General features: G+C 38.5%; 55 protein-coding genes (2 of these 55 cut by a window edge). 24 read left to right on the forward strand and 31 right to left on the reverse strand.

Annotated elements, in window-relative coordinates:
* On the reverse strand, nt 1–1383 hold the start of the coding sequence (locus AC1RJ8_RS03010; RefSeq protein WP_492952468.1) for an amidohydrolase family protein. It extends 1638 nt beyond the left edge of the window; only the first 1383 of its 3021 coding nucleotides appear in the window; it begins with the start codon at nt 1381–1383; its stop codon lies beyond the left edge, outside the window.
* A gap of 113 nt (nt 1384–1496) precedes the next feature.
* On the opposite strand from AC1RJ8_RS03010, the gene AC1RJ8_RS03015 reads away from it, so the two are divergent.
* The 10 genes from AC1RJ8_RS03015 (at nt 1497) to AC1RJ8_RS03060 (ending at nt 9711) form a co-directional block, all read left to right on the forward strand.
* Nucleotides 1497–1940, forward strand: coding sequence for a cytochrome B (locus AC1RJ8_RS03015; protein WP_426327184.1), 444 nt, complete (start codon nt 1497–1499; stop codon nt 1938–1940).
* 373 nt (nt 1941–2313) lie between these two features.
* The gene (locus tag AC1RJ8_RS03020) at nt 2314–3711 is read left to right on the forward strand and encodes an anthranilate synthase component I family protein (protein WP_492952469.1); all 1398 of its coding nucleotides are present in this window, start codon (nt 2314–2316) and stop codon (nt 3709–3711) included.
* 51 nt (nt 3712–3762) lie between these two features.
* Nucleotides 3763–4353, forward strand: a complete 591-nt coding sequence (locus AC1RJ8_RS03025; protein WP_492952470.1) for an anthranilate synthase component II — start codon at nt 3763–3765, stop codon at nt 4351–4353.
* Between the two features lie 102 nt (nt 4354–4455).
* Complete coding sequence (trpC, locus tag AC1RJ8_RS03030; RefSeq protein ID WP_492952471.1) at nt 4456–5238, forward strand: indole-3-glycerol phosphate synthase TrpC; 783 nt, start codon at nt 4456–4458, stop codon at nt 5236–5238.
* A 187-nt stretch (nt 5239–5425) separates the two neighbouring features.
* On the forward strand, nt 5426–6616 hold the full coding sequence (hflX, locus tag AC1RJ8_RS03035) for a GTPase HflX (protein ID WP_492952472.1): 1191 nt from the start codon (nt 5426–5428) through the stop codon (nt 6614–6616).
* Between the two features lie 89 nt (nt 6617–6705).
* Nucleotides 6706–7083, forward strand: a complete 378-nt coding sequence (gene rbfA / locus AC1RJ8_RS03040; RefSeq protein ID WP_029274533.1) for a 30S ribosome-binding factor RbfA — start codon at nt 6706–6708, stop codon at nt 7081–7083.
* Nucleotides 7084–7088: 5 nt separating this feature from the next.
* Nucleotides 7089–7718 (forward strand): PAQR family membrane homeostasis protein TrhA, encoded by a 630-nt coding sequence (gene trhA / locus AC1RJ8_RS03045; RefSeq protein WP_492952473.1) that lies wholly within the window; start codon nt 7089–7091, stop codon nt 7716–7718.
* A gap of 7 nt (nt 7719–7725) precedes the next feature.
* A complete protein-coding gene (locus AC1RJ8_RS03050; RefSeq protein ID WP_492952474.1) occupies nt 7726–8412 on the forward strand; it encodes a peptidoglycan DD-metalloendopeptidase family protein in 687 nt (228 codons plus the stop codon).
* 255 nt (nt 8413–8667) lie between these two features.
* Nucleotides 8668–9321, forward strand: coding sequence for a TonB family protein (locus tag AC1RJ8_RS03055; protein ID WP_492952475.1), 654 nt, complete (start codon nt 8668–8670; stop codon nt 9319–9321).
* On the forward strand, nt 9322–9711 hold the full coding sequence (locus tag AC1RJ8_RS03060; protein ID WP_492952476.1) for a hypothetical protein: 390 nt from the start codon (nt 9322–9324) through the stop codon (nt 9709–9711). It begins immediately after the preceding gene.
* Here the strand turns inward: AC1RJ8_RS03060 and AC1RJ8_RS03065 are convergent.
* A complete protein-coding gene (locus AC1RJ8_RS03065; RefSeq protein WP_492952477.1) occupies nt 9700–10572 on the reverse strand; it encodes a diacylglycerol/lipid kinase family protein in 873 nt (290 codons plus the stop codon). The two genes, AC1RJ8_RS03060 and AC1RJ8_RS03065, sit on opposite strands and share 12 nt — an antisense overlap.
* 57 nt (nt 10573–10629) lie before the next feature.
* Here AC1RJ8_RS03065 and AC1RJ8_RS03070 point away from each other — a divergent pair, with 57 nt between their 5' ends.
* A complete protein-coding gene (locus tag AC1RJ8_RS03070; protein ID WP_492952478.1) occupies nt 10630–11604 on the forward strand; it encodes an App1 family protein phosphatidate phosphatase in 975 nt (324 codons plus the stop codon).
* A gap of 452 nt (nt 11605–12056) precedes the next feature.
* On the opposite strand, the gene AC1RJ8_RS03075 is transcribed toward AC1RJ8_RS03070, so the two are convergent.
* Nucleotides 12057–12425 carry a YccF domain-containing protein gene (locus tag AC1RJ8_RS03075; protein ID WP_492952479.1) on the reverse strand — a complete coding sequence of 123 codons (369 nt, stop codon included), beginning with the start codon at nt 12423–12425 and terminating at the stop codon, nt 12057–12059.
* A 106-nt stretch (nt 12426–12531) separates the two neighbouring features.
* Here AC1RJ8_RS03075 and AC1RJ8_RS03080 point away from each other — a divergent pair, with 106 nt between their 5' ends.
* Nucleotides 12532–12885, forward strand: coding sequence for a hypothetical protein (locus AC1RJ8_RS03080; RefSeq protein ID WP_492952480.1), 354 nt, complete (start codon nt 12532–12534; stop codon nt 12883–12885).
* 377 nt (nt 12886–13262) lie between these two features.
* Here the strand turns inward: AC1RJ8_RS03080 and AC1RJ8_RS03085 are convergent, their stop codons facing one another.
* Both AC1RJ8_RS03085 and AC1RJ8_RS03090 read right to left on the reverse strand, forming a co-directional pair.
* Nucleotides 13263–14462: a DUF1501 domain-containing protein gene (locus AC1RJ8_RS03085; protein ID WP_029278263.1), complete on the reverse strand. Its 1200-nt coding sequence runs from the start codon at nt 14460–14462 to the stop codon at nt 13263–13265.
* Nucleotides 14463–14566: 104 nt separating this feature from the next.
* Nucleotides 14567–16009 carry a DUF1800 domain-containing protein gene (locus AC1RJ8_RS03090; protein WP_492952481.1) on the reverse strand — a complete coding sequence of 481 codons (1443 nt, stop codon included), beginning with the start codon at nt 16007–16009 and terminating at the stop codon, nt 14567–14569.
* 73 nt (nt 16010–16082) lie between these two features.
* On the opposite strand from AC1RJ8_RS03090, the gene aat reads away from it, so the two are divergent.
* Nucleotides 16083–16718, forward strand: a complete 636-nt coding sequence (gene aat / locus AC1RJ8_RS03095) for a leucyl/phenylalanyl-tRNA--protein transferase (RefSeq protein ID WP_492952482.1) — start codon at nt 16083–16085, stop codon at nt 16716–16718.
* A gap of 210 nt (nt 16719–16928) precedes the next feature.
* On the opposite strand, the gene AC1RJ8_RS03100 is transcribed toward aat, so the two are convergent.
* From AC1RJ8_RS03100 to AC1RJ8_RS03120, 5 genes are all read right to left on the reverse strand, one after another.
* Entirely contained in the window at nt 16929–17537 is a 609-nt protein-coding gene (locus AC1RJ8_RS03100; protein WP_492952483.1) for a TMEM175 family protein, read from the reverse strand.
* A gap of 106 nt (nt 17538–17643) precedes the next feature.
* Nucleotides 17644–18426, reverse strand: coding sequence for a 3-keto-disaccharide hydrolase (locus tag AC1RJ8_RS03105; protein ID WP_492952484.1), 783 nt, complete (start codon nt 18424–18426; stop codon nt 17644–17646).
* A 64-nt stretch (nt 18427–18490) separates the two neighbouring features.
* On the reverse strand, nt 18491–18808 hold the full coding sequence (locus AC1RJ8_RS03110) for a YgaP family membrane protein (protein ID WP_029278253.1): 318 nt from the start codon (nt 18806–18808) through the stop codon (nt 18491–18493).
* Between the two features lie 192 nt (nt 18809–19000).
* Nucleotides 19001–19387 carry a GxxExxY protein gene (locus AC1RJ8_RS03115; RefSeq protein ID WP_492952485.1) on the reverse strand — a complete coding sequence of 129 codons (387 nt, stop codon included), beginning with the start codon at nt 19385–19387 and terminating at the stop codon, nt 19001–19003.
* 122 nt (nt 19388–19509) lie between these two features.
* Nucleotides 19510–22401: a DEAD/DEAH box helicase gene (locus AC1RJ8_RS03120; RefSeq protein ID WP_492952486.1), complete on the reverse strand. Its 2892-nt coding sequence runs from the start codon at nt 22399–22401 to the stop codon at nt 19510–19512.
* Between the two features lie 284 nt (nt 22402–22685).
* On the opposite strand from AC1RJ8_RS03120, the gene AC1RJ8_RS03125 reads away from it, so the two are divergent.
* Nucleotides 22686–23696: a PorP/SprF family type IX secretion system membrane protein gene (locus AC1RJ8_RS03125; RefSeq protein WP_492952487.1), complete on the forward strand. Its 1011-nt coding sequence runs from the start codon at nt 22686–22688 to the stop codon at nt 23694–23696.
* Here AC1RJ8_RS03125 and AC1RJ8_RS03130 read toward each other — a convergent pair.
* The 6 genes from AC1RJ8_RS03130 to dapF all read right to left on the reverse strand — a co-directional run bounded on the left by AC1RJ8_RS03130 (nt 23693) and on the right by dapF (nt 35306).
* Entirely contained in the window at nt 23693–27295 is a 3603-nt protein-coding gene (locus AC1RJ8_RS03130) for a T9SS type B sorting domain-containing protein (protein WP_492952488.1), read from the reverse strand. The genes AC1RJ8_RS03125 and AC1RJ8_RS03130 overlap by 4 nt on opposite strands.
* 149 nt (nt 27296–27444) lie before the next feature.
* Nucleotides 27445–28845: an efflux transporter outer membrane subunit gene (locus AC1RJ8_RS03135; protein WP_492952489.1), complete on the reverse strand. Its 1401-nt coding sequence runs from the start codon at nt 28843–28845 to the stop codon at nt 27445–27447.
* A gap of 10 nt (nt 28846–28855) precedes the next feature.
* Nucleotides 28856–32032 (reverse strand): efflux RND transporter permease subunit, encoded by a 3177-nt coding sequence (locus tag AC1RJ8_RS03140; RefSeq protein ID WP_492952490.1) that lies wholly within the window; start codon nt 32030–32032, stop codon nt 28856–28858.
* A gap of 48 nt (nt 32033–32080) precedes the next feature.
* On the reverse strand, nt 32081–33250 hold the full coding sequence (locus tag AC1RJ8_RS03145; protein WP_492952491.1) for an efflux RND transporter periplasmic adaptor subunit: 1170 nt from the start codon (nt 33248–33250) through the stop codon (nt 32081–32083).
* Nucleotides 33251–33630: 380 nt separating this feature from the next.
* Nucleotides 33631–34464 carry a hypothetical protein gene (locus tag AC1RJ8_RS03150; RefSeq protein WP_492952492.1) on the reverse strand — a complete coding sequence of 278 codons (834 nt, stop codon included), beginning with the start codon at nt 34462–34464 and terminating at the stop codon, nt 33631–33633.
* 59 nt (nt 34465–34523) lie between these two features.
* On the reverse strand, nt 34524–35306 hold the full coding sequence (gene dapF / locus AC1RJ8_RS03155; protein ID WP_492952493.1) for a diaminopimelate epimerase: 783 nt from the start codon (nt 35304–35306) through the stop codon (nt 34524–34526).
* Nucleotides 35307–35707: 401 nt separating this feature from the next.
* Between dapF and AC1RJ8_RS03160 the strand changes: the two genes are divergently transcribed.
* Nucleotides 35708–37255, forward strand: coding sequence for a trypsin-like peptidase domain-containing protein (locus tag AC1RJ8_RS03160; protein WP_492952494.1), 1548 nt, complete (start codon nt 35708–35710; stop codon nt 37253–37255).
* A 58-nt stretch (nt 37256–37313) separates the two neighbouring features.
* Here the strand turns inward: AC1RJ8_RS03160 and AC1RJ8_RS03165 are convergent, their stop codons facing one another.
* Nucleotides 37314–37658 carry a four-helix bundle copper-binding protein gene (locus AC1RJ8_RS03165; protein ID WP_492952495.1) on the reverse strand — a complete coding sequence of 115 codons (345 nt, stop codon included), beginning with the start codon at nt 37656–37658 and terminating at the stop codon, nt 37314–37316.
* Nucleotides 37659–37949: 291 nt separating this feature from the next.
* Between AC1RJ8_RS03165 and AC1RJ8_RS03170 the strand changes: the two genes are divergently transcribed.
* Complete coding sequence (locus AC1RJ8_RS03170) at nt 37950–38453, forward strand: hypothetical protein (RefSeq protein WP_492952496.1); 504 nt, start codon at nt 37950–37952, stop codon at nt 38451–38453.
* Nucleotides 38454–38732: 279 nt separating this feature from the next.
* Nucleotides 38733–38924 (forward strand): cold-shock protein, encoded by a 192-nt coding sequence (locus AC1RJ8_RS03175; protein WP_010599638.1) that lies wholly within the window; start codon nt 38733–38735, stop codon nt 38922–38924.
* A gap of 88 nt (nt 38925–39012) precedes the next feature.
* Here the strand turns inward: AC1RJ8_RS03175 and AC1RJ8_RS03180 are convergent, their stop codons facing one another.
* Complete coding sequence (locus AC1RJ8_RS03180; protein ID WP_492952497.1) at nt 39013–40134, reverse strand: TlpA family protein disulfide reductase; 1122 nt, start codon at nt 40132–40134, stop codon at nt 39013–39015.
* A gap of 225 nt (nt 40135–40359) precedes the next feature.
* Between AC1RJ8_RS03180 and AC1RJ8_RS03185 the strand changes: the two genes are divergently transcribed.
* The 4 genes from AC1RJ8_RS03185 to AC1RJ8_RS03200 all read left to right on the forward strand — a co-directional run bounded on the left by AC1RJ8_RS03185 (nt 40360) and on the right by AC1RJ8_RS03200 (nt 44506).
* A complete protein-coding gene (locus AC1RJ8_RS03185) occupies nt 40360–40767 on the forward strand; it encodes a GxxExxY protein (RefSeq protein ID WP_492952498.1) in 408 nt (135 codons plus the stop codon).
* Nucleotides 40768–40972: 205 nt separating this feature from the next.
* Complete coding sequence (locus AC1RJ8_RS03190; RefSeq protein ID WP_057931500.1) at nt 40973–41653, forward strand: succinate dehydrogenase cytochrome b subunit; 681 nt, start codon at nt 40973–40975, stop codon at nt 41651–41653.
* A 17-nt stretch (nt 41654–41670) separates the two neighbouring features.
* A complete protein-coding gene (locus tag AC1RJ8_RS03195; RefSeq protein WP_138819581.1) occupies nt 41671–43650 on the forward strand; it encodes a fumarate reductase/succinate dehydrogenase flavoprotein subunit in 1980 nt (659 codons plus the stop codon).
* An 85-nt stretch (nt 43651–43735) separates the two neighbouring features.
* Nucleotides 43736–44506, forward strand: a complete 771-nt coding sequence (locus tag AC1RJ8_RS03200) for a succinate dehydrogenase/fumarate reductase iron-sulfur subunit (RefSeq protein ID WP_029278232.1) — start codon at nt 43736–43738, stop codon at nt 44504–44506.
* 495 nt (nt 44507–45001) lie between these two features.
* Here AC1RJ8_RS03200 and AC1RJ8_RS03205 read toward each other — a convergent pair whose 3' ends face one another.
* The 8 genes from AC1RJ8_RS03205 to AC1RJ8_RS03240 all read right to left on the reverse strand — a co-directional run bounded on the left by AC1RJ8_RS03205 (nt 45002) and on the right by AC1RJ8_RS03240 (nt 51060).
* Nucleotides 45002–45400 (reverse strand): energy transducer TonB, encoded by a 399-nt coding sequence (locus AC1RJ8_RS03205; protein WP_492952499.1) that lies wholly within the window; start codon nt 45398–45400, stop codon nt 45002–45004.
* A gap of 26 nt (nt 45401–45426) precedes the next feature.
* Nucleotides 45427–46062, reverse strand: a complete 636-nt coding sequence (locus tag AC1RJ8_RS03210) for a TonB-dependent receptor plug domain-containing protein (protein WP_492952500.1) — start codon at nt 46060–46062, stop codon at nt 45427–45429.
* Between the two features lie 5 nt (nt 46063–46067).
* Nucleotides 46068–48047: a TonB family protein gene (locus tag AC1RJ8_RS03215; RefSeq protein ID WP_492952501.1), complete on the reverse strand. Its 1980-nt coding sequence runs from the start codon at nt 48045–48047 to the stop codon at nt 46068–46070.
* Nucleotides 48044–48421, reverse strand: a complete 378-nt coding sequence (locus AC1RJ8_RS03220) for a BlaI/MecI/CopY family transcriptional regulator (RefSeq protein ID WP_025143307.1) — start codon at nt 48419–48421, stop codon at nt 48044–48046. Before AC1RJ8_RS03220 ends, AC1RJ8_RS03215 begins: the two co-directional genes overlap by 4 nt.
* A gap of 215 nt (nt 48422–48636) precedes the next feature.
* The gene (locus AC1RJ8_RS03225) at nt 48637–49278 is read right to left on the reverse strand and encodes a response regulator transcription factor (protein ID WP_492952502.1); all 642 of its coding nucleotides are present in this window, start codon (nt 49276–49278) and stop codon (nt 48637–48639) included.
* A 4-nt stretch (nt 49279–49282) separates the two neighbouring features.
* The gene (locus AC1RJ8_RS03230; protein WP_492952503.1) at nt 49283–49936 is read right to left on the reverse strand and encodes a sensor histidine kinase; all 654 of its coding nucleotides are present in this window, start codon (nt 49934–49936) and stop codon (nt 49283–49285) included.
* 104 nt (nt 49937–50040) lie between these two features.
* Nucleotides 50041–50688 (reverse strand): hypothetical protein, encoded by a 648-nt coding sequence (locus AC1RJ8_RS03235; RefSeq protein ID WP_492952504.1) that lies wholly within the window; start codon nt 50686–50688, stop codon nt 50041–50043.
* Nucleotides 50689–50691: 3 nt separating this feature from the next.
* Nucleotides 50692–51060: a hypothetical protein gene (locus AC1RJ8_RS03240; RefSeq protein WP_492952505.1), complete on the reverse strand. Its 369-nt coding sequence runs from the start codon at nt 51058–51060 to the stop codon at nt 50692–50694.
* 292 nt (nt 51061–51352) lie between these two features.
* Between AC1RJ8_RS03240 and AC1RJ8_RS03245 the strand changes: the two genes are divergently transcribed.
* Nucleotides 51353–51583: a response regulator transcription factor gene (locus AC1RJ8_RS03245; protein ID WP_057931491.1), complete on the forward strand. Its 231-nt coding sequence runs from the start codon at nt 51353–51355 to the stop codon at nt 51581–51583.
* Nucleotides 51584–51683: 100 nt separating this feature from the next.
* On the opposite strand, the gene AC1RJ8_RS03250 is transcribed toward AC1RJ8_RS03245, so the two are convergent.
* From AC1RJ8_RS03250 to AC1RJ8_RS03265, 4 genes are all read right to left on the reverse strand, one after another.
* On the reverse strand, nt 51684–53252 hold the full coding sequence (locus AC1RJ8_RS03250) for a M28 family metallopeptidase (protein WP_492952506.1): 1569 nt from the start codon (nt 53250–53252) through the stop codon (nt 51684–51686).
* Between the two features lie 119 nt (nt 53253–53371).
* A complete protein-coding gene (locus AC1RJ8_RS03255) occupies nt 53372–54169 on the reverse strand; it encodes an ABC transporter permease (protein WP_492952507.1) in 798 nt (265 codons plus the stop codon).
* A 1-nt stretch (nt 54170) separates the two neighbouring features.
* The gene (locus AC1RJ8_RS03260) at nt 54171–55079 is read right to left on the reverse strand and encodes an ABC transporter ATP-binding protein (RefSeq protein WP_492952508.1); all 909 of its coding nucleotides are present in this window, start codon (nt 55077–55079) and stop codon (nt 54171–54173) included.
* A gap of 5 nt (nt 55080–55084) precedes the next feature.
* Complete coding sequence (locus AC1RJ8_RS03265; protein WP_492952509.1) at nt 55085–55342, reverse strand: hypothetical protein; 258 nt, start codon at nt 55340–55342, stop codon at nt 55085–55087.
* Nucleotides 55343–55604: 262 nt separating this feature from the next.
* On the opposite strand from AC1RJ8_RS03265, the gene AC1RJ8_RS03270 reads away from it, so the two are divergent.
* Nucleotides 55605–56636: a sensor histidine kinase gene (locus AC1RJ8_RS03270; RefSeq protein WP_492952510.1), complete on the forward strand. Its 1032-nt coding sequence runs from the start codon at nt 55605–55607 to the stop codon at nt 56634–56636.
* A 53-nt stretch (nt 56637–56689) separates the two neighbouring features.
* Nucleotides 56690–57439, forward strand: coding sequence for a LytR/AlgR family response regulator transcription factor (locus AC1RJ8_RS03275; protein ID WP_029276707.1), 750 nt, complete (start codon nt 56690–56692; stop codon nt 57437–57439).
* 137 nt (nt 57440–57576) lie between these two features.
* Here the strand turns inward: AC1RJ8_RS03275 and AC1RJ8_RS03280 are convergent, their stop codons facing one another.
* Nucleotides 57577–57671: the end of a lysophospholipid acyltransferase family protein gene (locus AC1RJ8_RS03280; RefSeq protein WP_492952511.1), read on the reverse strand. It continues 664 nt past the right edge of the window; the window shows 95 of its 759 coding nt (coding positions 665–759); its start codon lies off the right edge, out of view — the gene reads right to left on this strand; the stop codon is at nt 57577–57579.

Below are 57671 nucleotides of genomic sequence, written 5' to 3' on the forward strand. Positions count from 1 at the left end.
TGTCGATCCGCCACCCGTTCCTGTAATTTTTAGGATTAAAGCACCAATACCATCAACATTTAAGTTGTAAGTGCCACGTACATCGCTCACATCCATTTTGTTTACAATGAAACGTTTGCCCTGTACCCAGTTTTCGAAAATGATGTTCCCGTTTTTGAACAGATTATCTGATGAGATTAAAAAGTTGGCTACTTTTCCTTTTTCTAGGGAACCAACTTTATCGCTGATGCCCAAAAGTGAAGCAGGGATTTCGGTAACCGATTGTAAAGCCTGTTTTTCAGTTAAGCCGTTTTCTATAGCTATGCGGATGTTTGCCCAAAAATCGCGACTGTTCTCCAGGCCGAATGCCGTTAAAGCAAATTTAATTCCTGCTTTCTCTAAACTAGCCGGGTTAGTTGGTGCCAGTTCCCAGCCTTTCATCTGTGATAAAGTTACATTTCTGGCCTCTGCCGGATCTTCAACATCGTAAGCTTTAGGGAAAGTTAATGGAATAATTAAGCTGGCTCCGGTAGCTTTAACCTCGTTTATGCGCTGGTATTCATCGCCGGTAGATTTAATGATGTATTTTTTGCCAAATTCTTTTCCTATTTTATCAGCACGCAGAATGTTCTGCCAGCCATCAACTTCAAATAGCTGTGGAATGGTTTGTTGTTTGCCAAATTCGTCTAGCGAGATGTTATACTCATCTTTTTGCTTGCCATACCATTGTGCATCATAATAGGTTTGGCGCAGTAAAGCAATAGAACCCATTAAAGAAGTCGGATAATCATTTGATGATGTTCCCTTGTTAAACGAATAGTTTGCTGCGGTTTGATCTTTTAAGAATACGCTGTTATCGGCGCCTTCATTTAAAGTTACGGCAGCAGAAACACCGCGGGCAATACCATCACGGTTAATTACATTTACACTACCAAAGCCTACCTTACGTAATTCATCTGCTTTTTTGCTGTCGGTAGAAAAGATGCTTTTTACATAAGTTTCTGGTCTGATGGATTCGTTCCAGCCATAAGCTCCCTTTTTGGTCGAAACGAAAATAGACTGGCGCTGACTGCCGAAGCCGCGCTGTTGTGCGGGTGTTTCGCTAAGGCCATAACTGGTAAAGGCATCAATTAAGGATGGATAAACAAATTTTCCTTTAAGGTCGATTACCACATATCCTTTAGGTACGGCTAAACCAGCACCAACACCCTGTATGGTTTGTCCTTTGATTAAAAGTGTGGCATTTGTAAGGGTTTGATTGGCATTAACTACTATTGTTGCATTGGTAAAAGCAAACATTCCGGGTCTGGTATCAAAAGAACCGTTAACAGGAAAGGAGGTTTGCTGCGCAAACAGAAATGTAGTAGAAATTACCAGCCCAACGGCAAGTAAAATTTTCTTCATAATAAGTTTAGGGTTTTAATTTGTTTAAAACTAATATAAATAAGCGTTCAATCTGTTGAATATCCTATTTTTTACAATTAATGTCTATTTTTGACTAAACATATTTGATAAAAATGTACAACATCTTAAAATCTGCGCACTCTGGATGGCGCTACATCGTATTAATTCTATTGGTTATTGCTGTAATCAATGCTTTGTCGGGCTGGTTTGGTAATAAAACTTACACGGAAGGTAACCGTAAGCTGAATGTATTTACGCTGATCAGTGCACACATTCAATTCCTGATAGGTTTGGTGCTTTTTTTCTTAAGTCCATTAACAAAATTGCCGATGAGCGATGCCATAGGCCGTTACTTTAAGGCTGAGCATACTTCAATGATGCTTATTGCCATTATTCTGATTACCATTGGTAATGCAAAATCGAAAAAGGTAACAGAAGCTGTAGCAAAACACCGTACTATTGCCGTATTCTTTGGATTGGCATTGATCCTGATCATTGTTGCCATTCTGCTGATGGTTAAAGCTGTGCCTGGTAGATCGTTTTTTGGGGTGTCTTAAGTGGTTAACCGCAAAGCACACTAAGTTTTTCGCAAAGAGGCGCAGAAGCGTTATTCGGATATTAATCTTTGTGTACTTTGTGCTTTCACTCTGTGTCCTTTGCGGTTAACGGATATTTATTTTCATAATTATTTCCGTTTTTGGAAATTCTTTATATTTTTGTTGCTCATGATCAACAATATACATACATGGCTTTGGCAAAGTAATTCAAATGAATTGCGCTGGCTGCGTATGAACAAAATATAGTTTATCAACCTAAACCTTATTAAAGAACCATTAAAGCCCGGCGTAGAACCACACGCCGGGCTTTTTATTGTTAAAAAATACGAAATGCAAACCTTAAGCCCTATAGCTTACACCATTTACCTTTATCATGTATAAAATTAATACCACTTACAAAAAAATGCTTGCCGATACCACAACGCCAGTGAGCATTTATTTACGCTTACGTGATGTGTATCCTAACAGTATCCTGTTAGAAAGTTCTGATTACCACAGTAGAGAAAACTCGATGAGTTTCGTTTGTGCAGATCCGGTAGCGGGAATTATTTTAAAGGGATCGCGATTGGAGACTTATTTCCCTGATGGCGCCGTAGAGATTACCGAAAGTAAAAACCTGATCGAAGAAATTACCGATTTTAAAGATAAATTCAGAGAAACGGAATTACCAGAAGTCAAATTTATTTCGAGCGGTCTGTTTGGCTATTTTACCTGGAATGCTGTACAACATTTTGAAGATATAAAGTTTAGCTCCGAAACCCCTGAGGGCGAAGAGATTCCGGAAATGCAGTACCACTTGTATCGTTATATCATCGCCATTGATCACTTCAAAAATGAAATTACCCTTTTCAAAAATACTTTCGAAGGAGAAGAAGAGGGCGGGCTTGAAAAAATGGAATACCTGATCCAGAATAAAAATTATCCTGAATATAAGTTTCAACTTCGTGGCGAGGAAAGTTCGAACCTAACCGATCAGGGTTTTATGGATCTGGTAGAGAAACTACAAAAGCATATTTACCGTGGAGATGTTTTTCAGATTGTGCCTTCAAGAGCATTTAAACAGGCTTTTTCTGGTGATGAATTTAATGTATACCGTTGCCTGCGTTCCATAAACCCATCACCTTACCTGTTTTATTTTGATTATGGGAATTTTAAATTGTTCGGTTCTTCACCCGAAGCGCAGATTACCATCAAAAACAATTCGGCCAACATTTTTCCAATCGCAGGGACTTTTAAACGTAGCGGAAACGACATCGAAGATGCCGAACAGGCCCGTAAATTAGAACAAGACCCGAAGGAAAGTGCAGAACATGTTATGCTGGTTGATCTGGCCAGAAACGACTTGAGCAGGCACTGTAACCGTGTTGAGGTAAAATCTTTTAAAGAGGTACAATACTATTCGCACCTGATCCACCTGGTAAGTAAAGTGAGCGGTCATTTGCAGGAAAACGTAAGTGCTTTTAAAGTAGTTGCCGATACCTATCCGGCAGGTACCTTAAGTGGTGCGCCAAAATATAAAGCCATGCAATTGATTGACGAAAACGAAAAGCTGGGCAGGAATTTTTATGCAGGGGCAATCGGTTTTATGGGTTTCAATGAAGATTTTAATCATGCCATCATGATCAGGACGTTTATGAGCAAGAATAACGAACTGCATTACCGTGCAGGTGCAGGTATTGTGGCCGATTCTGTTCCCGAAACTGAAATGCAAGAGGTAAACAATAAAATTGCGGCTTTGCGTAAAGCGGTGCAAATGGCAGAGGGAATATAGTTGGACTGAGGAATTTTTAGCTTGGAGTGAAATCCGTTAACAGGAAATAAAATGGAAAATATAGATAAAAAAACCGTCTTAGTAATCGATAACTATGATAGTTTTACCTACAATCTTGTGCATTTAATTAACGAAGTTGGTTATGAAGCAGAAGTTTGGAGAAATGATAAATTCGATCTGGCCGATGTAGAAAAGTACGATAAAATATTACTTTCACCTGGGCCTGGCATTCCGGAAGAAGCTGGTTTGTTATTGGATGTAATTAAAACCTATGCACCAACGAAGAGTATTTTTGGGGTATGCTTAGGCCAGCAAGCTATAGCCGAAGTTTTTGGTGGCACTTTATTGAACTTAGGCAGACCAATGCACGGAATTGCTACACCGGTAACTGTTGTAGATGGTGACGAACCGTTGTTCTGGGAATGCCCGCAAACCATAAATGTTGGCCGTTACCACAGTTGGGTAGTAAGTAAAGAGAACTTTCCTTCCTGTTTAAAAATTACAGCAAGAGATCATAAGAATGAGATCATGGCGTTAAGACATGAAACATTAGATGTTCGCGGGGTACAGTTTCACCCGGAAAGTGTATTAACCGAGTACGGAAAGCAGATGATGGAAAACTGGTTAACCTCAACCCCCTAGTGCTTATTCATCCGGTCGTCATCCTGAACTTGATTCAGGATCTTACTGGGATTAGTTAACTTTTAGATGCTGAAGCAAGTTCAGCATGACGGATTAGTAAAAATGAACATATTAGATAAAATCGTATTACGTAAAAAAGAAGAAGTCGCAGCTGCTAAAGCTTTGGTTTCAGTCCAGGATTTAGAAAATTCGGTGCATTTTAAAAGAACACCATATTCTTTTAAAGAATTTTTATTGGCCGAAGACCGCAACGGTATCATTGCTGAGTTTAAGCGTCGCTCGCCGTCAAAAGGGTTAATTAATGGCCTTGCCGATGTAGCGGAGGTAACGCAGGCTTATAATGCTGCGGGTGCATCTGCACTTTCGGTATTAACGGATGTAGATTTCTTTGGCGGTAAAACCGACGATATTCTGGCAGCAAGAGCGGCAAACAGTATCCCGATTTTGAGAAAAGATTTTATGATCGATGAGTATCAGATCCTGGAAGCAAAAGCCTGGGGTGCTGATATTATTCTTTTGATTGCCTCCATATTAACCCCTCAGCAGATCAACGATTTCGGAAAGTTTGCAAAAGACTTAGGTTTAAATGTACTGTTAGAAGTGCATAACCTGGAAGAGTTGGAGCGAAGCATCTGCCCCAATCTGGATGCCATTGGGGTAAACAATAGAAACCTGGGCGATTTTACAGTAGATATCCAAACCTCGTTCGATTTGGTAAATAAAATCCCGAATAAATTTTTAAAAATTTCAGAAAGTGCAATCAGTAATCCACAAACGATTAAAGATCTAAAGGCTGCAGGCTTTAACGGGTTTTTAATTGGCGAGAATTTTATGAAGACGGATAATCCGGGTGTTGCAATAAAGGAATTTGTAGGGCAGATATAGATCGAGTTTTATAGAAAAACCGTCATTTCGGCCGTAATGTTCCAGAAGAACTCCTTCGGAGAAGAAATCTTTAGATGGACTTGTTGTTAAAAGATTTCTCGGCTACGCTTTGCTGCGCTCGAAATGACGGAATAACGAAGCTTAATGGATTTACACGTTGGCAAATTCGTATATTTGCCTCAATTACATGGGAAAACAAAAAACATATGATACTGCCATTGTGCAGGAGCGGGCAATTTTAGTTGGAGTGGTTACACCTGGTGAAAAAGAAGCCCAAACAAAAGAATATTTAGATGAGCTGGCTTTTTTGGTAGATACAGCTGGAGGAAAGGTAGAGAAGGTTTTTACACAGAAGATGCTTAAACCAGAACGTGCTACATTTGTGGGTACGGGAAAACTGGAAGAGATAAAGGCGTATGTAAAATCAGAAGAAATTGATGTGGTGGTTTTCGACGATGAATTATCGCCGTCGCAACTGCGTAACATCGATCGTGAACTTGGCGTTAAGGTTTTAGATCGAAGCAATCTGATTCTGGATATTTTTGCCAACAGGGCCCAAACTGCACAGGCAAAAACACAGGTGGAACTGGCACAATTACAATATGTTTTGCCAAGGCTAACCGGTATGTGGACTCACTTAGAGCGTCAGAAAGGTGGTATCGGGATGCGTGGTCCGGGTGAAACGCAGATTGAAAGTGATAGACGTATTATTTTAAATAAAATCTCTTTGTTAAAAGAGCGTTTAAGAAATATAGACCGGCAGAACGAAACACAGCGCAAGAACCGTGGTCAGTTAATTCGGGTTGCTTTGGTAGGCTATACCAATGTTGGTAAATCGACCATCATGAATATGCTGTCGAAATCGGAAGTATTTGCAGAAAATAAATTGTTTGCAACTTTAGATACCACAGTTCGTAAGGTGGTAATCGAGAATTTGCCTTTTTTACTTTCTGATACCGTTGGGTTTATCCGCAAGCTGCCTCACCATTTGGTAGAATGTTTTAAATCAACTTTAGATGAGGTACGGGAAGCTGATTTGTTGATCCACGTGGTTGATGTTTCGCATCCCAACTTCGAAGATCAGATTAATACCGTTAACGAAACCTTGAAAGATATTGGCGCGATTGATAAAGACATGATTTTAGTTTTTAATAAAATCGATGCTTATGTTTCGCCTGAAGTTGACGATGAAGAAGACGATGGCAAGCTCACTTTGGAAGACTTTAAGAAAAGCTGGATGAGCCACGATAAAGTGCCTGTATTGTTTATATCGGCTACCGAAAAGGAAAACTTAGAAGAGTTTAAAACATTATTGTACGATAAGGTTAAAGCTGCGCACGTGGCCAGATACCCGTATGATAGTAATTTGTTATATTAGATTAAATTCCGTCATTACGGTGCGAAAATAAACCTCATAGGTTTTAAAACCTATAAGGTTTCATCATAAAGGCGATAGATAAATACATTATGGAAAGTAAACGTCAGCAGAAATTTGCAGGAGTATTACAAGAGGAGTTAGCACAGGTTTTTCAGCGTGAAGGTGCTGCATTTTTGCCTAATACATTGGTAACCATTACCCGTGTTCGGGTTTCGCCAGATTTGGCAGTGGCTAAAGTTTACCTGAGCTTTTTTAATACCAACAACACCACGCTTTCTATCAATACAGTTAACGCACATTCTGGCGAAATCAGGTATAAACTGGGAAGCAGAATCCGCCATCAGGTTAGGGTGGTGCCAGAGCTTACTTTCTTTGTAGATGATACAAACGAGTATGTAGAGCGTATGGATCATCTTTTTGATAAGATTGCAAAAGAGCCCAGACAAAAAGACGAAGACAGCGAATAATCTTTGTGAGGAAGCTAAGGGAACCCGTTAATTTCTTCACTCATTTAATACCGGCATTAATTGCAATTCCGGCAGGCTATATATTGCTCCAAAAATGCAATACACCTATTGAATATACTGCTGCCTGGATTTATAGCATCGGCACTTTTATCCTTTTCGGCGTAAGTGCCATGTACCATGGTTATCCGGCTACCGATTATGGCGTGCGTTTTTGGCAAAAATTCGATCATTGCTGCATTTATTTAATGATCGCAGGATCGTATACACCAACAGCTTTACTGGTTTTTGATGGCTGGTTACGTTGGAGTCTCTTCGCCATCGTTTGGATTATCGCAATTATAGGTTGCCTGCTTAAAATCTTTAACCGATTAAAAAGTACGGCTATCTCATTGTCTATCTATATTTTAATGGGCTGTTTGATTGTGCCTTTGCTGCAGAAAATGCTAGGTACCTTACCTATTGGCGCAATTTTCTGGTTGCTGTTTGGTGGCGTTTTTTACATTGCCGGAACCTATTATTATGCAAAGGATAAACAGCTGTTCAGGTGGATGCACAGTCACGAACTTTGGCACCTGTTCGTAATCGGAGGAGCCTTATCTCACTATATTTACAACTTCGTTTATATTTTTAAGTAATTTATAGATGCAAACTTTTGAGCAGATTATTCAAACGAATGCTTCATTGATCCATAAGGTGGTTGATTTTGATGTAGAACGGGATCAGCTTTTACCGCTAGATTTTACATCAGCAAATACTGAATTAACGGATGAGATTCTGGATAATACCGATTTATTTTCTGCCTGGGTAAATGGAAAATTAATTGATAATAATGCCCGTTATGGAATTGGCGGTTATGACGAACACCGCACCATATATTCACGAAGTGCGCATTTTGATGCCGGAGAAGAAGCCCGCAGGTTACATTTAGGTGTAGATATCTGGGGCCCGGTAGGAACACCAATCTACAATTTTTATGATGCCACTGTGCAAAGCTTTGCCAATAACAACAACTTTGGCGATTACGGTGCAACCATTATCCTCGCTTATGAAATAGATGGGCTTAAATTTAATGCCTTATACGGGCATTTAAGTCTGGCTTCGTTAAATGATCTTAAGGAAGGTAAATTCATCCCTGCTGGGGCTAAAATCGCAGTATTAGGAGCAAAGGAAGAGAACGGTTACTGGCCGCCACACCTTCATTTTCAATTGATCAGAAATATGGAAGGATTAATAGGCGATTACCCAGGCGTTTGCAGATTTAGTGAGCGGGAAAAATACCTGGCAAACTGCCCCGACCCGAATTTGATTTTGAAAGCTACGTTTTGTTAGTTCTAACCACCGAGGGCACAGAGAAAAGGCACAGAGGTTTTTATTTGGTTAGCCACGGAGACACAGAAGGCGCAGAGTTTTAAAAGATTTCTCTACTTCCCCATCAATGTAAAAGGGGTACAACTTACGCTCCAGTTTGGGTGATGATCAATTTTTCCGTGTTTCTGTGCTTCCGTGGCAAAACAACTCCTCTGTTCTCAGCGAAAAACTTTGCGTTCTTTGCGGTTAAACCTGAATAAACCGTAAATTAGTACAATGAAAAACATGCTCACCCTCTCTTTACTTTTCTGCTGTTCATTGGCCATGGGTCAGGTTCAGTTTAAATCGGGTAAAAGCGGTTTTGTAAACTTCCTGAGAGAGAATACCATTTATCCGCAATTCTCTAAAGATAATTGTATTCAAGGAACGGTAAATGTGAGCTTCAAGCTTAATGCACAAGGGAAAGTTTATTTTTCGAAAGTGAGTAAAGGAATATTATCGGATCTCGATGAAGAAGCCCTGCGCCTGGTGCGTTTAAGCAGCGGTAAATGGCAAGTTCCGGCAGGATACGATACCACTGTTTCGATTGTAGCCCCGGTTAATTTTAAACTTTCGGGCTATAATTGTGAAGGAAAATCAAATGAGGCCATTCAAGAAGCAATCCGTACTTATCTGGCTGAAGAAGGTTTAACCAACTCTGTAATTAATTTCTATAAAAACATCGACCAGGCAAAACCCGGACAAGAGGTTCAGATTATTGCCATTAAAAACCAGTTGGGTATCGATGAGGAATATTTGGGCGACAGGATAAAAATGGCCCTAAAGAAAATAAAACAGGGCGATAAACAAGGTGCCTGTGAGGATTTTTTATTTGTTAAATATATGGGGAGTAAAATGGCTGATGATTATTTAGCAAAGTATTGTAAGTAAATGAAGAACACCGCCAGATTTTTTGCCTTATTGGATATCATCAGTATCGTATTGCTTGCTAAACAGTTTTGGCAAATTTTAACACACCTGAACGAAATCCCCGATCAGATACTTTCGCAGGCAAAGGTTGTTTTATTGTTGCCTTTATTCGTGTCGCTTTTTGTATCGGCAGCAGGTTTAATCTTGTTTAAGAAATTCGGTTTTATCACCTATTATATTCAGTTTCCATTTCGCTTGGTGGTCTGGATATTTTCTATTGGCTTTATTACCTATTTACCAGAAGTATTAAACCTTGGCGAACGGTGGTTTGATATTTTATTCCGCATCTGTTTTATTGCCGAATTCTTCAGGTTATATTTTACGATTAAAATTCACCGTTCATCTTTCTGATACCTCAGGTAAAACCACCGTTATGGCAGCAGGCAGAATTTTTGCTTCAACGGTATTCACCTTGCCAATGTATTCTCCATCAACTTGGAAGTGAGCTTTACGTTTCGAAGAAATCTTAACCTCAGCAGTTTGAAATACTTCTATTTTTTTAGGGTTGAAAGGTAATTTGGTGATCCATATCTTTAAGATCTCGAGATAAGAGTAATCTTTTACCAAAACCACTTCGAACAGATCGTCATCTAACTTTCCATCTGGATTTATCTTCAGCCCAGAACCGTACATGGTTGCATTCGCAATAGCCACCATTGCCGCTTTAGAAGTGATTGTTTCATTTTTAAGTTTCAACTGTACGTCCATTCTGCTATGATTCCATAAGGCATGCCAGGTAGCCTTTGCATAACCCCACATGCCGCGCTGGGGCAGAGTATCAAATTTCTTTACCAAATAAGCATTAAAGCCCAGATCGGATAAATGGATGCAGATTTCATCATTAAGTTTAACTACATGGATTTTTTGCAAACGGCCTTCATCCAGAATAGCTAAAGCCAGTTCAATATCAGTTGGTATACCTAATTCTTTCGCCATTCCATTTGCAGAACCGGCAGGGATTATGCCTATCGGGGTTTCGGTATGTAACAGACATTCGGCAACCAGTTTTAAGGTGCCATCGCCACCAACGGCCACCACACGATCTGCCTTCGCAGCTTTAATCCTTTCTTTTATCTGCTCTAAAGAGCAGTCTTCCGGTAATTCGAATAAATCGATCTCCGTTTTTTTTGCATCGAAATGGGTAGAAATTACTTCCTTTAAATTAATGTCGTGGCTGCCCGAGCCTGGATTGATGATGAATAATAATTTCATGTGTTACCTTATGGTTTACATCACAAACAACTTTTAATAAACTCTGTTTTAATACAGATGAATAAATCTGTTAGTGTTAAGGTATATCATGGCTATGGCCACGCACACAATTTGGTTGTTTATGGCCATGTTTTTAAACGCAAGGCAAAAACACGGCAGGTTTACAGCAATAATTTGTTTGTTAATATCGCACATCTTTTAAAGCTCTTCATTTTAAAACCTTATGCTTTTGTTGAGGTGCGTTTACAGTTTTTTGATCAAACAATTTACAATAAAACAGAAGGAGATGGCTTTTTTAAGTTCGAATGGAAAGCCGAGCATGATGTACCTGCGGGCTGGCATTTTGTTAAAGTAGAAGCTGTTGATAAAAACGGGAAAGTTTTAAGTTCGGGTGAGGGTAAGGTATATGTACCGCACATTACGCAATATGCCTTTATTTCGGATGTAGATGATACCGTGATGATTTCTCATTCGGCAACTATTGGGCGGCGGCTGAGAGAGTTGTTTATCAAGAATCCGCGTACGCGTAAAACCTTTCCTGATGCAGCCAGTCATTATCAGCAATTGGCCATGTCGCATACTAAAGCAAACCAGCCCAATCCTTTTTTTTATGTAAGCAGCAGTGAATGGAACCTTTACGATTATTTGGTCGAGACTTTTAGGTTTAACAAGTTGCCTGACGGTGCCTTCCTTTTAAATACCTTAAAACGGTGGAAAGATTTAGTCAGAACAGGTAAAACAGGGCATGAGGGTAAATTATTAAGGGTAATGCGGATTTTAGATGCCTTCCCCAAACAGAAGTTTGTGTTTTTTGGCGACAACTCGCAGCAGGACCCAAAAATTTATTCAACAATAGTGGAGAAATATCCAAAAAACATCGAAGCAGTCTACATCCGTAATGTTCGTCCTGAAAAAGAAGTAGAAACGAGGGAATTGCTTAAAAAAATTGAAGATAAAGGGGTGAGGGCGTGTTTGTTTATTAATAGCGATGAAGCAATTGAACATTCTAAATCAATAGGATTGATACAATAGTTTCAAAGGGCGTCATTCCCGCGCAGGCGGGAACCACGCAGTGCTCAGCGAAGCTAATCTTAATGTAACTTAAACCCTACCAAGGCATTACGATTTCCAATCAAGTTGGAAATGACGCTGCAATATATTAATGTCCTTCCTGCCCCGATGAAGTATCGGGGTCATCTATTCAATCGGGGCTAGGTACAGTGTTTTTTGCTAATGGAAACAGGCCCCAATTCAATAAACCCGACAGGAGCGGGCACCGAATGCAGAGAGGTAAAGCGGATGGCGGGGCTTTCGGATCCGATAAACACCGAAGCCTGCTTTTCAAAAAAAGCTATCGTCATTGCGAGGCTGGAACTGAGCGAGCCGAAGCAATCTTTTGTCATATTTACAATAGAGATTGCTTCGTCGTACCTCCTCGCAATGACGAATAGGTGGAAGAAACTATCTTGAAGTTTAGGTTTGAATCAGGAAATCGATTTTCCGAAGGGTGTAAAAGCTAAATTCATCAACTTAAAATGCTGGCGCCCAAATGGGATACCTACAATAGTAATGCAAAGCAGGATACCAAAAAACAAATGGGTTAAAGCAATCCAGAAACCGCCGCATAAAATCCAGATCAGGTTCATAATGGTAGAAAGGCAACCTGTGTTTGATGAGGTATCGGTTATTTTAACGCCAAAAGGAGCAAGGCCAACAATGGCAAATTTAAAACATTGGATACCAAAAGGAATCCCCACGATGGTTAAACATAGGATTATGCCTCCAATAATATATTCGAAAAAAATAAAGATACCGCCAAAAATAATCCAGATAATATTGCCTAAAAAGTTCATTAAGTTTTTTAGTTTAAGATTTAATAATGGATGTTTTGTTACAATTCATTTAATACATACTCATGTATTCTTTGTAATTTAGAATTACACACAAAAGAAACACAACATGAAAAAATTAATTCTTGCAGCGGCACTTGTCGCGTGCTTTGGGCTGTCGCGTGCCAAAGCCCAAAATGTAAATGGCGTGAAATTGACCGATATCCATGTGGATTATATCCAGATCCGTGCAGTAAAAAGTTTTTTGGCCGATAAACAATGGATTGCGCTGGAGCATGGCCAAAAGGTAGGCGATTATAGCGAACTGTACATCAGAGATGATAAGGATAAAAAAATCGAATTTAATTCAGCAATTGATGCGGTGAACAAAATGAAAGCCTATGGCTACGAGTTGTTTAGTGTTTACACAGAACAGATAGACCCATCGTCAAACCGACCAGTATATGTGTTAAAGCGGAAATAAGAATTATTTTCATGATAAATAAGAAGAGGCTATATATTAATATGAATTTGTTATAATGAGGGGTAATTTATTGTCTAAAATCAATATTAGTGACAGGTGAATTTAAGAGAAATAATATCGTCATTTCGACTGAAGCTTACCGATTTTCATCGGTAGCGTAATGGAGAGATCTTTAAACTTTTCGGTAACATAGTTTAAAGATCTCTCCACTCCGCATTGCTTCGGTCGAGATGACGATCTTCTATTGGAGTCTGTCAATATTAGCTGTCGAAGGACTTACTAAATTTATAGCAAGGCGTTTCATTTCGACTTTGCTCAGTGCAGGCTAAGCTCAGCGTGACAGATTCTTATAAGCTAGCTTCTTTTAAGCGCTCAACTTATATAAAATCCAGTGTATTAAACTTTTTATTTAAAATATCAGCATTATTTACATCCAGCCATTTATCTAAAATGGTACCATAAACCTGCCTGAAATCCAGTTGATATTTTAAATCGCCGGTATCCAGATCACTTAAATTAGGTGCAGCATTAAAAATCCCTTGTTTCTTCAGTTTCCCACCAAAAACAAACATATTATTTGCCGTTCCGTGGTCGGTGCCGTTACTGGCATTTTGTTCTACCCTGCGACCAAATTCAGAGAAGGTAATCACCAAGGTATCCTCAAGCTTATTGTTCGATTTTAAATCTTTCAAAAAAGCAGCCATACCTTCACTGTATTGTTTAAGCAGATTGCCCTGTTGACCAATTTGATTTACGTGGGTATCAAAACCACTTAACGATACATAATAAACCCTGGTTTTTAATCCCGAAGAAATAAATTTAGAAACCGTTTTCAATTGGTTTGCAAAACCCGAAGTTGGGTAAGTAGATTTCGACTGGTAAATTTTGGAGGTATTCTGTATATAACTGGCAGAGGATGAAGTTTCGATCATCGTTTTATACAAATAACCTAAATTATCTTCGTCTAAATGTTCCTTATCATTCTGCAACATGGCCTTAAAAAAAGGATCGTTTGTATTACGGAACAAAGCCGCAGGATCTTTTAATGCAATTCCTTTTTTAGTTTGCCCTTTCATGGCCAGAGAAAGTGAGTCGTCAACTTCTATCGCGGTATATGGAAATTTGCAGGTCTGGCAATTGCTATCTAAATAACGGCCAATCCATCCGGTTGATAAGAACTGATTGCTATCGCTACCCGTTTGCCAGATATCCATCGAACGGAAATGCGAGCGGTCGGGGTTGGGGTAGCCAACATCGTTGATGATGGTCATCCAGCCTTGGTCATAAATTTCTTGCAAGGCGGCCATGTTCGGGTTTAGCCCTTGCATGTCGTTCAGTTTAATTACCTCTTCAGGTTTAATGGCAATACTTTTTCTTTTTTGGTAATAAATATCGTTTCCGAAGGGAATAACCGTGTTTAAACCGTCATTTCCACCAGAAAGCTGTACCACAACCAGGTTTTTGTATAGGCTTAGCTCATCAAGCGCCATGGCCTCAAGCGGTTTCATAAAAGCTGGAACAAATAGCGAACCTGCTGCAACAAATCCTGTATTTCTTAAAAAATTTCTTCTGTTCATCTTGTTAGTCTTTGATGGGTCAATGGTTTTATGGTCGATGGTTTATGGCTTGGGCGCTTAGCTAATCGGCTATTGACCATCAACCATTGACTATTAACTGTTCTCTAGCACAACTGATACTCGGGCATGCTGGTAATTTCTACTGCTGTACTCCGCAATCCTTTATTATCGCTTACCATTGTTGTTATTTTGGTATTTAATTTCGGTTGTAATAAAAACTCGGTAAGTTCCAATGGTGTTAATCCTTTTGGTAAAGTATCTAAAAATTTAGGCCAGTCTGCATTTGCGTTTACATACGATTTTGGTTTCATGTTGGCATTTGCATTGGTGGTAGCTGTTCTGCTTAAGGCAATTACGGCTTCATCTTCAGGATCGGCTTTGCCACTGAAATCGATTTCGCCATCATTTAAAACAAGTGAAGGAATGCGCATCCTTAACATTAAGGATGAACTATCAATCCAGCTTTGTCCGCCAGGCCAGCCCGCTACATTAGGTGGGTTAAATAAATATTGCCCCAAACTGCTTTGTAGCTGTATTAAAACCTGTGGTTTGTTATAGGTAACATAAAACTCGCGACTTAAGCCAACCAAAAATTCAGCGGGCGATTTAATTTTTGTGCCTACATTCTCTGGACTATAAAACCAATCTGATGTAAACATTTTTTTCATCATCGAGGCAATGTCGTATTTCGAGTTGTAAAAATGGGTGGCAAGTTCTTTAACATGAGCCTCGTTTGGATTATCGTTCACGAAAAATTTATATACTTTCCGGGCGATAAACTGTGCGGTTTCTGGTTTTTCGAGAATAATATCGATGATGTTTTCGCCCTCGAAATTCCCGATTTTACCGAAAAAAGTTTTTGTTCCGGGATCGTGCAGGTTTTGCCTGAAAATGAACGAGCCATCTTTATCGTACATCCAGCCGGTAAAAGCGCGGGCAGATTCTTTAATGTCCTGCTCAGTATAATTTCCTCTTCCCAAAGTGAAAAGTTCCATGAGTTCGCGGGCAAAGTTCTCATTTGGTTTACCTTTTCTGTTCTGCTGGTTATTCAGGTATTGCAGCATTGCAGGCGACTTGGAGACCTCAACCAATAAAGTTTTAAAGCTGCCAAGGGCATTTGTTCTTTGGATATTATTTAATTGTTGTGCAAAAAATGGGTTGTTGCTGCGGCAGGCAAAATGGCCATGCCAAAAAAGGGTCATCTTTTCCCTCAGTGGGGCATTGGTATTGATCATTTTGGTAATGAAGGCAATATTCAGATCGCGGCTCACTTCGTTCTGTTCGCGTACAATCTGCTGGCGCATTTTCTTTTCTTCATCGGTCAGGTCTTTTTTCGAGTATAAACCTGCCTGTACCAAAAGCTGTCGTTTCGATTCGTAATCGTTCACTAAATTGATTGGATCATCTTTTTGGGAATCTTTAAGCAAGTTGTCCACCACTTTATCAAGATTTTTTTTGCTCAATTTTTGTAAGTCGGCATAAGAAAGCCCGAAGCCCGCCCGGTTGTAAAGATGTTTTACTTTTAAGAAATTATCTTTTGCACTCATAATAGACTGTTTTACAGTATGACATATTTAAAACGCCAGGGTTTAATCTTTGTTTTCTTTCTTATTTTTGTTTATGTTTTTTCAGTTACTAGACGATAACCCAGGCTTCCCAGATCCGGCTTTGGCAGAAGAGGATGGCTTACTGGCCATTGGCGGTGATTTAAGTACGGAGCGATTGCTAATCGCCTATTCGAATGGTATATTTCCATGGTTTAGTGAAGGCGAACCAATTCTTTGGTATTCGCCACACAAACGCTGTGTGATTTATCCCGATAGAATCAAGATCAGTAAAAGCATGCAGAAAATTTTAAATCAGGAAGTTTTCAAGATCACCTTTAATCAGGCTTTTGCCGAAGTGATCCGCAATTGCGCAACTACCAAAAGGAAGGGACAGGATGGTACCTGGATTACCAACGAAATGCAAGATGCTTACATTAGTCTTCATCAGCAGGGCTATGCGCACAGTGTAGAGGTTTGGCAGGCTGAGCAGCTGGTGGGAGGCTTATATGGTCTAAAAGTAAACCGTGTTTTTTGTGGCGAAAGCATGTTTAGCCATGTAAGCAATGCCTCAAAAGCAGCATTGATTTTTTTAAGTAAAATGAATATCGATTTAATTGACTGTCAGTTGCCGAACGATCATTTAATGCGTTTAGGCGCTGAAATGATAGAACGGGAATTGTATATGGAACTGCTTCAGGCTCCTTACTGATATCCTTGCGTTTGAGGTTTATTTGGAGCGCATTTGAGTACAGCTATTTAGGTTTCTTCCCGCTTTACGTTTTATCCCGACGAAAGGATCGGGATGTTCACTGCAATCGGGGCTAGGTGGCCAGGGCTGGCATTACAATTATTGTTGAAGGATTTATGCCTAAGAGGTTAATTTTTTTGTGGCTTTTGTAAATCTAAGTCAGCATTAATGTTATTGTCCGCTATTCCCGTCAATTAGACCTTGTTCGCGCATTGCATTTTCTATCCGTTTATCTGGAATAAACCAGATGCAGGCTACAGAGAAGTAGAGTGCAACGCCAATCCATGGGTTTATAAAGCTTAGTGCAATGCCTCCGATATAAAAAAGTAATGAGAATTTCCCTTTTGCATCATTCCCAATGGCATGTACCACAAGTGAATGCTGACCTTCTGTTCTTTTGATGACGATTACCAACAGGGTGTAGGAAATAGCGGCAAGCAGGAGTACAGCACCATAAATTATAACCGGCCATAAGGCAAAATGATGTTCGCCCATCCATCCGGCTGCTACCGGGAATAACGAGAGCCAGAATAAAAAATTAAGATTTGCCCAAAGCATTGATCCGTTTACTTTTTTAACCGCATGCAGTAAATGGTGGTGATTGTTCCAGTAAATACCTACGTAGATAAAACTTAAAACATAGCTGATGAATTTTGGAATAAGCGGTTTTAAGCTTGCTAAAGTTTCGCCATGCTCGGGAACCTTGATCTCCAAAACCATAATGGTAATGATAATTGCAATTACCCCATCACTAAATGCTTCTAATCTGCCTTTGTTCATAAAAAAAATCGACGTTAAATTAGGTACAATTATCAGTCAAATTATCTTATAAAACAAAACCCGCAAGCTTTTGGCCTGCAGGTTTCTTCTTGTTGTTTTGTTGAAATTATAATTCTCTTACCCAGATGTTTCTGTAACTGATTGCAGGACTTGGATCGCCGTGATCTTGTAATTTGATTGAAGAAGGACCATGTTTTTTATATTCAGGTGCACCAATGTATCTGGTTTCTCCTTTTAATACAAATCCGTTCTGTAAAAGCACGCCGTTTAAAAATACGGTAACACTAGCTGGTTTTTGTACGGTTCCATCTTCATTAAAACGTGGCGCGTTCCAGATGATATCATAGTATTGCCATTCGCCTGGTTTCTTGTTGGCATTAGCTAGTGGAATCGCTTGTTTGTAAACACTGCCCGTTTGTCCATTCACATAGGTTTTGTTGTTGTATGCATCCATAATCTGGATTTCGTAACCGTCATCACCGCCACCTGTTGATGCCAAAAATACCCCGCTATTTCCACGTGCCTGACCTTCGCCAGTTATGTTTTCAGGGATTTTCCATTCCATGTGCAATTGATAATCGGTAAACTTTTTATTGGTTTCGATATTACCAGTACCTTTTTTTACCGTGAAAAAACCATCGTCGATTGTCCATGCAGCTGGTTTAGATGGATCTTTAACAGAATGCCATGCATCTAAATTTCTGCCGTTAAAAAGAATGGTAGCATCAGATGGTGCATCCTGAGGCAATTTGCCTGGTGTAACAATTTTAGGAACGGGTTCCCAAACCTCGGTTGTTTTTGGGTCTTTGGCAGGATCCGGTTTCTTGTCTTGTGCCATAGCTTGCCCTGCAAAAAGTGCAGGAATAAATAATAGTGTGTACTTGTTCATGATTGTGGTTTAACTTTTAAAGTTAACCAGTTTATTAAGAAAAGGAAATTTCGTATTTAAAATTTTACCCCAAATCGTCAACAACATAGGTTTCACTTATAATCACTTCATCAGGGGCAATATCTTCTTTACGCTGTTCGGCCAAATCGCGCATTGGGCAATAACCCGTGATGCCGCGGTACAGTAATCCCGCACCAATTGCTGCACCCGTAAGCCCAATTACAGGATGTGAAAAAATGCTGGTGATGCCTTTAAAGAGTAAATATGTTCCTGCAGCGCCAGATAACCAACGCTCAGATTTTGAAACGTTTTCGAACAATTCTGGATACTTCCAGGCTTCCTTAACATTGTTTACAGCGGTATTAAAATCTTGATTTGTCATGATGGTTAAATTTATGTTCTACTGTATAACAAGTAAGAAGGAAATGAGTTTTGAAAAGAATTTTAAATATATTAGTGCCGTAAAAATTTGGATTTACGTGTCTATTGTTTTGCCACGGAGACACAGATTAACACGGAAAACATTTATCTATTTGCTATAGCTCAACTTAATTTGTAGGAAATCGATATTGAATTATAAAACCACACGCCTAATTTCGAGAGTTGATTTGCCGAAATTTAAAATGAGCCCAACTTTGCAACCTGAACATCTTAAATAGTTTAGAGTTTGCGCTATATCGGCGCTTGCAATAGCGCTTTTTGATTTAATTTCTAATATTACCGCATCGAATATAATAAAGTCGGCATAAAAGCTATGGGGTAGGAGAATACCTTTATAATAAATTTGGTATAACTTTTCTCTTTCGTAAAAATAATCCCTGTTTTTTAGTTCTATGCAAAAGGCATCTTTGTAAACAATTTCTAAGAACCCACACCCTAAATGGCTATGGATCTCAATAGCTGCATTAATGATTAGATCAGTTTCATTTTTTAACGGGAAGTTTGATTGACGAATTTCCATTCCAAGAGACTTAATAAAGGTTTAAACTTATTAAGTTGGGATGTAGCCAAATATACTAAATCTATAAAGAATGCAAATCCTAATTCCGTGATTTCCGTGCCTCCGTGGCAAATTTCTGGCAACTAATTCAATATATCGCGTATATCTTCTTTGCTTAACGATTTAAAGAAACTTTCCTCGGTTGTAATTAAAGAGTTCGCGAGCGATTTTTTACGGTTCTGTAAGGCCAATATTTTCTCTTCAACGGTATCTTTTGCAATAAATTTGTAAATGAAAACCTTTTTATCCTGACCAATACGGTGCGTTCTGTCGATGGCTTGTTGTTCTACTGCCGGGTTCCACCATGGATCGAGGATAAAAACATAATCGGCCTGGGTTAAGTTTAAACCTACGCCGCCTGCTTTTATAGAGATTAAGAAGACCTTCAGTTCGCTATTCTGCTGAAATTCTGAAACAATTTCGCCACGGTTACGGGTTGCACCATCTAAATAAGCAAACGGAATATGCTCCGCTTCGAAATGTTTTTTGAAGATATCCAGGTGTTTTACAAACTGAGAAAAAACCAAAACCTTATGTCCGCCTTTAAGGACATTATCTAGTGTGTGGATTACGTTTTCGAACTTTCCGGAATCTGAAACATAGGCACCATCAATCATCACAGGGTGGTTGGCCAGTTGACGTAGGGCGGTTAACCCTTGTAAAAGCTGTACCTGTTTCTGTGCGAAGGTTCCATCGTCCATGCTCTGCAATAAATCATTGCGGTATGCCGATTTTGTTTTTTCGTAATAAGCAGCCTGATCTTCGCTCATATCGCAATAAATTACCTGTTCGGTTTTAGGCGGTAATTCTGCTGCTACTTGTTCTTTCGTTCTACGCAGCACAAATGGTTTGATGATCGATTGCAGTTTGCGCGCTTTTTCTTCGTCCTTTTTCTTTTCTATCGCTTGCACATATTCTTCGTAGAAGAATGCCTGTGTACCCAATAAACCAGGGTTTAAAAAAGTTAACTGCGACCATAAATCGCTTACTGAGTTTTCTACAGGTGTACCGCTCAGAATCAGTTTATGTTTGGATTTTAAGCTTCTAACGGCTTTGAACGACTTTGATGCCGGGTTTTTAATGTTCTGACTTTCATCGAGAATAATGTAGTTGAAATAAAAGTTTTTCAATTCATCTACATCTACTCTGGTTACCCCGTAAGTGGTAATGATAATATCGTAATTGGCAAAATTGGCAACATCTTTATTTCGGTTGGTGCCTGTATGAGCCAGTATTTTAAGCTTTGGTGTAAACTTTTTAGCCTCTGTTAACCAGTTGTAAATTAAAGAGGTAGGCATGATGATGAGCGAGGTCGTCTGCGTTTCTAGCAATTGGTCATCTTCCTTCACCTTTTGCAGCATGGCCAATGTTTGGATAGTTTTACCCAAACCCATATCGTCGGCCAAACATCCACCGAAATTGTATTCGCGTAAAAAACTGAACCAGTTATAACCGGCTTTCTGGTAATCGCGTAAACTGCCTTTAAAATGAACAGGCATTTGTGTATCGGCAATATCCTCAAAGTCTGATAACCGCTGCAATTTGCGTTCAAGCGTAACATTCGCCAGGCTATCTTCAGCCAAATCATTGATGAGGCCAATATGGTGTTTCTTTAATTTTAGCGTTTTTCCGGCCTCTGCTAAACTGAACAGGCTACCGTATTGCGTAAACCATTTATCCGGGATAATCGCCACTTCGCCATCGGGCAATAAAAACTCACGCTTTTTGTGCAGGATATGTTGCTTTAATGAAAGAAAAGGAATCTGGTATTTTCCGAACCATACCACGGCATGGATATCGAACCAATCGTTTCCTTCTTTAACTTCAAGATCTATTTTGCTGGCGCCGAAAACAAATTTTTTCTGCCCTGTGGCCTGTTCAATTTCAAAATCCGATGCCTGTAAGATTTCGATATGCTCGTTTACCCAATTTATAGCCCCGTAACTTGGATTTTCGTCGGCAGAAGCTACTTCCAGGTTGCTGAATAAAGAGCTCGTTTTTTTTAATCCTAACGATAAGAGCAAATTAAACTGCTTTTTCTCCCATTCTGCCGAACGTTTGATGCGGTGGAAAATATAGTTATCGGCAGTTTTTTCTAAACGTACAGTTACTTTGTGTGCGTTTTCTACAGGGAAAGTATACTCGCCGTATTTAAAGTACAATTGGATCTGAGAAAGACCACCATCAACATATAAAACCTTAATTACCGGTGTTGCCTCAAATTGTTCGGTTCTGATCTCGAAACCTTCAGCGTACACATGGTGCTTTTCTATTAAAGGAGCTACAAACTTTTCAAAATAAGTGGCTTCGGTTGTTTTGGGTATGGCAATAAAGCGTTTATTTAAAAAGGGCTGCAGTTTTTTTCCTTCAATATCCTGATCAAAAAAGTATAATACATCATTCAGTAATAGCCATGCAGGTTTATTGCTGATGATCTGTGCTTCTTTAAACATAAATTCGATACGCAGATTCTGATATTTGATGGTCGGAAAATAGCGTGTTTCAGTTTCATTCCTTCGGAAATGAAAAAGAATAGATGCAGGCTCATTGGCCAGTTCGATTTTGCGTTCTACCGGCCAGCCATCTTTGTCCATTACATAAAGCTCGTTTTTTACCTTTAAAAGTTCTAAAGCTTCGGCAAGTTTCTTTTCGATTTTAGGACGAACATTTTCATAAAATTTATTGTCGAAAATTTTAGTGAAAAACTCGGTTGGCCTGATCAGCTTTTTATAATATTTTTTAATCAGCGAGTCTTGCTCAATGTCATCTAAAATCTTGATCAGCTTATAATCAATATCACTTAAGCAGGCATTAAATTCTTCTGCTGTATGTGTAAAAATCCGTTGATAAGTAAAAGAAAAATCTCCCTGCGGATTGAGCTGAACAACGTGAGGTTCAATTAAATAGCCCAAGTACTCATGTTTGCACAAAGAGTACACCACTTTACAGGCTTTAGAACTATCGACACGTAACATTGATTGGTTTAAAATTTTTTCTAAGCTAAGCGCTTAAAAAACTTTAAACATACAATATTTTGAGGTTACATCAAAAAGAAGTAGCGGTTTTTGAGATAAAATTATCAGTTTTTTATCGGAATTTAAATGAGCGGTTAATTGCCAACATTGGATGGAGAACCTATTTGAAGTTAAAGGCAGATAAATATTAAATACTTTATAATTGGCTACAACTTATTATCTTAGCCCTTGTATTGATAGACTTTTTAGTATCAATCAATTAACGCATCACTATTAAGGTTTAAATGAAATTTTTTTACACGCTCTCTCTGCTTGCCTGCTTATCCTTTTGTAGCTATGCGCAAGAAATTCCCCGGAGCACCCAATATATTTTTAACAATATACTATTGAATCCTGCATTATCGGGAATAGATAATTATACAGATTTAAAAATAGGTTTACGCAAACAATGGAGCGGTTTAGAAGGTGCGCCCAGTACACAATACCTCTCTTTAAGCACTGCTATTGGTGAAGATTTTGTTCGGAGCAATGTAAATTCATTTGCCGGGAATGGAGACAACCCAATGAGCAGAAGTTTTGTAAACAGCTACACCGCGGCAGAGCCTCACCATGGAATTGGCCTGGTGGCCATGACGGATAAAGCAGGCTTGGTTCGGCAGACTAATGTAAATTTAACCTATGCCTATCATCTGGGTATTACAAACGAAGTAAATTTATCAGTTGGTTTATCGGGCGGATTTAAATCGATCAGTGTTGATGTACGTGGAATTATAGCCGATGAATCAGGCGATCCTTTATTCTCTGCCGATTATAACAACAAAATTAGACCAGATATTGGCGCGGGTATTTGGTTGTATAGTCCAAGGTTTTTTGCCGGTGTTTCAGCAAAACAGCTGGTTGGAAATAAAAGCAGTATTGTAAACAATCAAGTTAAAACGAGTCCCTACCAAGCGGCTACTTTTTACGGAACGGCGGGTTATAAAATATTTCTCGATGAGGATATTGCAATGATCCCCTCTGGTTTGATTTCATATTGGGCCAACTCTCCGGCTACTTTCGATGCCAATTTGAAGTTTGCCTATCAGGATAAATTCTGGGTTGGAACCAGTTTCAGGAACAACGATTCTTTTTCGCTCCTGGCGGGATTTAATATTGCATCGCTGGTAAACCTGAGTTATTCTTATGATGTAAATACTTCAGGCTTACGTTCGGTAAATAATGGTACCCACGAAATTGTACTGGGTATTTTATTGAATAACCGCTATCAGGTAGTTTGTCCAAGCAGGCAGTTTTAACGTAAAAGTGTTATACTGCCACCTAGTGGTTTACATTCAGCCCTTAAATCGATCACATAATAATAAACGCCTGCTGGTAATTCTTTATCCCTAAACCTGCCATCAAAAGGTTTGGTATAATTGCCGATTGATTCGTAAACCAACTGACCACCACGGGTGTAGATTTTAATGTTGGTACCCTTAAAATCCGGTAACCCCCTTACTTGCCACACATCGTTCATGCCATCTCCATTTGGGGTCATGGTGTTGGTAACCTCCAGGTTATCGTGTGTTACCTCTACATGTACCTTAGTAAATTCGCTGGTACAAGAACCCAGTTTTCTCCTCACAAAATAATCGGCTGTTTTGGCCACCTTAAATTTGAATATTCCGTTGGTATTTTCTAAAAACGGCTTGGTATCATCAATTTTTTCAAAGAGTTGGTAGGTGCCTTCTTCTGGTGCAATTACAGGTAAAACAATATCTGATACATAACAAACGCGTAAGTCGTTGATGATAGGAGCTATAATTTTAAAAGGTTCGTCTACTACTGTATAAGCCTCGCTGATGGCATAACCACAAGATGTTTTATCTTTTACTTCTAAGCGATAGGTGCCTGCGCCAACATTAATTAGATCTTGGGTGTACTGAACAGCTTCACCTGCTTCATTTATCCATTTAAAGTCGTAAGCTGGAATACCACCGATTACCTGTATGCCTTTAACAGAACCTCTCTGTAAAGTACAGCCATCTTTAATTACGGTTGCAGTATTGGAAACGATGTTTAGTTTTGGCGTGATATTAATAGCGTATGGGCCTAAAATGGTTTCACAATTGTTCACATCATAGGCAAACATCCTGTAATTGCCTCCTGGCAAATTTTTAAGTTCAATAATGTTGCCTGTTTTGGTTGCTCCTGCAACTGTAGCGCCTGATTCATCTACCCATTTAAACACTGTTGGAAGAACGGAACTGAAGTTCAAGTTGATACTTCCGTTAATCAACTCGCAGGTGGTGTTGTTAACTGTTGGCGTAAAGGTATAAACAGTTGGCGTTAATGCATCCACCCTAAAAGGTCTGTCTAAGGTGCAGGTATATAGCGAATTGCTGGCTCTCAATGTATACGTTCCTGGGGCAAGGTCAATCATTTTTATTGACATGCCAGGGGAGTATGGTCCTTTTTTGATGCTTTGCCCCGTTGGGCCTAACCACTCGTAGGTATCGGCATTGGTAATCGATATACCATCAATAACACCATTGTTAACAGCGCATCTGGCTGGAGTAACTGTTCCTCCATTAATAGCAACATCGCTATAAGTGCCAATAAAGAAAGAAGAGGAAACGGGCGAACATTGCCCTTCATCAGAAACAGACAAGGTATAGTTGCCGCCTCCTACATTTTCAAGATCCAGCGTAGTTGATACCACATCTGTACCTAAAATTCCTGTGATCGGATCACGTTTAAACCATTTGTAGCTTAAGGTACCCGTTGCATCTGTAATGGTAATGCCTACAATAGATCCGTTTTCTTTACCACAAGCTGCAGAGGTCGTTTTAGTTGGATTCCCAATTTTAGGTTGAGGCTTCCTTTTAACCGTAATCGGATCAGAATCTAACGAACAGTTTGCCTCATCCGATACTTTTACGAAGTAAGTACCTTCAGGTAAATTTGCCGGGTTTGTTCTGCTTACCACTGCATTTGTTGCAGTATTTATCCACTCGTATTTTAGCACACCTTTCCCCCTTAAAACCTCAGCGGTAAACGTAAAAGTAGTTTGTCCACATGCAGGCGAGACTGGCACAATAGTAGGTTTGGTTAACTTTTGATCTTTGATGATAAACACCGATGGGAATGCTTTGCAGCCATCATCAACGGTTACTTCGTAAGTGCCAACATCTAAATTGGAGATGCTCTGTGTATTGCCTTTAGGTACACGGCTGCCATCTGTTTCTATCTTTACCCAGCTAAAAGTAAAACCTTCTCGGGGTTCTGGGATGGTGATTGATCCATTGGCGCTGCAGGTTACGGGTTCTACAATCGCTTCATTTGGTAATAATTCGGCAGTAGAGAAAGGAGAAGTGGTTGCATTTAATAAACTGGCTGTTGCGGTAACCATTCCGCTCAGGCTTCCGTTGTATTCCCAACGGCCATCGCTACCTGCCTGTACTGTTGCAATATAGGTTTTACCTTCACAGATACCTTGGCAATTTACGGTGTAAAATAGTTCTACTTCTGAGTTGGGCGTGGCCTTGCCCGAAACATAATCATTTCTTTTTTTCAATACCTGAATGTAAGGCTGAAGGATGGTTAGCGTTTTTCCGATACCGAATGTCTTGTTGCAAAAGAAACTGTTCCTGGTGATTTTTACAGGTTTTGATGATACCGTTTCGACCCCGAAATTGTTGTTGGCAACTAAGTTTGCTTCGGCAGGTGTTGCGCCGCCAATGGTTCCTCCTGCACCCAACTCTATTTTTACGCCAATTCCGTTACTCATCACTACTGCTCCGGAAGCATCGGTACCAATGGCATTACCGGTTAAAATAAAGTCTGAATTGGTGATCGAAACGCCTGTAGTTCTGTTTCCGCCGATAATATTATTGCGCACATAAAGGGCCGTATTTACCGCATTAACTTTTAAACCTGCAATTTCTAAAGCGGAGGAAGAAAGAAATATCGGTAATTCATGGAAGTCTTTTTTACCTGTATAATCGACCCCGATTTTATTATTGATCACGTTGACGTCAAACCTTGCATTGGTGGAGTACGATGACCGGGTGATGTCTACATTAATTCGGTTTGCGGCAATTACGTTTCCCTCACCAGGATTATCACCACCAACATCTAGTGCGCTATCGTATAAGTTGGCCGAAATACCAAAAACATTGGTGTTTGGGGTTATTCCATCATATATCACCCCGATTAAGTTCGATTGGATCTTAATTTTAGTAGCGGTGATGGTGGTAAAATAATAACTGTTCTGTACAATAATACCGTTAATATTCCCTCCAATAACATTTCCTTTTCCCGGAGCCCCAATGGTAATATTATTTGCACGATAATCGATCACAATTCCCGAGCCTTGAGCCATATTTACATTTTGTAAGTTATTAATGGTGGCAAAATTCCTGATGTACAAACCATAAACTTCAACCCCTGTAGTTTGGACCTGCGTGGATGACGACTGGCCAATTACCAGCCCCGAAAATGTGGAATTAGGATATTCTGGCTCTAAAATTACCTTAGCTCCAGAAACACCAAGTGCCGGCCATGCCGCCTGCGAGGTACCATCAATTACTACATTTGAAGAAACCACAGGTAATGCCGAACGTAATCTAATGGTTCGGTTGGCATTGTCGCTAGGCGTGCCTGGCAAATTGAAGTTAATGGTAAAAGTAGTTATCCTATTGGCTATTGCCGCTTGTGTTAGTCCTTCTCTTAGTGTTCCAGGGCCGCTATCAGCATTACTGGTTACTACGTAAGTTTGAGCGTAAATATTATTGCAGAAAAATAAGCCGACAAATAGGGCTAGCAGTTTTGAGAAGCGCATAAAATTGTTTGGTGCAGCCAAAATACAAATAAACTGTTTAGTGGCTAGCGTTTTAGTGAAACAAACGTACATTATTTTTCTGAAAAATAATTGAGCGCTTAACTAAGCATACGCTCATTTTATTATTGCGATTGATCAAATTGTAACGCTATTTGTGGATTGGCCTAACCAAAAAAGGCATCCTGAAAATCAGAATGCCTTAAAATTTTGTTAATTATTGTTTATTTCCAGCCGCCGCCTAATGCCCGGTATAGGTTTACCACCGATTGTAATTTTTGTAATCGATCGTTAATGCCACTTAATTGTGCCGCTAACAAACTTTGTTCTGAAGTTAAAACATCAGTATAGTTTGTTGCCGAACTGTAGCGCAATAATTCTTTGGTAAAATCTACTGCTTTGGTTAACGAAGCAATTTGTTTTGCCCTGGTTTCTTCTTTTTCTGAAGCCGTTTGGTAAGCGTACAAAGCATTAGATACTTCCTGTCCGCCGGTTAACAGCGTTTGTTGAAAGTTGTAAAAAGCAATCTGTTGATTCGCTTCGGCTGTTTTTAAACGTGCTTTGTTTGCACCTTTCGCAAAAATTGGCTGTGTTAAACCGCCTACCAAATTATAGAAGATAGATTTGCTAAAGAAATCCTGTAATTGTAAGCTTGATAGTCCACCCGTTGCGGTAATGGTTAAAGCAGGATAAAAATAAGCTTTGGCTACGTTTGTGTTTTCGAAAGCTGATCTGAAACCAAATTCAGCAGCGATCACATCCGGACGGTTTTTTAACAATTGTGCAGAAACGCCGGTTTGTAAATTCGCATAAGGGGTTTGCTGATCTAAGGTAGTGCGGTTAATCGCGTTTGGTGCTTTAGCAACCAAAACACTTAGTGCATTTTCAGCCTCTTTAATACTTCTTTTTAAATCAGGCAAGGTTACCTGAGCCGCATATAAATTGGCTTCGCTCTGTACAACAGCCGCACCATTAACTACGGCGCCTTGTTTTAAGGCTTTCATGGTTTCTACATCCTTGGTCCTCACTTTAATGGTTTCCTCGGTAATGGCCAATTGTTTGTCAAGCGCCAGCAAAGTATAATAATTATTGGCAATGGTTGCAATTAACTGCGTTTGAACAGCACGTTTTGCCGCATCACTTTGTAATAAAGTAGCGTAAGCACCACGTTTTGCACTGCTTAATTTTCCCCAAATGTCAGCTTCCCAACTGGTGCTCAATTGTGCTTTATAGGTTTGGGTTTCTAAATTAATGTTAATCCCAGGAGGAAAGTTTAAGGAGGCCTGCGATTGTTTATTATCCGTTACGTTTACATCGGCCTGTAAGCTGGGCAATAATGCACCACGGCTTTGAATTAAAGTGGCTTCTGCAATTTTAATGCGCTCAATCGCTTGTTTCAAGTCTAAATTTTCATTTATCCCCTGCTGGATCAGCGATTGTAAAGTGGTATCTGAAAACAACGTTTTCCATTGCAGATCTGCAATAGTAGTGGTATCTGTTGTATTGTTATCACGGTATAACCCTTCGCTCTTAAGCTGTGGGCGCTCGTATTTTTTAGTTACGCAGGCGCTTAGGCTGAGGATGGCTACACCGATTAAAATGGAATGCTTATATCTAAATTTCATGGTTTTAAAATTAATGTGGACGGTTAACCGCTAACTCATACTCTTCTTCTGTTTGTTCGCGATCAATGCCTTCCTCAAAAGGAGATTTGTTACTTATTTTTTCCTGTAGGGTTTGGAAAACAATGAACAAAGCAGGGATTACAAATACACCGAATATAGTACCGATTAACATACCGCCTACAGCTCCTGTACCAATTGAGGTATTACCTGCTGCACCAACACCTGATGACAACATTAGAGGCAATAAACCCAGAATAAAAGCAAAAGAGGTCATCAAGATCGGACGTAAACGGGCAGTTGCACCATCAATAGCCGAGTTAATAATACTCATTCCCTTTCGTCGCCTGTCTACCGCATACTCTACAATTAAAATGGCATTCTTTGCGAGGAGCCCCACAAGCATGATTAAGGTAATCTGTGTATAAATGTTATTATCCACGCCAAAGATTTTATCGAAGATGAATACACCGGCCAAACCGATCGGTAGTGAAAACAATACCGCTAATGGTAAGATGTAACTTTCGTACTGTGCCGAAAGCAGGAAGTACACGAAGATTACGCAAAGCAGGAAGATAAAAACTGTCTGACTGCCACTGCTTACTTCTTCACGCGATAAACCGGAGAACTCATAGCCATAACCTGTTGGAAGGTGGATTGCCGCTTCTTCCTGAATAGCCTTAATGGCATCACCAGAACTAAATCCTGCATTCGGGTTACCCGTAACTGCAATTGAGGTATACAAGTTGAAACGTGAAATAGCCTGTGGCCCGTAAACTTTTTCTAAAGTAATAAACTCAGAAATAGGAGCCATTGTACCGCTCGAGTTACGCACATAAATGCTGGTTAAACTTTGCTGATTAGCACGGTACTTGGCATCTGCCTGGTACATTACCCTGTACTGTTTACCAAATTTATTAAAGTTTGAGGCATAAACACCACCATAATAACCTTGCAAAACACCCAGCACATCGCTAACCGTTAAGCCAGCCTGTTTTACTTTTGCCACATTTACATCAATCTGATATTGTGGAAAGTTGGGGTTGAAAGAGGTTGATGCGTATTGAATTTCTGGACGTTTACTTAACGCCGCTAAAAATGCATTACCCACTTCGTTGAATTTTTTGATATCGCCACCGGTTTTATCCTGTAACTGGAACTCGAAACCACCACCGGTACCAAAACCCTGAATAGTGGGTGGAGCAAAGAAAATTACCTTCGCGCCCTTAATGCTGGATGCTTTTGCAAATAATTCACCAATAATGGCTTTAACATCGCGCTTACGTTGATCCCATGGTTTAAGCCTTGCGATAACCATACCGTAAGAACTACCCGAACCACTGATCAAACTCCGGCCAACAACCCTAAATGTAGCTTCTACCTCTGGCACCTTACTTACAATATCATTGATTTTTACAATAATTTTATCGGTTTCTTCCTGTGAAGTAGAAGGTGGCAATGAAATATCAGAAAACACTGTTCCTAAATCTTCGTTTGGTACGAAACCTTTAGGCGTGGTATTCATAATCCATACCAGCACCACTGCGAAAACAGCAATTCCTAAACCTGCAAGCCATCTTTTTTTACCTAAGAAGCCAACAGAACGTTTATATTTTTGCGTTACGGCATCAAACGAAGTATTGAAAGCAGTATAAAAACGCTGTAAGAAATTTTTACTTTTTTCGTGATCTTCTGCGTGTGGTTTTAAGAACATCGCACACAGTGCCGGACTTAATGTTAAAGCGTTGATTGCTGATAAAATAATCGCGATAGCCAGTGTTAAACCGAATTGTTTATAAAATACACCCGACGAACCCTGGATAAAACTTACCGGGATAAATACCGCTGCCATTACCAGGGTAATCGAAATAATCGCACCACTGATGTCATCCATCGCATCTTTCGTTGCCTTTTTTGGGTCTTTGTAACCGGCATCAAGTTTGGCATGCACGGCCTCAACCACCACAATGGCATCATCTACCACGATACCGATAGCCAGTACCAATGCAAATAAGGTTAACAGGTTGATGGTAAAACCGAATAAACTCAGGAAGAAGAAGGTACCGATAATAGCTACCGGAACACTGATTGCCGGAATTAAAGTTGAGCGGAAATCCTGTAAGAAAATAAATACCACTAAAAACACCAAAATAAATGCTTCGATCAAGGTGTGAATTACCTTTTCGATTGAGGCATCCAAAAAGTTGTTTACGTTAACAACGGTTTCGTAATGAACGCCTTTAGGGAAAGAAGTTGCTGCTTTATCTAAAGCTTTGATCGAGTTTTCAATTACCTCTTTCGCATTCGAACCCGCTGTTTGACTAATGGCTATACCGAGTGCTGGTTTACCATTAAACTTTACATAACTGGCATAACTTTGGGCACCAAGTTCTATTCTGGCCACATCTTTTAGGCGAAGAATCTGTCCGTTTGCATCTGCCTTAATAATGATGTTGCTAAACTCAGTTTCTGTTTTTAAACGGCCACTATATTTTAAGGTGTATTGAAAAGCCTGATTGCCCTGCTCACCAAACTGACCTGGTGCAGCTTCGATGTTTTGCTCTGCCAAAGCTACACTTACATCATTCGGTACCAGACCATAAACAGCCATTACTTCTGGCTTAAGCCAGATCCGCATGGTGTAATCTAAAGTACCAAATGCACTTGCATCACCCACACCGCTAATCCTTTTAATTTCGGGGATGATATTGATGTTGGCATAATTCTGTAAAAATTTCTGATCGTATGATGGATCATCACTGTAAATGGCAAAAATAAGTAAATTACTCGCTTGTCTTTTGGCTGTAATTACACCCGATCTGGTTACCTCTGCAGGTAATAAACTGGTTGCCCTGGCTACACGGTTCTGTACGTTAACCGCTGCTAAATCGGCATTTGTACCCAATTTAAAGTTAACGGTAATGGTTGCGGTACCATCGTTACTGGCGCTAGAAGTCATGTAAGTCATGTCTTCCACACCGTTTATCTGCTCTTCCAATGGAACAACAACACTACTCATTACCACGTCGGCATTTGCGCCCTGGTACGAAGCCGATACCTGAACGGTTGGCGGCGCAATTTCGGGGTATTGCGAGATGGGCAAAGTTACGAGGCCTAATACACCTAATATTACAATTATAATGGATATAACTGTTGATAAAACGGGCCTATCTATAAATTTCTTAAACATAATTAATATGGATTACACTGCTATAGTGTGATTGCACTGACTATATTGTTATTTTTTTATTTCAGCATAAACTGAATCGGTATTTTTTACCTCAGGTTTAATTTTAGTTCCGTCTTTTAACGATTGAAAGCCTTCTAAAATAACTTTATCGCCAGCTTTAAGTCCTTTGGTAACTACGTAGAAATTATCTTTAGCTAATTCCATCACTTCAATTTGGGTATTGATTACCTTAGCCGAATCGCCTAAAATGTAGACGAATTTCTTGCCCTGTAAATCGATCGTTGATTTTTGAGGGACTAAAATTGCATTTTCCACGTGCTGCGGAATCCTAACCGATGCACTTGCACCGTTTTTTAATAAGAAAACCGGATTAGGGAATGTTGCCCTTAAACTTGCTGAACCAGTACTGGTGTTTATCTGTCCATTGATGGATTCGATTTTGCCATTCTGCGCATAAATCGTTCCATCTGCAAGAACTAAACTCACCGGAGGAATGTTTTTCATTTGCTGCGCAAGTGTGTTGCCTTTATAGGTGTTTGAAAAATCTAAAAGCTGCTTCTCGTTTAATGAGAAATAGGCGTAAACCTTAGAAGTATTAGAAACAGTAGTTAACGGCTGTGTGCTGCTGCTGCTCACTAAACTCCCATTTCTGAAAGGGATACTGCCAACTACACCATCAACAGGGCTGGTAATCGACGTATAACCTAAGTTAACCTGTGCATTTACCAATTCTGCTTTTGCTTGTGCCAATGCAGCTTTCCTGCTTTGAAGCGTTAGCTGCGCTGCATCCAGATCGTATTTGCTAATAATATCTTTCTCTACCAGGGGTTTGGTTTTGTTTACTGTTAGCTGTGCAGCATTTACATCAGCTTCGGCACTGCTAATTGCTGCCCGTGCTGTTCTAACCTGTTGCTCGTACTGTGGTGCATTAATGGTGAAAAGTAACTGACCTTTCTTAACAACAGCACCCTCATCCACCAATATTTTTTCAATAAAACCATCAACTTTCGGACGGATATCGATATTTTGAATACCTTCAATTGTTGCTGGATAATCAGAATCTAATGTTGTATTTTGTGTGGTTACTGTAAAAACAGGGTAAGCCTGTGGACCAGCTGCTGCTGCAGCGGCAGCTTTTTTAGCTGCATCGTTATTTCCGCAGGACGCTAAAAGCATACCAATGCTCACGCTAAAAAAGAGAGTTGTTACTTTTCTCATGGGTATTTCTGTGTGTTTAAATTTAAATTTCCGGAATTAAGGGCGTTGTCAAAAAAATATAGGACTTCGATTTTCGCCGATAAATGCCCAAAAATAGAGCCTAAAAAAAAATAAATCTGTCCGAATTCTGTCATTTAATCAATCGATTGATTTATTTTTCGTTTGAAAACATGGTGAATTTCGTTTAAAGTGCTGTTATAGATTGTGTTGTCGTGTATTTCTGCATAAAAAACAGTGTGTAAATATCTTGCGACAGATGTTAAAAGCTGTTAAATACAAAGGAAATATACGATTTTTATTAAAGTAAATATCAAAAATTTTGATCAATTTAATACGAGCTAACGTCCTTAATAATACCCGGTTTTAACTAAAGTAATGGCTTAATTATTATAGTTTTTTGAAATTGCTTTGATGTCCTTTAGATCATATGATTTAAAATAACGGATTTCTGAAACCGAGTTATATTCTTGTGGTAATGATTTTAATTTCTCTAAATGCTTGCTTTTTGATGATGAATACCTCTTATGACTTGATTTAATAAATGAAAACTGAAGCGTATCTTTTAAGTTAGGGTAGATGTATTCCAGAGTATCCAGGTTTAGCTTATTCCATTTAAATTTATACAAGGAAGCGAGTCCGGGATGATCATATGTAACACCCCTGATTACTTTTTCTTTTGAATAAAAAGTAGGATTAACAAGTGTTACCTCTTTACTGAAAGTTTTATCTGCTTTAGAGAGATACAAATCATAAATATTTCTTCTGCAACAACCTGATGCTGGGTACCAGTTGACTATAAAATCTTTTAGCCCATCAGCATTTATATCCTTAATTGAAAATATCGGAAAAGAATAATTTGAATACTTTTTAGTCACTAATTGATTAAAATCTGTAGCATCGCTATTATAAATATATACCCTTGTTTCAAGATTTGATGCACTTATGATTAGCAAATTTTTATAGTTCTGTGAAAATAAGTATCCTAACTTGACCTCTACTTTAACATTATGGTCTAGGTGATTATCTTTTGTAGTAGAAAAACTTTTATCAAAGGTATTATTAGAATTGACTTTGATTAGTGCAAATACACGATCTAAAGCATTATGAAAAAGAGAATCTTGTTTTTTATTCGTAGAATCTATTCTTGCTTTTGATGGGCTATCTATTACTTTGATCTTAGATTGCTTAACCTGTTTTTTTTGCTTGCATGACATACAGCATGCTATAAAGACTAAAAGATAAGCTATTCGGATCACTAAAACGAAATTTAAGATTATTCCACTTCTCCCTCAAAAACCAATTTGGCCGGGCCACATAAAAATACATTGGTAAATTCCTTACCATCGTAATCGAATTCTATTTTAATATCGCCACCCAAAACTTTAATGGCCGTTTTAATATGACCAGTTTGGCCTTTGTGTTTCGCCATGGCCATGGCCACCGCGGTTACGCCAGTACCACAGGCATAAGTTTCATCTTCCACGCCACGTTCGTAGGTACGCACAAATAAATGATCGCCTTTATCTTCTACAAAGTTTACATTTATACCTTTTTCTGCATAAGTTGAGTTATAGCGAATGTTTTTCCCTTCAGTAAAAACATCAAAGTCTTTTAAACCGTTTTGTAAAGCAACATAATGCGGTGAGCCAGTGTTCAGTACATAAGCCTCATCATCTTTGGTAATGGTATCTACATCAATCATTTGCAAATCAACCCATTCGCCATTTTCTGAAATTCTGGCATAATGTGGGCCATCTACTGCCAAAAAGTTTGTTTCGCGATCGATGATTCCGAGTTGTTTGGCAAAGGCAACAATGCATCTGCCACCATTTCCGCACATGCTGCCCAGCTTACCGTCAGCGTTAAAATAATGCATCTCAAAATCATAATCCTCATGTTTGGTAATAAACATTAATCCATCGGCACCAATGCCAAATCTCCTATGGCATAATTGTTCAACTAATTGATTATCAATATTTTTTAACGGACTCATGGTGTGGTCTATTAAAATAAAATCGTTTCCTGCGCCCTGGTATTTAAAGAAATTAATTTTCATGAAAGCTTCATTTTTTAATGCAATATTTGAGTTGCAAAAGGTAATAAGCGGTTTGTGTTTTTTGATTTAACATTTTTTAACACAAAACTAAGTGCTTTGAGGATACAAATATCGTTTATATGGTATTAAATTTGAATAAACTTACGAAAGAAAATTTGAGCAGATAAAAACTGCCTGAGCATTCTGCTTAAATCAAAGTGTAAATGCTCTTGCAAATAATAACATTTAACAAATGAATATTATAAGCTAACCAAACAATTAGCTAGCAAATCAGCTTATAATAAATCATGGCTTTAAAAAACACAATATAGAAACACGAAACCATTAAAAGCTAACAGTTTGTAAAAGCGAGAATAAGCTTTTAATAGCTTCATGACCATTAAAAAACAATATACAAACACATGAAAAAAATATTAGGAATTACCGTGTTGGCTGCTTTTATAGGTGGGGCAGCAGCAATTGGAGGTTACAAACTATTTGAGCGTAACCAGACTGGCAGTACCATTACTGAAAAACAGAACTTATACTTCGCAAACAATCCACTTAAAGTATCATCAGCGGGAACAACAGATTTTACGCAGGCGGCAGCAGCTGTTGCACCTGGTGTAGTTCACATTAAAACTACATACGCGGCACAAAGCGGTGGCAGAAGCTCTTCTCCATTTGATATGATGGAAGATTTCTTTGGTGGCGGTGGCCGTCAGATGCAGCGTCAGCCTAGAGCGGCATCGGGTTCTGGTGTAATTATCAGTCAGGATGGTTATATCGTAACCAATAACCACGTGGTAGAAAATGCAGAGAAGGTAGAGGTGGTTTTAACAGACAGACGTAAAGTAGAAGCAAAAGTAATTGGCCGCGATCCGAATACCGATTTAGCTTTAATTAAAGTAAGTGCAACGGGCTTGCCTGTAGTGAAAATGGGTAACTCAGATAATGTACAGGTTGGCGAATGGGTTTTAGCGGTTGGTTTCCCGTTAGATTTAAATACTACAGTAACCGCTGGTATTGTAAGCGCAAAAAACCGTAGCATTGGTATTATTGGCCGCGAGCAACAAGGCAATGAAATTACAGAAGAGGAATACCGCGAATACCAACGTACCGGTAAAAGACCAGATCGTCCGGCAAATACCAGTATCGAATCATTTATCCAAACCGATGCTGCCATTAACCCAGGTAACAGCGGTGGTGCACTTGTAAACGCAAATGGCGAATTGGTGGGTATTAACTCGGCAATCGCATCACAAAGCGGATACAACCAAGGTTATGGATTTGCAATTCCAGTTAATCTTGCCCGTAAAATTGTTGATGATTTTATGAAATATGGCTCGGTTAAACGTGGTTATATTGGTGTTAACTTTGTGCCCTTAAGCGGTGAAGAGAAACCTGAAGGCATTAAAACCAACGAAATAAGCGGTTTATATGTGAATGATGTAGTTGCTGGCGGCGGTGCTGCAGCAGCAGGTATTAAATCAGGTGACGTAATCAAAAAAGTTGATGGCGTAGTGATCAACGATTCTCCTGATCTTCAGGAAAGAGTTGGCCGTTTAAATCCAGGCGATAAGGTTAAGTTAACCGTGTTGAGGGATGGTGCACTTAAAGATTATACCGTAACCCTAAAAGGAGAAGCTAGCGTAGGCCTTACAGCCAAAAATGCAACAAGCAAAGGCGCTGAGGTTTCGAAATTAGGAGCAACTTTTGCTCCGGCTACTCAGGCCCAGAAATCGAAATATGGTATCAATAGTGGTGTAGTGGTAACATCAGTTACTACAGGCAAGGCATTTGATAATATTGGTGTTGAAAAGGGTTTAATCATTACCAAAGTGAATGGACAGCCAGTAAATTCTGTAGCCGATGTTCAAAAAGCATTGCCTTTAGGTAGAAACAACATGGTGAGTATTTCTGGTGTTGGCGAGCAGGGTTCTTATAACTATAGCTTCCCGGCGCAGTAATTGATCTGATAAAAAATAGTTTTAAAAGCGTCCCGATTTTAAATCGGGACGCTTTTTTTTAATCCTGATGGATCGGTTCGTGATTAGCATGGCAAGCGTCTGCACATTCTTCGCAGGCAACAGCACATTGTCTGCAATGTTCATGATCGTGTTTAACACATTCCGCTGCACAAAGCCTGCATATTTCTTCGCAGAGCAATAGATATTGATGCCCGATAATTGAATCTCTTTGCAATAGCCTGGCTGCTTGGGTACAAATATCTGCGCAATCCCTATCTAGTTTAATGCAGTCAATCATCATGTTGATGTCCTCTTCTTTTAAGCAAGACGATGCGCAATGCTCGCAAGCTAGCGCGCAATCTAGTAGAGCCTGGATTAAAGCATGGTTATTTCTCGTTACCATATCGTTAAAGATTTTGGTTATACCTATTTGTATACTAATAACCTGCTGGAATTTAAACTGTTTTAGAAAAAATGAAATTGGCAACTGGTTCTAGGAAATCTCGGAATGTTAAAATATCTTAAATAACGGGCTGTTCGTTCAAATCTTCGTACTCAAACCAATATTCATCCGTTTTTCATAATCAAGAACTAGTTTCGCTATTTACCGATTGATAATCAGCGTTTACCGATACGCTATAAATTAATTTTTTTTATTGTCCCATATTTGAATCAGCAACCAAAACCGAATATTATGGCTTTAGCTAGCATTAACCTCAGCGTAAAACAATATTTCAATTTCATGTGCAGAACGGATTTTGAAAGACGGATATTTCACGATACTTACAAAGAATTTCAAAAAAGATCAAAAATATACAGCTTAGATCAGCACCTACATACCTTTGCTCAGATGCAGCAAGCCAGCGAAAAGGCAAATGCGTTACACCAAAAACTTCAATACGCCGTAATAAACAGCATTGCTGCCTTAGAACATAAAATACCTGTTTTAAGCGATTTAGAAGGTCATCCAATTCTTTTCGATTGGACCGAATTACATATTTATGCTTCAGATCTGTTAAATAAAGCAGCGCATGTGGTATCGATCACCTATACCAGCCCCAAATTAATTTTACACGAAATCATTGGTGATTTGTTAATCTTAAGCTATGATGGTAAAGAACAAGAAACATTGGTAGTGAAAATTACCGAAAATCTAATCGTAAATTATGAGCAGCGCGAAAGCCTCGTTTATAGCTAAATTTAAATCCCGGATAGCCAGTATCAATTACGATAGCAATTATACATTGAGTTGATCTTAGCTTTTCGGGTAGAAAAGTGGAGGCAAAGGCCTGTTTTGAACATGCCTTATTGATAAAACCGGGCAATATATCGGGTAAAGATGAATTAAATCGGGGCGCTAAATGGGGCTTAAAGCGCAAATTATCAATATATTTAGCAATTATTTACATAATAAAAAATAAAAAATTGATTTATAGGGATTTAACTCTATCTTTGAAACAAATTAAAATACAATATAATGCAACAAGGAACAGTAAAATTTTTTAATGAAACTAAAGGTTTCGGATTTATCACTCCATCTAATGGCGATGCCGAAATTTTTGTTCATGCTTCAGGCTTAATCGATAACATTCGCGAGAATGATACCGTAAACTACGATGTAGAAGAAGGTAGAAAAGGCCTAAACGCGGTAAATGTTAAAGTAGCTTAAGAAAACTCGAACACATAAATCGTAAAAAGTCCCGATGCAAATCGGGACTTTTTTTGTGGAATCAACTTTTGATTGTCAACCGTCACATTTACCTACCAGCCAAATTTTTGCTGATCTCATCGTCAACAAAATCTAAAGAAAGATCGTTGTTGGTTAATACAGTACCGTTTTTATTCACTAAAAAGAAGTAAGTAACATTATAATTGCTCAGATTTTTTGCATTGGGCGATTTCGCTCCCTGAAGATCTGAATATTGTGGCCAGGTTAGGTGGTCATCCTTGATTACATTCACCCACCAGTCTCTTTTTTTATCGAACGATACCCCGATAAATTCTACGTCTTTATTTTTATACTTTTCGTAGAGTTTAACTAATACCTGGTTATTTTTTCTGCTTTTACCGCTATAAGAAGTCCAGCATATAATCAAGTTTACCTTTTTAAGTATACCTTGGTCGAACTTTTTTCCATCTGGATTTTCTCCTTCAATATTAGGCATTTTACTTCCCGCCATCATCTGGTTAGCTTGTTTAAGCTCTTCTAAAAGTTTTTTACCCTTTTTGCTTTCCTGAACTTCTTTATCTAAACTGTTAAAAATGGATAAATAATTTTTGGGTTCCGAATCTGCCCTGCCCAGTTGTTCCAATAAAAAGAGCGTGTGTGCAGAACCGGGATACTTTTTGGCAAAGGCCTTTATGATATCCAATTGGAGCAGGATTTTTTTCTCCCTCCAGCGGTCTGCTTCTTTGGCGCGTTCCATAATATTGGCCCTTGTGGCTTGGTCCAATTCCATTTCAACAATATCCAAACTGTCGAGCAGGTTTTTACTCATGTTGTCTTTTAGTTTATAGAAGTCTATAAACTGTTCGCCTTCCTTGCTTGGAACGCTTTTTAAAGGATATGAATTGATGTTTTTTCCATCAAGAACGCCTTTGAAACTGCCTTTATCAAGATAGAAGTAATATTCTCCCGTGTGATTACCGTCTTCAGTTCTTAAAGTGGCATAGCCTTTTATTGGGATATTGATTTTAAAAGTCTGGCTGCTGTTGGTAATGTTTTCAACTTTCAGTTTTTCGCCATTTTCAGCACTTTGAATGGTAATTACGGCATTTGGGCCAAAGTTTTTGGTTTCGAGATTAAAGGTAGCAGGAGCTGGATCGCAAGCAGATAAAATACCTGCCAATAAAGTAAGTAAATAGAGCTGTTTTTTCATGTTAATAATTTGATAGAGCAATATAACGAAAAACTTAGTTGTTCTTTTGATAAAAATAAGCTCATCTTCAATTTTTTTATCATTAAGAAATTAAGTTAGTTAAGAAGAAAATGTTATTTTAGTTATGGGTAAATAGTTTCTTAATGATTCAATTATCTAATCATCCCCTAATCAGTGTGCTTAATTAATATTTAGCGTACATCGTTCATTTTAATTACTTAGGGAATGACTAAAAAAGAGGTTACACAATTATCCTATGAAATAACAGGATTAGCAATTAAAGTTCATAAAGTTTTAGGACCAGGCTTATTAGAAAGTATATATGAACGTTGCTTAAAATATGAGTTGGAAAAAAATGGATATGCTGTTTCGCAACAGTTAACATTATCGGTTGTGTATGATGATTTGCCAATAGATTTAGATTTACGCACGGATTTATTTGTTAATAATTGTGTAGTAATAGAAATAAAAGCAATCTCAAATATTCTACCTGTTCATCAGGCACAATTATTAACCTATATGAAACTTCTTAATGCTCCTCAAGGATTATTGATCAATTTTTTCACGGATAACATTACCAAAAGTATTGTTCCTTTGGTTAATGAGTACTTTAAAATCTTGCCCGATAGATAAGATTCTTAGCCCTTAATGATCTTCATTTCTTAATGGTAAAAAAACTTATGAAACCACAAATAATCCCATAATGTTTCAATTATTTCCGAATATGCTTTAGAATGTTTCTAAATAAATGTTTTATCGTTGTTTTGTCATATTCGTTTATAAATTAAACTCATAATTAGATACTTTTGCAAGAAATTTAGATATAAATCCTAATCAAATGAGTGGTTTCGGAAATGCATTTTCTTCTTCAATAGGGAAGAAATTCATCATGGGTATTACAGGTTTGTTCCTGATACTTTTTTTAATTGTACACTGCGGTATTAATGCTTTAATTTTTATTAGCGATGGTGGTTTAACATTTAACGTAGGCGCACATTTTATGGCCACTAACTGGATTATCCGGGCTGGCGAGATTGTGTTGTTTATTGGTTTGCTTGCGCACATTTTTCAGGCGTTACGTTTAACGTTGCAAAATCAAAAAGCACGCCCGGTTAAATATGCCGTAAACGATGGTAAGGCAAACAGTAAATGGTACAGCCGTTCAATGGGCTTGCTGGGTACGCTTTTACTGATCTTCCTGGTAGTTCACCTGAAAGATTTTTGGGTAGTTTCCCGTTTTACAGGAATCCCAACAGTGGATGCCAACGGACATGAAGATCTTTATGCAGTAATGAAAGAGAAATTTCAGGATCCTGTAAGGGTTGCCGTATATATTTTGGCTATGTTTTCTTTATGCTACCACCTATTGCACGGTTTTGCTTCAGCATTCCAAACATTAGGATGGAACCACTCAAAATATAACGGTATAATTAAAGGAGCTGGCGTTTGGTATTCGGTTATTATTTCGATCCTTTTCGCAGCCATGCCGATTGCAGTTTATTTCGGTCTTATTCAATAATTTTTAGCACAAAAGATATGTCAGATATTAATTCAAATATTCCAGAAGGCGAATTAACCAGCAAATGGACAAAATATAAGTCTTCTGTGCCTTTGGTTAACCCATCGAACAAAAGAACTATTGAAGTAATCATTGTAGGTTCTGGGTTAGCAGGTGCTTCGGCAGCAGCTACTTTGGCTGAGATGGGTTACAAGGTAAAATGTTTCTGCTTCCAGGATTCGCCGCGTAGAGCACACTCAATTGCTGCTCAGGGTGGTATCAATGCAGCAAAAAACTATCAGAATGATGGTGATAGCGTTTATCGACTTTTTTACGATACGATTAAAGGTGGCGATTATCGTGCCCGCGAAGCCAATGTGCATCGTTTGGCCGAAGTAAGTGCCAACATTATAGATCAGTGTGTGGCTCAGGGTGTGCCTTTGGCACGTGAGTACGGTGGTTTGTTAGATAACCGTTCATTCGGTGGTACACAGGTACAACGTACTTTTTATGCAGCTGGTCAAACTGGTCAACAGTTATTATTAGGTGCATATTCTGCTTTGGAGCGCCAGATTGGTATGGGTAAAGTAGAAATGTATACCCGCCATGAAATGCTTGAGGTTGTTAAAATCGATGGCAAAGCACGTGGTATTATTGCACGTAACTTAATTACAGGAGAAATCGAGCGTCATTTCGGCCATGCCGTGGTATTAGGAACAGGTGGTTACGGTAACGTATTCTATCTTTCTACCAATGCAATGGGAAGTAATGTTACTGCTGCCTGGAAAGCGCACAAACAAGGTGCTTATTTTGCAAACCCATGTTACACGCAGATCCACCCAACCTGTATCCCGGTTTCTGGTGATCACCAATCTAAATTAACCCTAATGTCTGAGTCGTTACGTAACGATGGACGTATCTGGGTTCCTAAAAAGAAAGATGATAACCGTAAAGCTTCAGAAATTCCTGAAGATGAAAGAGATTATTATTTAGAGCGCCGTTACCCTGCTTTCGGTAACTTAGTTCCTCGTGATGTGGCCTCCCGTGCTGCGAAAGAGCGTTGTGATGCAGGTTATGGAGTAGGTGCTTCTAAATTAGCAGTATACTTGGATTTTAAAGCCAATACAGAACGTTACGGAAAAATCGAAGCTGCTAAAGCGGGTAACCACAATCCTGACAAAGAAACCTGTATGCGCTTAGGTACTGCAGTAATTAAGGAAAAATATGGTAACCTATTCGATATGTATGCGCAGATTACCGGTGAAAATCCTTACGAAACACCAATGCGTATCTATCCTGCGGTTCACTACACCATGGGTGGTTTATGGGTTGATTATAACTTAATGACATCGGTACCTGGTTTATACTGTACTGGTGAGGCTAACTTCTCAGATCACGGTGCCAACCGTTTAGGTGCATCTGCTTTGATGCAAGGTTTAGCTGATGGTTATTTCGTTCTTCCTTACACCATTGGTGCTTATTTATCGAAAGAGATTTCGGTAAAAGCAATCCCTACTGATCACCCTGCCTTTGTAGAGGCTGAAGAAAGAGCAGTTGGTATTTTAAATACGCTGATCAATATTAAAGGAACCAAATCGGTAGATCATTTCCACAAACGTTTAGGCCACATTATGTGGGAGAAATGTGGTATGGCCCGTAACGAAAAAGGTTTAAACGAAGCAATTCAGGAAATCAGGGCTTTACGTGCTGAATTCTGGAGTGATGTTCGTGTGCCTGGAACAGCTGATGAGTTAAACACCGAATTGGAAAAAGCTGGCCGTGTTGCCGATTTTATTGAGCTGGGCGAGTTGATGTGTATTGATGCGTTAAACCGTAACGAAAGTTGTGGTGGTCACTTCCGTGAAGAGTATCAGACAGAAGAAGGAGAAGCACTACGTGATGATGAGAATTATGCTTACGTAGCCGCTTGGGAATTTAAAGAAGGTGTAAACTTCGAGCTTCACAAAGAAGAGCTGAAGTTTGAAAATATTAAAGTAGCACAAAGAAGTTATAAATAGTAGCAAGACGTAAGTATCAAGTATCAAGACTTGAATTAAATCTTGATACTTGGTTCTCGTTACTTGATACTTAAATCTCAATATCATGAGTACAGGAAATATGAACTTAACGCTAAAAGTTTGGCGTCAAAAAAATAACAATGCCAAAGGTGCTTTGGTAGATTATAAATTGGCCGATATTTCACCGGATATGTCTTTTTTGGAGATGTTCGATGTATTAAACGAACAATTAATTAATAAAGGCGAAGAGCCGGTGGTATTCGATCACGATTGCCGTGAAGGAATCTGCGGAATGTGCTCGATGTTTATCAACGGACGTCCGCACGGACCAAAGGATTTGGTTACTACCTGCCAGTTGCACATGCGTTCTTTCAAAGATGGCGATACTATTGTTGTTGAGCCTTGGAGAGCGGCTGCTTTCCCGGTAGTAAAGGATTTAACTGTAGATCGTTCTGCATTCGATAGAGTTATTGCTGCCGGTGGCTTTATTTCGGTAAATACAGGTAATGCGCAAGATGCGAACAACCTGCCAATCCCTAAAATGCAGGCAGATGCTGCTTTCGAAGCTGCAGCTTGTATTGGTTGCGGTGCTTGTGTGGCAACCTGTAAAAATGCTTCAGCAATGTTATTCGTATCAGCTAAGATCTCTCAGTTGGCATTGTTACCACAAGGGCAGCCAGAGCGTTACCGCAGGGTGCAGAGCATGGTCGCGCAAATGGATGCTGAAGGTTTTGGTAACTGTACCAATACAGGTGCTTGCGAAGCCGAATGCCCTAAAGGAATTTCTTTAGAAAACATTGCTCGCATGAACCGTGATTTTGCATCTGCAAAATTTATTTCAGAAGAAACTGTTTAAAAAATATACTGTGCGCCCAGCTTAACCGCAGGGTTCTTGAGCCTCCACAACGTGGAGGCTTTTTAGTTTTAAAGCAAACTAAAAACTGATCATAAAATAGATAAAAATAGCTGTTGAAAGGCACATTAGTAGTCTAATACTGGTTAATAGACCAGGAATAAATAGTGAATTAAATTTTAATGATTTGTTAGCAAGCAAACGACTAAAACAGATACACATTTAACATTTTCCCGTTGTTGTGAAAACATATGAAACTTTAGAATTTAAAACCGAAACCTTGCACAACAAAGTGAGGTCGAAATAAAAGTTTGCGAAAGTTGTAATAATCTTATGTTTGCATATTAAAATTTTGCGTATTTAGAAATTTTATTCTGTAATATTTGCATATACATTAAAATTTTTCTAAATTTAGTCTTCCGAGACAGGAGAGAAAACATAAAACCCCGGCAATTTTGCTGGGGTTTTGTGTGTTTAAGCCAATTGCCAATTTCGGATCTATTTCATAGTGAAATTAACATTGATGTTGTACTTCACACGAACAGGTCTTCCATTTAACAGTCCAGGATTCCATCTTGGCGATTTGTTCAATACCCTAAGGGCTTCTTTATCCGTTTCTGGTGTTAGGCTTCTGGTAATCTGAACATCGGTTAAAGCGCCATTTTTTTCGACTACAAAAGAAGCAAATACTTTTCCCTGTGTGCTGTTTTTCTTAGCTACTTCGGGGTACTTAATCTCACGACCTAAGAATTCATAAAATTTAGTAATTCCACCAGGATAATCGGGTGTCTTTTCTAGGGAGGTAAAATCATAAACTTTGTCTGGATTGTCTTGTGCTTTTACTTTATTTAAGCACATAGCGATGCCCATTAGGGCTAAAAAGATTAGCTTTCTCATTGTTTTTTTATTAAAATGTTGGTTATTTAGTTTTTCTTAGGCGTTTCTTTTGGTTTTTTTGTGGTAATAATCACTACTCCATTTTTGCCCTTATCACCATGTAAAGTTATTGCAGATGAATCTTTAAGCACTTCTATTGATTCAATAGAATTCTGATTCAGGTTTTTTATTTCTGAAACTTCTTTCCCGTCCACAACATAAAGCGGCTCTGCCTTGAGGTCAAAATCTCGGTTCAATAGATTTCTTAAGATTATAGATGTACTGGGGTTAGGTACATTTGGTCGCACACTAAATCCTGATACTTTTCCTTTTAACTTGGTACCGTCAATTTTTATTGGAGCAGTTTTAATATCAGAATTGCTTAAAGAACCATTTTTGGTTTTAACTTCTATTACCCCCGCAAAACCATCAGCGCCATATCGCGCCGTTGCTAAACTATCTTTTAGGATGCTTACAGACTCAATGTTATTGGGATCAACCTCGCTAAGTGATGATGTGCCTCTTATATACTGTTTATTACCATCTATTATAATTAAGGGCTCAGTACCAAGGGCAGGTACACCTCTAAGTATTATTTTTGTTGTTTTTGTGCTATCTGCCTTTTGAGCAAAACCAACTAAACTAAAACCCATCATTAGGGTAAAGGCGATTATATTTTTCATTTTGGCTAGAATTTTCTTTTAAGGTCGAAAAAATTAGAAGTTCTGTCGATAGTAAGTTCTTTAGCATCGAGCGGCCTAAAAGCACTGGCTTTTGAACTTTTACTTGTAATTAGAATTGCACCAGCTTTCGCCCTCGGTCCATAAAGACTAACAGCAGCCTGATCTTTTAAAACTTCGATAGATTCAATGTTGTTTGGATTTATATCATTTAATTGACTGTTTTCATCAAGTTTAACGCCATCTAATATGATAAGACCGTTAAAATTGATATCGTTTCTAAGTCTTATGCCCGTTGGAGTTTGTGCTAGTGTTTTAGGAGGATCTGTATTAAGTGTGAAATTAACATTGATGTTGTATTTTACCCTAACGGCCAAGCCATTCTGGATGCCTGGGTTCCATTTTGGTGATTCTTTAATAACCCTCATCGCTTCTTCATCGGTACCACTTCCTAAACCCCGTGTAATCTGGACATCTGTTAAAGAGCCATCTTTTTCAACAACAAAGCTGAGAAAAACTTTACCCTGAACATTATTTTCCTGTGCCATTTTTGGATACCTGATGCTGCCACCCAGGTATTTATAAAACTTGCTTATACCGCCCGGAAATTCTGGTTGTTTCTCAATTGAAACGAAATCATACACTTTATCTGTATGCTCAGATTTAACAGCGCTGCTTTCTGTTTCAGCGGTTTTAGGAAGATAAGATATGATGTTAATCTTGTTCAGATTTACATATCCATCCGATTTAGGCAATAATTTATTCTTAAACGCTTCTGAAGATTCTGGGATTTTAAAACTTACTGTTAAAGCATATTTGCCATCTGCCACCGTTTTAAATCCTTTATACGATAAAATTGCTTTCATCACTTCTTCATCGCAACCTGCTCCTAACTCTACATTCGATGTAATATTGGTAACCCTGCCGCCTTTTAGGTTAAATTTGATCTGCGCATTACCCTGTACCTCATCGCTGCTCGCTGTGCCTGGGTATTTAATATTTCTTAACAAAAACTGATAAAATCCTTTCCAGTTTGCATCTGTTTTGCCATCAACTGAAATTTTAGGTGCTACGGTTATCTTCTCGGGTGTTGTAACCATGTTCTCAACAATCTCAATCGGCTTCTCTAAAGGGATTTGATCGGTAATGGATAACAACTTCTCATTTTTGCGGACAGTAGCCGACGAAAACACAATTAGAAGGGCAAATAAGGGGATAAAAATTCCATACTTCATAATAGCGATCTTTTTAGACCGCTCTTTATGAAGCATGAAAATTCTTTTTTTGATCAATGATTTTTCTAAAAAGCCATTTGTTAAGGCATTTGGCGAAATGCCAAACGACTTACTTAGCAATAACATGGCATATTCCGCTTTATCACCCTGAAATTCAGCAGCAAGTTCATCAGCTAAAAACTCGTGGATGTTTTTAATTGCTTTTTTATAAAGATAAATCACCGGGTTTAACCAGGTAATAATCCCTATAATTTCGAAAAATAAAATATCTACGGTATGCCATTGTTTAATATGTGCTTCTTCATGAATATCAATCACATCCATTTGTGGCAATTCCCGATCAATTACTTTTTTGCCAAAAAAAGAGAAAGCCGTGCCAGCCTTGCTGATTGAAATGAGTTTTTTAACCGCTAATAGGTTAAATACCAATCTACCTAAGAAAAACAAAATACCTGCGCAATAGATATAAACGAATGCATTGCCCCAGTTAAAACCGGTATTGCGCTCCGTTACAATCGTTGCCTGTGCTAATACGGCTTCCCAGTTAACTGAAGTATAAACCTGTTGTGCCGCTTTCTGCTCCGTTAGCCATTCTAAACGGATAAATGGTATAGATAACGACAAAACGCCCGCAGCTACTAAGTAAATGCGGTTTAAAGTGAAGTAGGTCTCCTTATCTAACAGTAATTTGTAAAAACCGAAAAAAACAATTAAGTATAAGTTCACCTGTAATAGGTAGTGGGCAAAACTCATTTTGGCTTATGTTTAATTTTATTAATCATTTTTAAAATTTCATCAACGTCGCTTAAATCCAGTTTCTCTTCTTTAACGAAGAAAGAGAACATACTCTCTACCGAATTTTCGAAGTAATTGCCCAGCAATTTTTCTGTTGCGTGGCGTTTATATTCTTCCCTGCTCACTAAAGGATGGTACTGATGTGCTTTACCAAACGCTTCGTGACCAATAAAACCTTTGGTTTCTAAAATTCTAATAATGGTTGATACGGTATTGTACGCAGGTTTAGGGAGGGGTAGCTCATCAATAACTTCTTTGACGAATGCTTTTTCCAATTGCCATAAAACCTGCATAATCTGTTCTTCGGCTTTGGTTAAATCTTTAATTTCCATAATAGTTAATAATAATAAGGATGATAGCAAATTAATTGCCTTAACTAAAGTTAAAACTAATTAGTTAGTTATCCAAATTTTATTAAATAAATTATTAGAAAAATTAATGAGAATGACTTTTTGCGCCCTTTTAAGGTTTTACTTTAAGAAAAATATTAAATCTAGCTATTAATTTTATGTAAATCAGCTGATTGTATTCTAGTTATGGATGAGGACTATATCGTAATCAGGTTGTTTTTGATGCCATACACCACTAATCCGGTGCGAGATTTAATATTCAGCTTCGCAAAAAGGGATTCCCGGTAGTTATCTACTGTGCGTGGACTAACATTCATGAGATCTGCAATTTCCTTATAAGTAAGTTCGGTACTGCAATATTGTAAAAATGTAAGTTCTCTTGCGGAGAATACTGGTTTTTGATCGCTATCTTTTAGCGCCACCAAAAGCCTGCCCGATACCAGCTCATTTACATAGAAACCTTTATCTACTATTACTTTAATTGCTGTTAGCAGATCTGACGGGGTTGATTCTTTAAGCATATAGCCTCCGGCACCGGCTTTAAGCATCCCGATAATTGCTTTTTCATCTTCGAGCATACTTAATGCCAGCACATGTACATTCGGATGATTGGTTTTAACCCATTTAGTTGCTGCAAAGCCGTCCATTACCGGCATATTAATGTCCATTAGTACCAGTTGAACGTGTTGGTGGTTGTCTATTTTAGACTGGAGATCTAATCCGTTTACAGCCTCAAACGTGACATTTATTTCGTCAAATTCTTCCAATAGGCTGGCCAATCCGGAACGGAAAAGCGTGTGGTCATCAACAATAGCGATAGAGATACTTTGGTCTTGCATACAATTAAGGGTATGGCACTTCTATTGAAATGGAAGTGCCTTCGCCTGGAGTCGAATTTAATATTAATTTTCCATTGATCATCTCAATTCTTTTATAAATAGAATTTAAGCCCATTCCCGATTTTTTTGATTTAGTTTCTTCAGGGTTAAAACCAATCCCATTTTCGGCAACCCTTAAATGTAAAATACTGTTTGTCAGGTGCGAATCGATTTGAATACAGGTTGCCTGAGCATGTTTTATAATATTATTAATGATTTCCTGCAATAAACGAAGAAGGATTAAATCTTTATTTGGCGATGTAATTTGCAGATTGATTAACTGGTTATTGATTTTTAATTCGTAAGAACCGGCTTTATTTAACCAGTTAATTTCCTGATCAATGGCGTGGCCAATGCCATTTTCTACCAGTTGTTCGCCATGCAATAGTTTTGCCAGTTCCCTTAATTCTTTAATGGATTTGTTAACAAGTGCTAATGAATTATCGATTTTCTTTTTGGCCTTTTCTCCATCGTTTAAATTTACAGAGTTTAAGGTGAGTGTGGTAAGACTGAGCAACTGGCCAACATTATCATGTAATTCTGTGGCTATACTCTGCATCGTTTGATCTTGTACTTCAACGCGGGTTTGAAGCATTTCGGACTCAAATTTTTGCTGCATATTCTGTTTTTCTAATACATGATTCTTTTTGTGCCGGTTGTACGATCTAATGTATAAAATCAAAAACACAGGTACAAGCAGGAATACCAACGTCGAGATAGCGACTAAGATTGCAATTTTTGTTGTTTCATTCTGCATATAAAGGAATATAACCAAAAGCTATATAAAATAAGGTTTAATACGATATAAATACAATATCTTAAAGTAACATGACCTATAATCTTAACGGTAAACAATCCATCAAAGATGTTCGACATGGTGCTACCGAAGTAATAAAATAGAACGCCTGTTACCCACCAAAACTCGGGGTGAGTTTTGATCTCGATAAAGTTTTCATCTTTTAATAGCAAGTAATAATAATAGAGGCAATAAAGTGTGAAAACGACTGACATTACAGTAATTGTAATCGTGTTTAAATCAGCAAAGGGATGGTTGATGAAAAAGCTAAAATACATCGGGTATACAATACCCGCACCTATAATAAATATAGGTTTGGGATTGGTATACTCTTTTAAGCAGTGGTAAAGACCATATAATATTGTGCTGATTTCAAAAAATATAAAAATATTAAAGAGCCATAAATTGTGTATGCCTCTAATAGCCATATAAGCAGCAACCTCTTCAGTAATTAATGCAATGGCTAAATAGCAGGTAATCACTTTCCCAAATGCATGCTTGTCTTTCCATATTATGGTAATGGCTGCTATTAGGCAAATAAGCTCTGCTATAAATATGGGAGATAAGTACCTCATTGTTTATAAACTCGTTCCCTCACAAAAATCTGGGCAGCCCTGGCCTCTGTTTCCAATATCATCAGGATTATCCTCATGTTCGTCGTCGTTGCTTTCGCATGCAGTTGTAGGTACCAATAATAAAGTGTTTTTACCTACGTACCCACTTTTTACGCCTTCAGGTAAAACATCGGTATATTGCGCAAAATAAAGCCTTAAGCCATCATATTTTCCTTCGCTCATTGATTTTGCAATTTCTAATATCTGTTCTGCCGGAAACCATACTGCTTTGGTGAAAGATTTTGGAAATTTTCTTGCCTCTACGGCATAGGCATCAACCATGGCCTGCGCAACCTTCTTATCGATAGGTTCCGAATTTAATTTTTGACTCATAAATTTATTGTTTGATTTTTTCTAAAAATCGATAATAATAAGGGTTTCGGCAAGAGCTATTTGTAATTAAAATACCGTAAAAATACCCTTCTATTTAGGGCGTTTTGCGCTAACGCGGAATTGCGCGGTACCACTACTTTTGGTATACAATAACAGCTGAATAATTTGCGGTTATGACATATTAATGCCGTCTACCCCCAGAAAAACAATTATTTTGAACTTATTCAAAAAAAAAGTCTATTTGATGTGAAGATTGATATAGAAAACATTTAACCATTTAATTCTTTCAAAAATGATAAACAATATCCTGCTACGGGAAAATCACAGTTCGATCAGCGAAAGGGAAGTTGAAATTGTACACCTGTTATCAATGGGTTACAACAGTAAAGAAATTGGCGAAATGCTTTTTATCAGCGAGCATACCGTTAATACGCACCGAAGAAATATGGTAAGAAAGCTCGATCTTAAAAATTCTTATCAATTAATTGTTTGGGCCTTTAAAGAAAGAATATTATCCTTATAAGGGTTAAAATACGCATAACCTCTCATTCTAAACAGCAAAGCCTGCTATTTGATACTAAAGTCAAATCAGCAGGCTTGTGTTTATGCGTTGTATTTTGTGTTTAGGGCCTTGCGGGTTGTGGAGCAGGCAGTTCTTTTCTTGGAATCTGTGCTTCGCGCTGCGAAGTATTGTAAACAAAAGAAGCAATAATGGTTGCTGCCTGTTTTAAATCATCCTCAACAAGTCTATCATAAGTATCCATATTGCTATGGTGGGTACGGGTATTGTAATCGGCAGGATCCTGAATAAACTGGAAACCTGGTATGCCTACGGCATCAAATGCCTGGTGGTCGGTACCACCTGTATTATTAATGGTGATGGTAGTTGCACCAAGATCGTTAAAAGGTGTTAACCAGCTTTGGAAAATCGGACCAGCCGCTGCATTGCCCTGTAAATATACACCGCGGATTTTCCCTGTTCCATTATCGAGGTTGTAATAAGCTGATATTTTTTTCTGATCTGGCGTTAATACCATTGTTTTCGGATCGCCGAAATGTTTTGCTACATAACCTCTTGATCCAAATAAACCTTGCTCTTCCGAGCTCCAAAGTGCAATACGGATGGTGCGCTTCGGTTTAAAATCTATCGCTTTTAAAATACGCATGGCTTCCATCATTACGGTAGAACCTGCTGCATTATCTGTAGCGCCCGTTGCCGCATGCCACGAATCGAAGTGCCCACCAATCATTACCACTTCATCTTTTAGTTTTTTATCGGTTCCGGGTATTTCGGCAATTACGTTATATCCCTGAGGATCCTGATCATAAAAAGAGGTTTTGATATCGGCTTCAATTTCTACAGGCTTGCCAGCACGTAAAAGACGCAGTATATGTAAGAAATCTTCTGCTGCAACTTCAAGTTCAGGCGATACTGGTTTTGCATCTAAAGCATAAGAAGCCCCGTTGCTGGTAAAAAAAGTTCCCTGTCCTCCACGGGCATAAGTTAAAATTAAACCAACTTTTTCCTCTACCAGCATGGCGCTCATTGCCGCACGGATTTCACGCATTTTCATCATTTGCGCCATTCTATCAGCCATTGGTCCGCCGGCAGGGCGTTGTCTTGGACCTGCAGTTTGTGGTTTTGCTGCGGCCATTTGTGCCAGGGTAGTATCGGCATAGCGCAGAAAATCGGGCTTAACGCCACTTGTTAGCGGGGTACCCTGATCCATCATAATGATTTTTCCGGCTAATTTGCCTTTATATTTTGCTAAATCGGCAACACTATCAGCCTTGATTAAAATGACCTGCGATTTGATTGGGCCATTTGTACCAGGTGTCCATGCTTTAGGAGAGGCAATGATGGCATGGTAGTAAGGAAGGGTGGTGGCAGCATAGTATTTATCAATCTGCCAGCCTTTACCGAAAGTTCCCCAGGCTTCAAGGTGTACATTTTTTAATCCCCAATCTGTAAGTTGCTTCACAGCCCAATCCTGTGCTTTTTTTAATCCTGGAGAGTTTGATAAACGGGGACCGCTTACATCTGTTAAATTAAAAGCAATATCCATTGCCTTCGAATTTTCTAAACCTTCCTTTTTTATTTTTTGTACTACAGCTGCATCAGGGGTATCTTGTGCAAAAACTGAAAAGCACAGGCCAAAGGCCATTGCTGTGATTGTAAATTTTTTGATCATTTTATGAATAATTTGGTGGTTGATTTTGATCTAAAATACACTTTAAACCACTTCAAATTATTATCCAATGAGATTTTTACATGAGCACATTCTTAGGGCCTGAAATTTACAGATTGAAACTACTTTATGCTCTTTTTGGTTACGATAAAGTAGCCAATAATGAAAAGAACCAAAGCATAAATCAAGCTTGTCCATATTTCCTGCGTAAAAACCGGAAAATCCAGCGGATCGCCTCCTTTTTTTACCTTGGTCATCTTTAAAGATAAGGCAGGTAATGAATAAGGGATCAGGTAAGCATATTTCCAACCCACATTTGCGGTAATAATGCCCATAATGGTGCCAATAAAGCCAATGCCCATTGGCTTAAGAAAATCGCTCCATAGCAAACTTAATATAAACTGTAGCGATAAAATGCCTAAAGATGATAAGAATAATTTGCCGTAAGAGTTAACTAGGATATTTAGCGGGTTGTATTGATTAAAATTAAGCTTAGGCAACAATACCTGTAATAAATGGCCAAAGGCATAGGTAAGTGTAGCAAATAAAAATAAGCATATAAATATTAACAGGACCGCATACAGATATTTTGCAGCATAAATCGAAAATTTATTTAAGGGTTGCGCAAATAACATTTTCCAGGTATCGTTCTTGTGTTCGATATTATTGACCGAAAAGGCCATGAATATAACATAGAAGGGCATTATCAAAAATCCCATTACGCCGAGTGCTGCACCGCTGTAATGTGCCCATAATATTATTGGAGGATAGTGGTTGCCGATGATTTTCTCTGCGTCGGAATAAAAACCAAAGCTGATTAATCCGCATATAATAACTGGTAATAATATAGCTGCCCAGAAGGCTAAGGTTTTTCTGGATTTGTAAAATTCTGATATTAAAGAAATATAAAGAGCGTGCATGTTAGTTTGTTTTGGTAATATCAAGGAATAAATTTTCGAGATCTTTTCGTTGTTGATAAAGACTGCTTACCGTGAAACCATTTTGGATAAGGAATGTATTTAGTTCTCCACTTTTTTGTGGGGAAGTATAGGGTATGGTAATTACCTTATCGGTTTTTGTGGCAATTTCATAACCCGACTTGGTTAAAAGGGAACTTGCATTTTCGATATTGTCGACTTCGATTTCGAGCATTGGTTTGCTTAGTAAATGAAGTTCGTTAATTGTACCCTGAAATAATAATTGACCTTTGTTTATAATGCCCACATGGGTGGCTGTTCTTTCTATTTCTGCCAATAAGTGGCTTGAAACCAATATTGTTTTTTGGTGTTTTGTGGCTAAATCGATCATGAGGTTCCTGACCTCAATAATGCCATTTGGATCTAAACCATTTGTAGGCTCATCCAACAGGAGTAATTCGGGATCTGAAATTAGTGCCTGCGCAATGCCCAGCCGTTGTTTCATGCCTAATGAATATTTACTGGCTTTTTTATTTGCGGCATCTGCCAAACCTACTAGCGACAGCATTTCATCAGCTTTGGCTTTTTTTATGCCTAACAGAATACAGCGGTTAATAAGGTTTTCTTTTCCGGTTAAATGCCCATAAATGGCTGGCTGTTCTACTAAAGCGCCAATGCGTTTAAGGGTAGCAATGCGATTACTGTTTATTTCTTTACCGAATATAAAAACCTGATCAGAAGGCGATTTGAGCAGGTTAAGCAAGATTTTTATGGTGGTTGTTTTTCCAGCCCCGTTTGGGCCTAAGAAGCCATAAATACTACCCTTGGGTACTTGTAGTGAGAGATCTTTTACAATAATCTGGTTGCCGAAGTTAAAGTTTAAACCTACTGTTTCGATAGCGTAATTACCCATTGTTTCTATTTGAAAATGGCAGTTACTTGTTTTACAACGGAACCAGATGTTTTTGTAGGTTTTACAACTATTTCTGCATCATTCTGACTGGTGCTAACCGTAAGTGTTAAAATAATCATCATAAATACAGGTAATAATAAAAGTAAAAATGGTGATGTGTTTGCTAACTTTTTCATGATCGATAGTTTTATTTGAGAGGCTGTGAAGTTATCATCAGCCATTACTGTTTGATTGTTTAAGTTGATTGCTGATGATGTTTTCATTTTGTTTTCGTTTTGATGATTCAAAGAAACTCAAGAAAAACAAGCTGCTAAAATCTATTATACCAAGTGTTCAAGATTCTAGATCAACAGACATTTTTGGCGTTTGTCGATAAAATTTGCCTATTGGGCCGTTGGTAGAAAAAAAATGCCTGTTGGTAGATTGTGTTCGGTTTAAATTGAAAGTTTATTTACTTTGGATGCATGAAGCTATTACGTGTTATTTTAACTTGTACCAGCTTTAAGAATATTTAATGAATAACCAATGAAACAAAGCAGGGGTCCTTTAATTTTACATACTATATACTGGGGATTGATCTTTATGTTCCTGATTGCCATGTCTGTATTCAGGGAAGGTAGCGCAACAATGAAAGATTATTTTTTATCTTTTGGTGTAATCGGTATTATCAACGTTTCTCTTTTTTATATCAATTATATTTTCTTAATACCTGAATTGATAAAGAGACAGAAAAAATACTGGATTTACTTCCTTTCATTCTTCTTGTTGCTTATTGCAGGTACGTTTTTGAAAACGGTGTTAGCGGTTCTTAACCCCGAAGAACTGTTGACTTATAGAACTGAAAAAGAGGTGCACAATTTTTCTGTGAATAGCTTTGCCTTGAATGCGGCCTTTTTCTCTGGTTTTTTCCTGATCAGCAGTTGTATTATTAAATTTATTATTGATTGGTTTTCTAACGAGCGTATCCAACGTAACCTAGAAAGCGAACGCCGCGAAATGGAACTTCAGTTTTTAAAATCGCAGCTAAACCCACATTTTCTTTTCAATTCGCTCAATAACATTTATTCACTGGCCTATCAAAAATCGGATAAAACTGCCGATGCCATTATGAAGCTTTCGGAAATTATGCGTTACATGATTTATGAGAGCAATACACCAACAGTAGCATTAAGCAAAGAAGTAGACTATTTAACCAGTTATATCGAACTGCAAAAAATAAGGTTTAAAGATGGCGCCTATATAGAACTTACCTTAAACGGCGAAATTGACAATCAAAAAATTGTTCCTTTAATGTTGATTTCGTTTGTAGAAAATGCATTTAAACATGGCGTAGTAACCGATCCGGCCGAACCGGTAAAAATTAATATCATTGCCAACCAGAAGATTTTGCATTTTAGCGTGGTGAATAAAAAGAACCAACAGAATAAAGATGCGCAGGGAGGGGTTGGTTTAACCAATGTAGAACGACGGTTACAATTGGTTTACCCTGATAGATATAAATTAAATGTTGTAAATTCGGCTACTCATTACACCTGTGAACTGATGATTGATATATAATCCGATAACCAAACATAAACCGGATAAATCATTAATTAAAATAATAACCTAAAATGAACTTAAACTGTATTGTTGTTGATGATGAGCCTTTAGCGCTTGATATTTTACAGGATTATATTTCGAAAGTGCCTTTTTTAACCATGGTTAAAAGGTGCGAAAACCCTATCGAAGCTTTGCAGATTGTTCAGGGCGGAGGGATTGATCTTGTGTTTTTAGATATTCAGATGCCTGAGCTGACCGGAATCCAGTTTTTAAAAATCGCTGGCAATAAATGCCACTACATATTAACTACTGCTTACCCACAGTATGCTTTAGAAAGTTACGACCTAAATGTTTCGGATTATTTGTTAAAGCCAATCGCATTCGACCGTTTTTATAAAGCCGTGGAAAAAGTACATAATCAGGTAAAACCTGTTGAAGCCCCTGCAAGTGTAGCACAGCCTATCGTTACACCTGCACCGTTTTCTGGTTCAGCAAATCCTGTGCAAGATTATATTTTCGTTAAAACAGAACATAAGATTCAAAAAATTTATCTGCATAATATTTTATTCATCGAAGGTTTAAAAGATTACATTTCGATCTTTACGAAAGATGAGCGTGTAATTACGCTACAGAGTATGAAGAAGATGGAAGAAGCTTTACCTCAAGGTCAGTTTATCAGGGTGCACAAATCTTATATTGTGGCTGTTGATAAAATTGAAAGTATAGAGCGCAGCCGCATTACCATCAATCAGAAGATTATCCCTGTTGGCGATACCTACCGTGATGAATTTTTCAGGGTGATCGGAAATAAGAACATTTAGGGCGTTGGTGCTAAGTGCTAAACCAGTTCAAACAATTAACTTTTTAATTGCCACCGAAGCACAAAAACCACGAAATGATCATGCCGCGATTGTCATCCTGAGCGGAGTCGAAGGATCTTTAAAGGGATTAATAAAAATTATAATACAGCAGGCTGTGCCACTGGTTGACCTAAAACTTTTCTGATTTCGTTTTCTGCTTCTAGCGTAATATCATTCGGCGTTTTTACGCCTG

Source organism: Pedobacter sp. GW822-FHT03F06 (assembly GCF_058801365.1).

Bases quoted from the DNA above. Each gene is read 5' to 3' on its own strand.
- AC1RJ8_RS03015 (WP_426327184.1), top strand. From the start codon at position 1,497: ATGTACAACATCTTAAAATCTGCGCACTCTGGATGGCGCTACATCGTA.
- AC1RJ8_RS03020 (WP_492952469.1), top strand. From the start codon at position 2,314: ATGTATAAAATTAATACCACTTACAAAAAAATGCTTGCCGATACCACA.
- AC1RJ8_RS03025 (WP_492952470.1), top strand. From the start codon at position 3,763: ATGGAAAATATAGATAAAAAAACCGTCTTAGTAATCGATAACTATGAT.
- trpC (WP_492952471.1), top strand. From the start codon at position 4,456: ATGAACATATTAGATAAAATCGTATTACGTAAAAAAGAAGAAGTCGCA.
- hflX (WP_492952472.1), top strand. From the start codon at position 5,426: ATGGGAAAACAAAAAACATATGATACTGCCATTGTGCAGGAGCGGGCA.
- rbfA (WP_029274533.1), top strand. From the start codon at position 6,706: ATGGAAAGTAAACGTCAGCAGAAATTTGCAGGAGTATTACAAGAGGAG.
- AC1RJ8_RS03050 (WP_492952474.1), top strand. From the start codon at position 7,726: ATGCAAACTTTTGAGCAGATTATTCAAACGAATGCTTCATTGATCCAT.
- AC1RJ8_RS03055 (WP_492952475.1), top strand. From the start codon at position 8,668: ATGAAAAACATGCTCACCCTCTCTTTACTTTTCTGCTGTTCATTGGCC.
- AC1RJ8_RS03060 (WP_492952476.1), top strand. From the start codon at position 9,322: ATGAAGAACACCGCCAGATTTTTTGCCTTATTGGATATCATCAGTATC.
- AC1RJ8_RS03065 (WP_492952477.1), bottom strand. From the start codon at position 10,572: ATGAAATTATTATTCATCATCAATCCAGGCTCGGGCAGCCACGACATT.
- AC1RJ8_RS03070 (WP_492952478.1), top strand. From the start codon at position 10,630: ATGAATAAATCTGTTAGTGTTAAGGTATATCATGGCTATGGCCACGCA.
- AC1RJ8_RS03075 (WP_492952479.1), bottom strand. From the start codon at position 12,425: ATGAACTTTTTAGGCAATATTATCTGGATTATTTTTGGCGGTATCTTT.
- AC1RJ8_RS03080 (WP_492952480.1), top strand. From the start codon at position 12,532: ATGAAAAAATTAATTCTTGCAGCGGCACTTGTCGCGTGCTTTGGGCTG.
- AC1RJ8_RS03085 (WP_029278263.1), bottom strand. From the start codon at position 14,462: ATGAACAGAAGAAATTTTTTAAGAAATACAGGATTTGTTGCAGCAGGT.
- AC1RJ8_RS03090 (WP_492952481.1), bottom strand. From the start codon at position 16,009: ATGAGTGCAAAAGATAATTTCTTAAAAGTAAAACATCTTTACAACCGG.
- aat (WP_492952482.1), top strand. From the start codon at position 16,083: ATGTTTTTTCAGTTACTAGACGATAACCCAGGCTTCCCAGATCCGGCT.
- AC1RJ8_RS03100 (WP_492952483.1), bottom strand. From the start codon at position 17,537: ATGAACAAAGGCAGATTAGAAGCATTTAGTGATGGGGTAATTGCAATT.
- AC1RJ8_RS03105 (WP_492952484.1), bottom strand. From the start codon at position 18,426: ATGAACAAGTACACACTATTATTTATTCCTGCACTTTTTGCAGGGCAA.
- AC1RJ8_RS03110 (WP_029278253.1), bottom strand. From the start codon at position 18,808: ATGACAAATCAAGATTTTAATACCGCTGTAAACAATGTTAAGGAAGCC.
- AC1RJ8_RS03115 (WP_492952485.1), bottom strand. From the start codon at position 19,387: ATGGAAATTCGTCAATCAAACTTCCCGTTAAAAAATGAAACTGATCTA.
- AC1RJ8_RS03120 (WP_492952486.1), bottom strand. From the start codon at position 22,401: ATGTTACGTGTCGATAGTTCTAAAGCCTGTAAAGTGGTGTACTCTTTG.
- AC1RJ8_RS03125 (WP_492952487.1), top strand. From the start codon at position 22,686: ATGAAATTTTTTTACACGCTCTCTCTGCTTGCCTGCTTATCCTTTTGT.
- AC1RJ8_RS03130 (WP_492952488.1), bottom strand. From the start codon at position 27,295: ATGTACGTTTGTTTCACTAAAACGCTAGCCACTAAACAGTTTATTTGT.
- AC1RJ8_RS03135 (WP_492952489.1), bottom strand. From the start codon at position 28,845: ATGAAATTTAGATATAAGCATTCCATTTTAATCGGTGTAGCCATCCTC.
- AC1RJ8_RS03140 (WP_492952490.1), bottom strand. From the start codon at position 32,032: ATGTTTAAGAAATTTATAGATAGGCCCGTTTTATCAACAGTTATATCC.
- AC1RJ8_RS03145 (WP_492952491.1), bottom strand. From the start codon at position 33,250: ATGAGAAAAGTAACAACTCTCTTTTTTAGCGTGAGCATTGGTATGCTT.
- AC1RJ8_RS03150 (WP_492952492.1), bottom strand. From the start codon at position 34,464: ATGTCATGCAAGCAAAAAAAACAGGTTAAGCAATCTAAGATCAAAGTA.
- dapF (WP_492952493.1), bottom strand. From the start codon at position 35,306: ATGAAAATTAATTTCTTTAAATACCAGGGCGCAGGAAACGATTTTATT.
- AC1RJ8_RS03160 (WP_492952494.1), top strand. From the start codon at position 35,708: ATGAAAAAAATATTAGGAATTACCGTGTTGGCTGCTTTTATAGGTGGG.
- AC1RJ8_RS03165 (WP_492952495.1), bottom strand. From the start codon at position 37,658: ATGGTAACGAGAAATAACCATGCTTTAATCCAGGCTCTACTAGATTGC.
- AC1RJ8_RS03170 (WP_492952496.1), top strand. From the start codon at position 37,950: ATGGCTTTAGCTAGCATTAACCTCAGCGTAAAACAATATTTCAATTTC.
- AC1RJ8_RS03175 (WP_010599638.1), top strand. From the start codon at position 38,733: ATGCAACAAGGAACAGTAAAATTTTTTAATGAAACTAAAGGTTTCGGA.
- AC1RJ8_RS03180 (WP_492952497.1), bottom strand. From the start codon at position 40,134: ATGAAAAAACAGCTCTATTTACTTACTTTATTGGCAGGTATTTTATCT.
- AC1RJ8_RS03185 (WP_492952498.1), top strand. From the start codon at position 40,360: ATGACTAAAAAAGAGGTTACACAATTATCCTATGAAATAACAGGATTA.
- AC1RJ8_RS03190 (WP_057931500.1), top strand. From the start codon at position 40,973: ATGAGTGGTTTCGGAAATGCATTTTCTTCTTCAATAGGGAAGAAATTC.
- AC1RJ8_RS03195 (WP_138819581.1), top strand. From the start codon at position 41,671: ATGTCAGATATTAATTCAAATATTCCAGAAGGCGAATTAACCAGCAAA.
- AC1RJ8_RS03200 (WP_029278232.1), top strand. From the start codon at position 43,736: ATGAGTACAGGAAATATGAACTTAACGCTAAAAGTTTGGCGTCAAAAA.
- AC1RJ8_RS03205 (WP_492952499.1), bottom strand. From the start codon at position 45,400: ATGAGAAAGCTAATCTTTTTAGCCCTAATGGGCATCGCTATGTGCTTA.
- AC1RJ8_RS03210 (WP_492952500.1), bottom strand. From the start codon at position 46,062: ATGAAAAATATAATCGCCTTTACCCTAATGATGGGTTTTAGTTTAGTT.
- AC1RJ8_RS03215 (WP_492952501.1), bottom strand. From the start codon at position 48,047: ATGAGTTTTGCCCACTACCTATTACAGGTGAACTTATACTTAATTGTT.
- AC1RJ8_RS03220 (WP_025143307.1), bottom strand. From the start codon at position 48,421: ATGGAAATTAAAGATTTAACCAAAGCCGAAGAACAGATTATGCAGGTT.
- AC1RJ8_RS03225 (WP_492952502.1), bottom strand. From the start codon at position 49,278: ATGCAAGACCAAAGTATCTCTATCGCTATTGTTGATGACCACACGCTT.
- AC1RJ8_RS03230 (WP_492952503.1), bottom strand. From the start codon at position 49,936: ATGCAGCAAAAATTTGAGTCCGAAATGCTTCAAACCCGCGTTGAAGTA.
- AC1RJ8_RS03235 (WP_492952504.1), bottom strand. From the start codon at position 50,688: ATGAGGTACTTATCTCCCATATTTATAGCAGAGCTTATTTGCCTAATA.
- AC1RJ8_RS03240 (WP_492952505.1), bottom strand. From the start codon at position 51,060: ATGAGTCAAAAATTAAATTCGGAACCTATCGATAAGAAGGTTGCGCAG.
- AC1RJ8_RS03245 (WP_057931491.1), top strand. From the start codon at position 51,353: ATGATAAACAATATCCTGCTACGGGAAAATCACAGTTCGATCAGCGAA.
- AC1RJ8_RS03250 (WP_492952506.1), bottom strand. From the start codon at position 53,252: ATGATCAAAAAATTTACAATCACAGCAATGGCCTTTGGCCTGTGCTTT.
- AC1RJ8_RS03255 (WP_492952507.1), bottom strand. From the start codon at position 54,169: ATGCACGCTCTTTATATTTCTTTAATATCAGAATTTTACAAATCCAGA.
- AC1RJ8_RS03260 (WP_492952508.1), bottom strand. From the start codon at position 55,079: ATGGGTAATTACGCTATCGAAACAGTAGGTTTAAACTTTAACTTCGGC.
- AC1RJ8_RS03265 (WP_492952509.1), bottom strand. From the start codon at position 55,342: ATGAAAACATCATCAGCAATCAACTTAAACAATCAAACAGTAATGGCT.
- AC1RJ8_RS03270 (WP_492952510.1), top strand. From the start codon at position 55,605: ATGAAACAAAGCAGGGGTCCTTTAATTTTACATACTATATACTGGGGA.
- AC1RJ8_RS03275 (WP_029276707.1), top strand. From the start codon at position 56,690: ATGAACTTAAACTGTATTGTTGTTGATGATGAGCCTTTAGCGCTTGAT.